44 protein-coding genes, 1 tRNA gene and 2 pseudogenes are annotated in these 46,175 nt (G+C 37.3%); 32 read left to right on the top strand and 15 right to left on the bottom strand.

Annotation, left to right across the window (positions count from 1 at the left end; genetic code table 11):
- Nucleotides 1-136: 136 nt before the first annotated feature.
- A pseudogene (locus QNJ50_RS09295) lies at nucleotides 137-865 on the bottom strand (transposase); the annotation flags it as partial.
- A gap of 214 nt (nucleotides 866-1,079) precedes the next feature.
- On the opposite strand from QNJ50_RS09295, the gene QNJ50_RS09290 reads away from it, so the two are divergent.
- The 8 genes from QNJ50_RS09290 to QNJ50_RS09255 all read left to right on the top strand — a co-directional run bounded on the left by QNJ50_RS09290 (nucleotide 1,080) and on the right by QNJ50_RS09255 (nucleotide 5,923).
- Nucleotides 1,080-1,337: a Mo-dependent nitrogenase C-terminal domain-containing protein gene (locus QNJ50_RS09290; protein WP_300634483.1), complete on the top strand. Its 258-nt coding sequence runs from the start codon at nucleotides 1,080-1,082 to the stop codon at nucleotides 1,335-1,337.
- 1,064 nt (nucleotides 1,338-2,401) lie between these two features.
- Nucleotides 2,402-2,638: a hypothetical protein gene (locus QNJ50_RS09285; protein WP_300634480.1), complete on the top strand. Its 237-nt coding sequence runs from the start codon at nucleotides 2,402-2,404 to the stop codon at nucleotides 2,636-2,638.
- Between the two features lie 147 nt (nucleotides 2,639-2,785).
- Nucleotides 2,786-3,076 (top strand): hypothetical protein, encoded by a 291-nt coding sequence (locus tag QNJ50_RS09280; RefSeq protein ID WP_300634477.1) that lies wholly within the window; start codon nucleotides 2,786-2,788, stop codon nucleotides 3,074-3,076.
- A 175-nt stretch (nucleotides 3,077-3,251) separates the two neighbouring features.
- The gene (locus QNJ50_RS09275; RefSeq protein WP_300634474.1) at nucleotides 3,252-3,599 is read left to right on the top strand and encodes an META domain-containing protein; all 348 of its coding nucleotides are present in this window, start codon (nucleotides 3,252-3,254) and stop codon (nucleotides 3,597-3,599) included.
- A gap of 60 nt (nucleotides 3,600-3,659) precedes the next feature.
- Nucleotides 3,660-3,950: a hypothetical protein gene (locus QNJ50_RS09270; RefSeq protein WP_300634471.1), complete on the top strand. Its 291-nt coding sequence runs from the start codon at nucleotides 3,660-3,662 to the stop codon at nucleotides 3,948-3,950.
- Between the two features lie 82 nt (nucleotides 3,951-4,032).
- Entirely contained in the window at nucleotides 4,033-4,668 is a 636-nt protein-coding gene (locus QNJ50_RS09265) for an META domain-containing protein (protein ID WP_300634467.1), read from the top strand.
- A gap of 219 nt (nucleotides 4,669-4,887) precedes the next feature.
- Nucleotides 4,888-5,187 carry a hypothetical protein gene (locus tag QNJ50_RS09260; protein WP_300634464.1) on the top strand — a complete coding sequence of 100 codons (300 nt, stop codon included), beginning with the start codon at nucleotides 4,888-4,890 and terminating at the stop codon, nucleotides 5,185-5,187.
- A gap of 460 nt (nucleotides 5,188-5,647) precedes the next feature.
- Nucleotides 5,648-5,923, top strand: coding sequence for a Nif11-like leader peptide family natural product precursor (locus tag QNJ50_RS09255; protein WP_300634461.1), 276 nt, complete (start codon nucleotides 5,648-5,650; stop codon nucleotides 5,921-5,923).
- Between the two features lie 160 nt (nucleotides 5,924-6,083).
- On the opposite strand, the gene QNJ50_RS09250 is transcribed toward QNJ50_RS09255, so the two are convergent.
- Complete coding sequence (locus QNJ50_RS09250; protein ID WP_300634458.1) at nucleotides 6,084-6,269, bottom strand: hypothetical protein; 186 nt, start codon at nucleotides 6,267-6,269, stop codon at nucleotides 6,084-6,086.
- Nucleotides 6,270-6,324: 55 nt separating this feature from the next.
- The gene (locus tag QNJ50_RS09245) at nucleotides 6,325-6,468 is read right to left on the bottom strand and encodes a hypothetical protein (protein ID WP_300634455.1); all 144 of its coding nucleotides are present in this window, start codon (nucleotides 6,466-6,468) and stop codon (nucleotides 6,325-6,327) included.
- Between the two features lie 11 nt (nucleotides 6,469-6,479).
- Here QNJ50_RS09245 and QNJ50_RS09240 point away from each other — a divergent pair, with 11 nt between their 5' ends.
- The 6 genes from QNJ50_RS09240 to QNJ50_RS09215 all read left to right on the top strand — a co-directional run bounded on the left by QNJ50_RS09240 (nucleotide 6,480) and on the right by QNJ50_RS09215 (nucleotide 16,396).
- Nucleotides 6,480-9,551, top strand: coding sequence for a type 2 lanthipeptide synthetase LanM family protein (locus QNJ50_RS09240; RefSeq protein ID WP_300634452.1), 3,072 nt, complete (start codon nucleotides 6,480-6,482; stop codon nucleotides 9,549-9,551).
- A gap of 331 nt (nucleotides 9,552-9,882) precedes the next feature.
- Nucleotides 9,883-10,656, top strand: a complete 774-nt coding sequence (locus QNJ50_RS09235; RefSeq protein WP_300634449.1) for a hypothetical protein — start codon at nucleotides 9,883-9,885, stop codon at nucleotides 10,654-10,656.
- 128 nt (nucleotides 10,657-10,784) lie between these two features.
- The gene (locus QNJ50_RS09230; protein ID WP_300634447.1) at nucleotides 10,785-11,303 is read left to right on the top strand and encodes an AraC family transcriptional regulator; all 519 of its coding nucleotides are present in this window, start codon (nucleotides 10,785-10,787) and stop codon (nucleotides 11,301-11,303) included.
- A 367-nt stretch (nucleotides 11,304-11,670) separates the two neighbouring features.
- The gene (locus tag QNJ50_RS09225; protein ID WP_300634445.1) at nucleotides 11,671-12,105 is read left to right on the top strand and encodes a hypothetical protein; all 435 of its coding nucleotides are present in this window, start codon (nucleotides 11,671-11,673) and stop codon (nucleotides 12,103-12,105) included.
- 162 nt (nucleotides 12,106-12,267) lie between these two features.
- On the top strand, nucleotides 12,268-13,044 hold the full coding sequence (locus tag QNJ50_RS09220) for a tryptophan-rich sensory protein (protein ID WP_300634443.1): 777 nt from the start codon (nucleotides 12,268-12,270) through the stop codon (nucleotides 13,042-13,044).
- A 280-nt stretch (nucleotides 13,045-13,324) separates the two neighbouring features.
- On the top strand, nucleotides 13,325-16,396 hold the full coding sequence (locus QNJ50_RS09215; protein ID WP_300634441.1) for a GUN4 domain-containing protein: 3,072 nt from the start codon (nucleotides 13,325-13,327) through the stop codon (nucleotides 16,394-16,396).
- A gap of 292 nt (nucleotides 16,397-16,688) precedes the next feature.
- Here QNJ50_RS09215 and QNJ50_RS09210 read toward each other — a convergent pair whose 3' ends face one another.
- Nucleotides 16,689-17,453 (bottom strand): transposase, encoded by a 765-nt coding sequence (locus QNJ50_RS09210; RefSeq protein WP_300634439.1) that lies wholly within the window; start codon nucleotides 17,451-17,453, stop codon nucleotides 16,689-16,691.
- An 87-nt stretch (nucleotides 17,454-17,540) separates the two neighbouring features.
- Between QNJ50_RS09210 and QNJ50_RS09205 the strand changes: the two genes are divergently transcribed.
- The 3 genes from QNJ50_RS09205 to QNJ50_RS09195 all read left to right on the top strand — a co-directional run bounded on the left by QNJ50_RS09205 (nucleotide 17,541) and on the right by QNJ50_RS09195 (nucleotide 18,916).
- A complete protein-coding gene (locus QNJ50_RS09205; RefSeq protein ID WP_300634437.1) occupies nucleotides 17,541-17,855 on the top strand; it encodes a hypothetical protein in 315 nt (104 codons plus the stop codon).
- A gap of 20 nt (nucleotides 17,856-17,875) precedes the next feature.
- Complete coding sequence (locus QNJ50_RS09200) at nucleotides 17,876-18,091, top strand: rhodanese-like domain-containing protein (RefSeq protein ID WP_300634435.1); 216 nt, start codon at nucleotides 17,876-17,878, stop codon at nucleotides 18,089-18,091.
- Between the two features lie 69 nt (nucleotides 18,092-18,160).
- Complete coding sequence (locus tag QNJ50_RS09195) at nucleotides 18,161-18,916, top strand: TIGR04283 family arsenosugar biosynthesis glycosyltransferase (RefSeq protein ID WP_300634432.1); 756 nt, start codon at nucleotides 18,161-18,163, stop codon at nucleotides 18,914-18,916.
- Here the strand turns inward: QNJ50_RS09195 and QNJ50_RS09190 are convergent.
- The 3 genes from QNJ50_RS09190 to QNJ50_RS09180 all read right to left on the bottom strand — a co-directional run bounded on the left by QNJ50_RS09190 (nucleotide 18,901) and on the right by QNJ50_RS09180 (nucleotide 21,965).
- Entirely contained in the window at nucleotides 18,901-19,605 is a 705-nt protein-coding gene (locus tag QNJ50_RS09190) for a DUF547 domain-containing protein (protein WP_300634428.1), read from the bottom strand. The two genes, QNJ50_RS09195 and QNJ50_RS09190, sit on opposite strands and share 16 nt — an antisense overlap.
- Complete coding sequence (locus tag QNJ50_RS09185) at nucleotides 19,598-19,738, bottom strand: alpha/beta hydrolase (protein WP_300634425.1); 141 nt, start codon at nucleotides 19,736-19,738, stop codon at nucleotides 19,598-19,600. The genes QNJ50_RS09190 and QNJ50_RS09185 overlap by 8 nt, the downstream gene beginning before the upstream one ends.
- A gap of 151 nt (nucleotides 19,739-19,889) precedes the next feature.
- Nucleotides 19,890-21,965 (bottom strand): PP2C family serine/threonine-protein phosphatase, encoded by a 2,076-nt coding sequence (locus QNJ50_RS09180; protein WP_300634423.1) that lies wholly within the window; start codon nucleotides 21,963-21,965, stop codon nucleotides 19,890-19,892.
- Between the two features lie 450 nt (nucleotides 21,966-22,415).
- On the opposite strand from QNJ50_RS09180, the gene QNJ50_RS09175 reads away from it, so the two are divergent.
- Both QNJ50_RS09175 and QNJ50_RS09170 read left to right on the top strand, forming a co-directional pair.
- Nucleotides 22,416-22,847 (top strand): NfeD family protein, encoded by a 432-nt coding sequence (locus QNJ50_RS09175; RefSeq protein ID WP_300634420.1) that lies wholly within the window; start codon nucleotides 22,416-22,418, stop codon nucleotides 22,845-22,847.
- Between the two features lie 244 nt (nucleotides 22,848-23,091).
- Complete coding sequence (locus QNJ50_RS09170) at nucleotides 23,092-24,075, top strand: SPFH domain-containing protein (protein ID WP_300634417.1); 984 nt, start codon at nucleotides 23,092-23,094, stop codon at nucleotides 24,073-24,075.
- A gap of 274 nt (nucleotides 24,076-24,349) precedes the next feature.
- On the opposite strand, the gene QNJ50_RS09165 is transcribed toward QNJ50_RS09170, so the two are convergent.
- Nucleotides 24,350-24,754 carry a Fur family transcriptional regulator gene (locus QNJ50_RS09165; protein WP_300634414.1) on the bottom strand — a complete coding sequence of 135 codons (405 nt, stop codon included), beginning with the start codon at nucleotides 24,752-24,754 and terminating at the stop codon, nucleotides 24,350-24,352.
- A gap of 501 nt (nucleotides 24,755-25,255) precedes the next feature.
- Between QNJ50_RS09165 and purS the strand changes: the two genes are divergently transcribed.
- The 5 genes from purS (at nucleotide 25,256) to QNJ50_RS09140 (ending at nucleotide 29,113) form a co-directional block, all read left to right on the top strand.
- Nucleotides 25,256-25,534: a phosphoribosylformylglycinamidine synthase subunit PurS gene (gene purS, locus QNJ50_RS09160; RefSeq protein WP_300634411.1), complete on the top strand. Its 279-nt coding sequence runs from the start codon at nucleotides 25,256-25,258 to the stop codon at nucleotides 25,532-25,534.
- 231 nt (nucleotides 25,535-25,765) lie between these two features.
- Entirely contained in the window at nucleotides 25,766-26,440 is a 675-nt protein-coding gene (gene purQ / locus QNJ50_RS09155; protein ID WP_300634408.1) for a phosphoribosylformylglycinamidine synthase subunit PurQ, read from the top strand.
- Between the two features lie 393 nt (nucleotides 26,441-26,833).
- Nucleotides 26,834-27,439 carry a hypothetical protein gene (locus QNJ50_RS09150; RefSeq protein WP_300634405.1) on the top strand — a complete coding sequence of 202 codons (606 nt, stop codon included), beginning with the start codon at nucleotides 26,834-26,836 and terminating at the stop codon, nucleotides 27,437-27,439.
- A gap of 156 nt (nucleotides 27,440-27,595) precedes the next feature.
- Nucleotides 27,596-28,264 (top strand): hypothetical protein, encoded by a 669-nt coding sequence (locus QNJ50_RS09145; protein ID WP_300634402.1) that lies wholly within the window; start codon nucleotides 27,596-27,598, stop codon nucleotides 28,262-28,264.
- 135 nt (nucleotides 28,265-28,399) lie between these two features.
- Nucleotides 28,400-29,113 (top strand): 2-phosphosulfolactate phosphatase, encoded by a 714-nt coding sequence (locus tag QNJ50_RS09140; protein ID WP_300634399.1) that lies wholly within the window; start codon nucleotides 28,400-28,402, stop codon nucleotides 29,111-29,113.
- Nucleotides 29,114-29,479: 366 nt separating this feature from the next.
- Here the strand turns inward: QNJ50_RS09140 and QNJ50_RS09135 are convergent, their stop codons facing one another.
- Nucleotides 29,480-32,176 (bottom strand): CHAT domain-containing protein, encoded by a 2,697-nt coding sequence (locus QNJ50_RS09135; protein ID WP_300634396.1) that lies wholly within the window; start codon nucleotides 32,174-32,176, stop codon nucleotides 29,480-29,482.
- Nucleotides 32,177-32,425: 249 nt separating this feature from the next.
- Nucleotides 32,426-32,860, bottom strand: coding sequence for a hypothetical protein (locus tag QNJ50_RS09130; protein ID WP_300634394.1), 435 nt, complete (start codon nucleotides 32,858-32,860; stop codon nucleotides 32,426-32,428).
- Nucleotides 32,861-33,140: 280 nt separating this feature from the next.
- On the opposite strand from QNJ50_RS09130, the gene QNJ50_RS09125 reads away from it, so the two are divergent.
- From QNJ50_RS09125 to QNJ50_RS09115, 3 genes are all read left to right on the top strand, one after another.
- Nucleotides 33,141-34,082: an N-acetylmuramoyl-L-alanine amidase gene (locus QNJ50_RS09125; RefSeq protein ID WP_300634391.1), complete on the top strand. Its 942-nt coding sequence runs from the start codon at nucleotides 33,141-33,143 to the stop codon at nucleotides 34,080-34,082.
- Entirely contained in the window at nucleotides 34,075-34,248 is a 174-nt protein-coding gene (locus tag QNJ50_RS09120) for a hypothetical protein (protein ID WP_300634389.1), read from the top strand. The genes QNJ50_RS09125 and QNJ50_RS09120 overlap by 8 nt, the downstream gene beginning before the upstream one ends.
- Nucleotides 34,249-34,322: 74 nt before the next feature.
- Nucleotides 34,323-35,465, top strand: a complete 1,143-nt coding sequence (locus QNJ50_RS09115) for a peptidoglycan-binding protein (RefSeq protein ID WP_300634387.1) — start codon at nucleotides 34,323-34,325, stop codon at nucleotides 35,463-35,465.
- 151 nt (nucleotides 35,466-35,616) lie between these two features.
- Here the strand turns inward: QNJ50_RS09115 and QNJ50_RS09110 are convergent, their stop codons facing one another.
- A complete protein-coding gene (locus QNJ50_RS09110; protein ID WP_300634385.1) occupies nucleotides 35,617-36,360 on the bottom strand; it encodes a tetratricopeptide repeat protein in 744 nt (247 codons plus the stop codon).
- Between the two features lie 1,097 nt (nucleotides 36,361-37,457).
- On the opposite strand from QNJ50_RS09110, the gene QNJ50_RS09105 reads away from it, so the two are divergent.
- The gene (locus tag QNJ50_RS09105) at nucleotides 37,458-38,876 is read left to right on the top strand and encodes a pentapeptide repeat-containing protein (RefSeq protein WP_300634383.1); all 1,419 of its coding nucleotides are present in this window, start codon (nucleotides 37,458-37,460) and stop codon (nucleotides 38,874-38,876) included.
- Between the two features lie 134 nt (nucleotides 38,877-39,010).
- On the opposite strand, the gene QNJ50_RS09100 is transcribed toward QNJ50_RS09105, so the two are convergent.
- Nucleotides 39,011-40,009: a Gfo/Idh/MocA family oxidoreductase gene (locus tag QNJ50_RS09100; RefSeq protein ID WP_300634381.1), complete on the bottom strand. Its 999-nt coding sequence runs from the start codon at nucleotides 40,007-40,009 to the stop codon at nucleotides 39,011-39,013.
- A 497-nt stretch (nucleotides 40,010-40,506) separates the two neighbouring features.
- Between QNJ50_RS09100 and QNJ50_RS09095 the strand changes: the two genes are divergently transcribed.
- On the top strand, nucleotides 40,507-40,806 hold the full coding sequence (locus QNJ50_RS09095) for a ferredoxin (RefSeq protein ID WP_300634379.1): 300 nt from the start codon (nucleotides 40,507-40,509) through the stop codon (nucleotides 40,804-40,806).
- Between the two features lie 336 nt (nucleotides 40,807-41,142).
- Here the strand turns inward: QNJ50_RS09095 and QNJ50_RS09090 are convergent, their stop codons facing one another.
- Entirely contained in the window at nucleotides 41,143-42,732 is a 1,590-nt protein-coding gene (locus QNJ50_RS09090) for a SpoIID/LytB domain-containing protein (protein ID WP_300634485.1), read from the bottom strand.
- Between the two features lie 195 nt (nucleotides 42,733-42,927).
- Here QNJ50_RS09090 and QNJ50_RS09085 point away from each other — a divergent pair, with 195 nt between their 5' ends.
- Entirely contained in the window at nucleotides 42,928-43,188 is a 261-nt protein-coding gene (locus tag QNJ50_RS09085; RefSeq protein ID WP_300634377.1) for a sulfiredoxin, read from the top strand.
- Between the two features lie 97 nt (nucleotides 43,189-43,285).
- Entirely contained in the window at nucleotides 43,286-43,786 is a 501-nt protein-coding gene (locus tag QNJ50_RS09080) for a Dps family protein (protein WP_300634373.1), read from the top strand.
- Nucleotides 43,787-44,013: 227 nt separating this feature from the next.
- Here QNJ50_RS09080 and QNJ50_RS09075 read toward each other — a convergent pair.
- Both QNJ50_RS09075 and QNJ50_RS09070 read right to left on the bottom strand, forming a co-directional pair.
- Nucleotides 44,014-44,087: transfer RNA gene (locus QNJ50_RS09075), tRNA-Arg, on the bottom strand.
- A gap of 193 nt (nucleotides 44,088-44,280) precedes the next feature.
- Nucleotides 44,281-45,495, bottom strand: a complete 1,215-nt coding sequence (locus QNJ50_RS09070; RefSeq protein ID WP_300634370.1) for a murein hydrolase activator EnvC — start codon at nucleotides 45,493-45,495, stop codon at nucleotides 44,281-44,283.
- A gap of 328 nt (nucleotides 45,496-45,823) precedes the next feature.
- Between QNJ50_RS09070 and QNJ50_RS09065 the strand changes: the two are divergent.
- Nucleotides 45,824-46,076 (top strand): annotated as a pseudogene (locus tag QNJ50_RS09065) (hypothetical protein); the annotation flags it as partial.
- Nucleotides 46,077-46,175: the final 99 nt, after the last annotated feature.

Genomic DNA, 46,175 nt, shown 5'->3' with positions numbered 1-46,175 from the left:
CTAGAGTGCAGTCAGCATAAAATAGTTATTAAAAAATAAGCAAAAATTGGATTCATTGTCATTATTTTCATTCACATTTTTGCTTATTAATTCAGTTAAATTGTTAGAAAAAAAGGGGAATCAAAATGGTAAGGATTCAGGTCTCAACTTGAGGTATTAAAGATGGTGGTTGCACATCATGATTCGCCATAGCTTTTATAGCTTGCTCAAAAAATTCAATTACGGAACGTTCTTGACGACGACAAGTTTGTACTACCGTCAATAAATTGGCAGTATTTTTAAACCGCTCCATGGAACGGGAACCTCCACTAACTTTTCTTTTTGTTACTGCTAGCCTAAGCGTTCGCTCTGCCAAGTTATTATCTGGAGGGACTTCTGGATGGTCTAAGAAATACCACCATTGATGAGCTTTATCTCGTAAGGAACGTAAAAGTCTGCCTGCATCTCCTCCTGCTTTATTGAGCCACTTACCAATGGAGGATTCAACTTTAACTTTAAACTTGGAACCCCAAGAAAAAAATTCTCTTGAATTTTGGTTTTTTTGAAATAAGCTGTAATTCTTAAATGCTTCATCAATTAGTTTGACGAACTTTTCCCCAATTTGTTGGTTATTCAAACCTGGAAGCTTAATCAGTTTTTTGAAGTGCCGGCGTAGATGTGCCAAACATTTCTGTTGAGCTTTCACATCATAGCCATTATAGACACAATAATCGTCTGAACTAAGTAAACCACTGTATTTCAAGCCAAGAATATTCTCCAGTTCTGCACGAGAAGGTGTATCTGCGGCATGAAATAGAGCAAAATCTGTAGAAGCAAAAATCCACAACCATTCCTTCACTCCCTTAATAGCCCAAGGTGTTTTGTCACTAGCGTGACACGCTATAAAAGTACTAATCAGGACAATGTTTTTTCATACAAACATGTGCTGTATATAACACTTCAAACTAATTATACTATTTTATAAAGTTATATTAAAATTCTACTTTCTTTCAGATAAAAAGGTTTTTTTAACCGAGTTACGTGTAGAGCAACTTTGAACTTATCTCATCATCAAATTTGTAATCTAAAGGAAATGTAGTATGAACATACATAAATTAGATTTACTTTTACCGATACGAAAAAAACTTGATGCGCTCGAAATTCATAATTACAAATTGGCACGATTTTTGTGCCGAGTAATCCCAGCTTCTTGCCCATTTGAAAGTGAAATAAAACTATTTGGGGAACTAATTATCTACATACCACCCTTGTGTAAATTCAATCCTCTTTATGACCAATTAATTGGTTTACGTTTTCGCGCTATTTGCTACCTTGATCGGCAAAGCTTGAATGCTTGACGGGAATAGTTATTAGGGCTTACTGAACAACAGTGTAAGTTATAACAGACAAGGGTTTTAAGCTTTTTGGACCAAACAAGTGCAAAGAAATAACGTTTATAGTCTTAACAACCTTGCACTTTAGTCCCCGATATCCCTGGATAAATTAGAAACTAAGGGATAAAACTAATATTTTGCAAGCTTTGTGGCTTCTAGATTCGCAAAATTCTATTTTTTTAGCTAACGCTACGCGAACAGTAAGCCCTAATTATTATTGATTATTTAAGTTAAGGGTTCAACAAAATTATCACAGAACTATTCTTAAAAGTTGGAGAGAAAAACAAGGTTTTATACATTATTATAAAGTTTTACTAAGAAATTAACTATGAGTTGCTAATGAATCAAATAAAATATTATCTAAATTTGTACTAGATTATTGAATATCATAATCTAGTATTTTTTTATTATAAGATTTATTGTAATTGAATATTATAAATTGTAGATAATGCTTAGAAAATATTGAACATTCTATTTGATATTTGGAATAATATCTAAAAATATTTAATTTCTAATTAGGATATTACCTAAAAATATTTAATTTTCAATATTATTGAATCAAAATAATATTTATATATGTGAAGCAAAGAGAAGAAGCAAATCAGTTTTCAAAATCTTTGATAATCTAGGATTTAAATTTGAATTCCTATTATTATTAATTAAATGCTTTTCTCTTCATATTTTCTAAACAATAAATCTCAATTATTCAAGGAATCAAGATTTATGACAGTTGCAATTACAGATCTTAAGGTGATAAAAGGAGAATACACCGAAGCACCACAGGGATTCCAGAAAATTCCTGTTGATTTAAACATGAGGCGCTGGTGGCAAATATATCTGGCTCTGTTTCAAAAAAGGAAGTGAAGAAAGAAATTTTATTAGAGACATAAAGGTTATATTCGGCAAAGACACTGCAACACCTTCAGGGTATGACAAGATTGAAACTGATTTAAATGAAAAGGCTGGTGGGGATTATATATACTATCGATATATCTCAAGAGAGCATAAGAGCATACGGTACTGTGAACATGGAGGGCTGGAAAGATGCCGAATTAATTTCGCGTCCTGCATCATTAGGAAAAGGATTAGAATTTGATTTCGTAGCTCAACCTCCAGATGGTTTTGTTTCACAAGTAATATCGCCTGTAGAGGCAATTTACAAGCTTTCACCAGAAGAAAGGGGACATAAGGATTTCATCATTTATGCAGATCGCAATCAAAAGAGAATTTTTTTAGGAATATGGCACTTGTATAAGTCGGGGTGAGGAAAAATATCTAACCTAATTAAACAATAGTATTTTGAAGTATTAGCTCTGACTCAGGCAAACATAGAAAGAAATTGAATACTTATACTAGTTTCCCCATACTTAGTGTCTTAAGTAAAACTCAAATTATCAAAGGGAAAAATAAAAATGACCAAAAAGAAAATTTTTGAAGTACAGGAGATACATATATATCAGGATTCAATAAGAGCAGTCGGAACCGTGAACACGGAAGGCTGGAAAGATCCAGAATTGATTCTGCGTCCTTCATCATGTGTTGGTGGAAAATGCGAATTCGATTTTGTAGCACAACCTCCAGATGGTCCTGTTACACAAGTAATGTTGCCTATAGATGCAACTTACAAGTCTGGAATTGTAATGGTAAACAACCATTTTATAGTTTATGCATCTAACAATAAAAAGGGCTTATTTTTGGAATAATTTAACCGATAATATATTTTCTGATTTTGTAATGATTTAGATTCTGTATCTTAGTCTAACAGCACTTTCAAGCATCAACTAATGACAAGCAGAAAATGATGACTACGACAAATAGATTGGGTTGTGTTACTTCAACCCAACATCATCTAACCCTATTATTTTGGAGTATTAGCTCATGACTCAGGTAAGCATAGAAGGAAAATGGATACTTAAATCAGGTATAGGGGCTCAACTTCTACCAAATACCAAAATTACTGCCGAATTCAAGGGTGGTAGACTTAGTGGTAATGGCGGCTGTAATCAATACAATGCTAGTTATCAGCAACCACAAGATGACGGTTTTGGCAAAATCCATATTGGGAAGATAGCCTCTACAAAAATATTTTGTAGTGAGGAGATAAACTCACAAGAAAGTAGTTATTTTCAGGCATTGCAACAAGTAAGGGAATATGAATTAACCGATGAAGATTTAATCATGCCATATCCCTCTCCGTGGCGTTATCTACTATTCACCCGGCAGTAATTGATAGTGCGATCGGCAACGTCATAAAGTACATTAACGAAGATAAAGCAGAAAATAACGATGAGCAAAAAGAAAGTTTCGACAGTAGATCAACTAGATATACTTACTGAGCCACCAGTGATAATAGCATCAGGAACCATAACCACAGGGGGCTGGACTGATGCCGAATTGATTCCACGCCCTTCATCATCTGCTGGAAAATGCGAATTCGATTTCGTGGTCCAACCTCCAGATGGTCCTGTTGTACAAGTAATATCGCCTATAGAGGCAAGTTATAAGCTATCACCAGAAGAAAGGGGCACAACGATTTCATCGTTTATGCCGCTCATAATCAAAAGAGAATTTTTTTAGAATAAAGCACTTATATAAGTGCAATAGGTGGTCTTATAAAGTGTGTTAACGAATATAAAGGAGAAAAATAACGGTGATCAATATGACCAAGAAGAAAGTGCCGACAGTAGACAAGATATATATACTTACCGAATCACCAATCATAAAAGCATCCGGAACTGTGAGTACGGGGGGCTGGACTGATGGTGAATTGATTCCACGCCCTGTATCATCTGGGAATGGATTAGAATTCGATTTCGTAGCCCAACCTCCAGATGGCTTAGTTTTACCAGTCATATCATCTATAGAGGCAAGTTACAAGCTCTCACCAGAAGAACAAAACTATAACCTTTATAAAGTTTATGCAGATGGGAATCATAAGGTAATTTCCACTCAAGTAAATATAGAGGGAAGTTGGATACTTAAATCGGGTGTAGAAACTCAAATACTACCGAATACTAAAATTACTGCAGAATTTAATGATGGCAGAATTAGCGGTAGTGGAGGCTGCAATCGATACTTTAGCAACTACACGGTTAAACCACTCGATGGAAGTTCTGGCAAAATTCAGATTCAGAATATAGCTTCTACACTAATATCTTGTAGTGTGGAGATCGACACACAAGAAAGAAGCTATTTGAACGCTCTACAACAAGTTAAGGAATATAAATTAACCGATGAAGGTTTAATCCTGACATATCCCTCTGCGTCGAGTTATTTACTATTCACCCGCCAGTAATTAGGGATTTTTGCACAACCCCTTGAAAAGCTGAAACAGGTGGAAATATAGTATTTCTTTGGCTGATGAGGTATACATATGAAGCTAAAAAGCTTGGTAATTCAGTCTTATGGTTTACTTCATTCGATTAAGAACTGCTATATAAATTGTTCACAATTTAAAACTATGTGCAATTGATCAATTATTTTTTGTAAATCATTAAAGAGATTAACTTAAACTATGTCTACTACCAAAAAAGAATCTAAATCTGTTGAAGTCTTACACGGTCTTGTCGTAACAGAAACTGAGGTTATTATTACCGTAACTAGTACAGGTTGCACCGATAAAAGTGACTTTGAAGTTTCGGTACAAGAAAGCTTACCACTTCTTGTCACCTTTAAGCGTATCGGTATAGATCCTTGCAGGACAGCTCCTTTATCTGTCGATCTATCCTTCTCTCGTAAAGAAGTTGGCATTTATTCTGATTTTAAAGTGACTAATCCTTTTGCATCAGGACCAAATATAAAAGTTAACGCATAGTGCTTTTGCTAAACAGATTTCTCTAATTCAGAGTGACGGCGTGTTTGTTATGCGGGTAAAAACTCCAATCGCTGCTAATTAATCAACTAATATATTCTCTAAATCCGATATTAGATTATGCTATTTACTAATCTAATATCTTTTTTTGTTGGAAGATTTATGGAAATAATAAATGTTCAATTTTAGAGAATTATTAGAAAATATTTAATTTTTAATTTTTATCTTTTGAGGATAATCTAAAAATACTTAATACTTAATTATTATCTTACCCAAAAATAGTTAATTATCAATAAGATTAAATCGAAATAATATTTATATATGGAAGGTAAAGGTAACAACCAAATAAGCTTTAAAACTCTTTGATAATCTAGAATTTAAATTCTAATTTATATGATTATCAATTAAAAGCTTTTCTGTTAACAAATTCTAAACAAAAAATCTCAATAAAGGAGAAAAACTAATGATAGAAGAACTTAAAGCTGTGCTTAAAGACGATGAGGTATGCCAGCAAATTAAAGAGGCAAAGACCCAAGATGAAGTTGTCAAACTGGTCACAAATGCTGTTACTGACAAATGTAAAAATCTTACAACAGAAGATGTAACTCAAATGCTGGCTTATGTGGGGCTTCATAAATTGCCTGAACTGAGCGAAGAAAAGCTACTAGCTGTAGCGGGGCGTCGCTTATACTGGACAGATATTACTTGCCGTCCTTGCTACACAGATCGGTGTAAGTGAGGAAGCCTGAAAGATTTACGGTGTAAATGATAAGACACTTTTCCATATTCTAGCCTAAAGGCGTAAAATCTTTTGCCCAAAATCGATGTCTGAGATGGACTTCTACAAAGTCATCTGGTTTTGGGCAGTTTCGATACCTGGGTATCTTGAACGGTTTGCCTCAACCCAGAAATGAGCCACTTGACTCATTTCTGGGTTGAGTGATTTCTAACATTGAACTCAAATCAGAATTTAAGAAGAGGAATCCCCTATGTCCCAACTGCTTTTTGAATGCCGCCACATCACCAAAGTCGATTTCGCCATGATTATTGCCAATGCCAGTTTCCTTTGGGAACGGCTCGATCAAGAACGTTTTGTCGTTGTGGCAGAAAAGACAAACGAACAAATCGTTCTTGATCGACTCAATCGTTGGTGTCAGACCATTGCCCATGAAAGTAAACTATCAACTTTGCAGAAACGCTTACAGTGGGAGAATTTAGACCTCGACACCGTTCGTCCTCGATTGGGAACAGTACAACTGGCAGGCGAACAGGCTTTGCCAACATGGGCAGAAACCTTGCGCCAGATCGTGGAAACTGCAACAGAGTTCAATCCTGATGCTGAAGTCTTACTGCCAACTGAGCCAGAAGCGCCCATTGTCTTTGAAGATATCTTATTACCTGCTATTAAAGTTGCTAGACAGAATTTACTGACTTCTTTGGGGTCTTCTCAGTTTTCCTCAGCAGAACTTCCCTTATCTATTCTAGAGAAAGAGGCGTATTGTTCCCTGGAACGGAGCTTGTTGCAACGATTAGCGACTATCTCTAGCAAGACCCTAGATTTTGAATTCTCTAAAGTTCGTCCCTTTGGTCAAAATTTACTCAACCTGCTGGGGCTACAAGAAGAACCCAGCAATAGCAAGATACAATACAACCATTTTGTTGAGGGACTCTTACAGAATGGTTTATTCAACTTTTTTTATAAGTACCCTGTGTTAGGTCGATTGCTCGCAACCGCCGTGGATTTCTGGGTGGAAGCAACGACTGAATTTATTCAGCGTTTGGCTCGAGATTGGGATGCTATTGAGCAGACATTTGGCTTAATTACAAATAACAAGTCTCGAGATAACAATGTAGAGACTCTCCCTAGCCCAGGGCGTGGGGAATTCAAGGCAGAACCACAGCCTTTAGGCAAAGTTTCTCAAATCAAAACTTCCCTTTCTGATCCACATAATCAGGGACGCACAGTCATTCTGCTGACCTTTGAATCAGGACTTAAGCTAGTCTACAAACCCAAGGATTTGAGTTTGGAAGTAGCATGGAATCATCTTCTCGACTGGTGTAATCACCAAAGTAAACTATTAGATTTTAAGGTCATCGAGGTGCTCAATCAGGGGGATTACGGCTGGGTTGAATATGTCGAGCACCAACTCTGTAAAGACAAAGCAGCAGTTGATCGCTTTTATCAACGGGCGGGTATGTTACTGTGTCTGATTTATGTCTTACGGGGAACCGACTGTCACCATGGAAACCTGATTGCCAGTGGTGAACACCTTGTAATAATCGATACGGAAACTTTGCAGCACCATCAAGCCAACCCCATCGAAAATTCACCTCAAGCATTGGAAACAGAGTCCCTGCGACTATTTTGGGAATCTGTATTACGCACAGGAATGATGCCCCGTTGGGACTTCAGTATCGATAAGCGCATTGCCTACGATATCAGTGGTTTGGGCAGCACCCATTCTCAGCAAGCCCCTCGAAAAGTGCCACAGTGGCAAGCGATCAACACCGATAATATGCACCTGCGTAATCAAACAGTCACCTGGTCTATAGAGAAAAATGTGCCTCTTTTAGGAGATACTGCCTTGTCTCCGAATGATTATCAAGAACAACTTTGTGCTGGGTTTGAGCAGATGTACCGCTTTTTGATGGTTCACAAGAAGAGTTTATTAGCACTAGAGAGTCCATTAGCATTATTCCAGCATCAGCAAGTCCGATTTGTTTTCCGGGCTACCGGCATCTACTTCACTATTTTGCAACATGCTTGGTCACCAGATCATCTCAAGAATGCCGTAGACTATAGCATTGAGCTAGATCGTCTCAGTCATGCCTATCTAGTTACTCAGAAAAAACCCAATGCCTGGCCCATCCTGCAGGCAGAACTCCGGGCAATGGAGCAGTTGGATATTCCCTTCTTTACGGCTAGTGCGAATAGCGATGCCCTAGCTTTGAAGGGTATCTCAATAATTCCCCAATACTTCAAAGAAGCTAGTTATCAACAGGTTAGAGAACAACTGCAAGCTCTGGATGAAACGGACTTAGTCCGACAAATCGCGATTATTCAGGGAGCATTCTATGCCAGAATCGCACAAACTACTACTGATAAGCATCAACAACAGCAGGAATATTCTTTGCCGCCCCTCAGTTCAGAACAACTGATTCAAGAAGCATGGAAGATTGCGACTGAACTTGAAGCTAGGGCGCTTGAAGATGCCGATGGCAGTCTTAATTGGATTGGCATGGGCTTTGTTCCTGAAGCCGAGCGCTTTCAGCTACAACTACTGGGCGATAGCCTGTATGATGGACGCTGTGGGGTTGCCTTATTCTTTGCTGGACTTTATCAGGTGACTCACGAACCTCAATTTAGTGAGTTAGCATTACGCGTCTTAAAGCCCCTACGGCAGCAACTGGAAATATTGGACTTAGAAGCCCAGCAACGCTTTGCTCGGCTTACCGGAATAGGGGGTGCAACTGGTTTAGGCTCAATTATTTATGCCCTAGTAAAGGCGAGTCAATTTCTCAAAGATGGGACCTTGTTAACTGATGCAGGTAGGTTTGCCAGTTGGATTACCCCAGAACTGATTGCCGCAGATCGACAGTTGGATATTATGGGCGGAGCAGCCGGAACAATTTTAGGGTTATTGTCTCTCTATGAAGCGACGGCTGAAACTACAGTTTTAGAAAAAGCGATCACCTGTGGACAACATCTCATCAACAAGCAAGTAAGTAAAGATGGTGCGCCTAAAGCTTGGAATACGGTTGCCAAAGGACCGCTCACTGGCTTCTCCCACGGAGCAGCCGGAGTTGCCTACGCCTTGTTGCGACTCTACACCGCCACCCACAACCAGAACTATTTAGAAGCCGCCCTAGAAGGTATTGAGTATGAACGTAGTGTCTTCTCAGAGAAACATGGCAATTGGGCTGATTTCCGTAGCTTGGAAGGCAGAAACCCTGGCTTTGCAGTTCAGTGGTGCCACGGGGCTGCCGGAATCGGTTTGGGGCGTTTAGGGTGCCTAGGAATTGTGGAGACTCCCGAAATCAAGCGTGAAATTGAAATTGCGCTGCAAACAACTCAGAAGCATGGATTGCAGGCGATTGACCATCTGTGCTGTGGGAACTTAGGTCGAGTAGAGGTTCTTTTGGTTGGAGCCCAGCGACTCAATAGTCCAGATTTGCGTCAGGTTGCTCTGCAACAAGCAACCAATATCGTTGCTAGAGCCAACCAAACAGGAGCTTATCAACTGTTTGCCAACTTGCCCAATTCCGTGTTTAACCCTGGCTTCTTTCAGGGTACAGCTGGGATTGGCTATCAGTTGCTGCGGTTGGCATATCCAGAATTATTACCCTCTGTACTGCTTTGGGAGTAAATTCTCTTGATTGCTAATTATGCCTTTATTATTTGGAGACTAATTTACCTAGGATTATTTACTTTTGCCATCTACCAAATGTTACCTGAGTGTAAAAAAACTCGATTTCATGCAAATCGGGTTTTTTTAGTACTAATAATGCTTTTAATTTGACTTTTTTTAGCGCTGAGTGTGACATATCTAAACTTAGGAAAATATCAAAACTTTTATATGCAGAGTTTTACTAATTTTTATTAAATCTCCACCATCTTTCAGAGAAAGAAGACTGTATTTAGATAATTTAAAGATTAAAATAGTGCCTAATTTATCTGAAAAATGTATGGGAAAGAAAATGAATAATATTTCATCAAATAGTATTTTTGAGTGGGGTAAAAAGAATAAAACCAAAAATATTTTACTTTATCCATTATTTATTATCAGCATCTTAGTAACTCTCGCTGCTTGTAACCCACCGACTTCTACAACTATTCCCGAAGAAACCCCAAAAAATCCCAGCAAAGATGTAGTTTCGAAATCAAAAACAACTAAGGTCAACTCTTCTCAACTCATATCTCCCCAAGGAATTGGTGATGCGCGCTTAGGAATGACTTACGGAGAACTGAAAAAATCCTTAGGTTCCGAAGTCAAATTTGAGGTGAAATCACCTTTCATGGTGGACTTTGACGCGATCGCAGTAAATAAAGATGGAAAAACCCAATATCACATTATTTATCCTGCTAACACAACTTTCTCTGATTCCGATGTTATTACAACGATAATTACTGACAACCCTGATTATCGTACGGATAAAGGAGTAGGAGTCGGAACAACAATTAAAGATGCACAAGCTACTTACGGTGAAGCAACTCTAGCTTACAGCACTGCTAATGAGTCTCGAGAGTCTGTCAGTTTTGCAAATCAACCAAAAAATCTCGCTTTTCGTCCCTCAACATCACCTCAAAATTTTGCAGGTATCTACAAATCTCCACAGGGGGAATATAACCAAACAAAGGAATTTCGTGATGATGCTGTAATTAAATCAGTACAAGTTTATTGTATTTCCAGTTCGGAAGCCATAAAGGATCTTAGATGTGACGTGATTACCCAAGGGAAAGCATCTAAGTAATTCATATCAGTGGTTAATAAAACAATAACTTTTATTAAATATCTAGACTATTTGAGGTAAATAGGGTCGTTCTTTAGTGAAGAAATAATAGGACTACCTATGATTTATCTCAAGTATTTTAAGAAACAATGATTAAGATTGTATTCAGTAATGAACATACTAAAACCAAAAATTTGGTAGTTAAATGCCTAAAAAAGGCAGGATTTGAGGTTATTAATGCAAAAAATGACTCTATTAGAATTCAGTTAGCAAATAATAAAATTTTTAGTACTGCAGCAAGTAAAGAATCAAATTCTTCTGAGTCCATATTCCCATCGAATTCTAGACTAAAGGAAGTATTTGAGTTTATTGAATTGAACTACGACCAACCTATTAGCTTAAAAAAAGTAGCTCAAGCTGTAGGTTACTCCTCTGCTTATTTAACTGATTTAGTAAAAAGATTGACAGGGAAAACAGTTAACAATTGGATTATCGAACGTCGGATAGTAGAAGCAAAGCGTTTACTTTTAGAAACTAACTACTCAGTCAAACAAATTGCTTTAGATGTAGGTTATCAAAATATTAATCATTTCTACGAACAGTTTCACGATTACTATAAAAAGACTCCGAATGCTTGGAGAAAAGCACAGCAGTGTAAAGTGGTCTAAGACTAAAGATAAAAGTCTTACATAAATTCAAATCTAATAAATTTAGTCAATATTGTAGAGACGCGACATAAGTAATCTGTTCACAAATTAAATATGATTCCTATCGCAAGTAATGACTTAGATGTTTACTTGCTACTTTTGCTGTATCTAAATAATTTTTATTCCCAAAAATGGTTCTTTTATTAAGATATATCAACCTAAAGTTGCAAATATCTAAAAATACTTAATTGTTTTTTATCTTTATTCCGAAAAATACGTAACTAGTAACCGATATCTAAAAGATAGATTGGTATTACGAAATAAATACACAATCAGCAGAAAAGCGAAAAACTCTATTTATTTCTATTCTTTATTTAAAGGTCAAACTATGAAAATTACAACAAAAAAAATAAATCTAAAGCATATTCTATTTGGTGGTGCAGCTTTAGCATCAATGTTAGGAGGAATGATATTTCTTGATAGTGCAATTGCACAAGAAATACGTCCAACCAAAATTAGACGACGTTGTTACAGGTATACTCTCATAAACAGAACAAATCGTGGAGTTGACTTCAATCTTGGAAGAAGGAAATCTTTCCTACGCTCAAAAGGACAATTTAGTTTTCGACGTTGTTTTAAATTGAGACGTAGAGTACGTCATCCATTAGTCAAATATGATGAAATTATTGGTCAAGGATACAGAGTTGCAAGTGTAAGGCTAAGTCCTGGAAGAAATGCTTTTGATCGCCAAGGAAGAAAATTAGTATTAAAAACTGGTGGTACGGATGGTCCTGTTCCTCAAATAGCTCCTTTGGAGGAATAGACTTCTGAAAAAATGGTCAGGGTTAAAATCTAAAAATTAATTTTTATATAAAGCTGCTCACTCTTAGACATTTTGAGTAGCTTTTTTATTCGGATTTTCATATACAAATAATATCTAAACCTCAGTTATATTTAAAAATATAAACACCTTGCTCTCATTACCATGCAGCACTCTTCATCTAGTAACCAGTGGGATTTTCTCCGACAAATTGTTACTCTGATTGCAATTATTCTTGCTTTTATTGTCAACGTTGCATCAAATATTTTTCCATTGAATGGACTTACTATTGGTCAAATCTCTAATACTTTGTTCAAAGAAGTTTTGATTATTCCTGCTAATTATGCATTTATTATTTGGGGACTAATCTACCTAGGATTATTTGCTTTCGCGACTTATCAAGTTTTACCTAACCAGAGAAATAACCCCGATTTACGTAAAATCGGGTATTTTTTAGTAATTGCATCTATTGCTCAAAGTATTTGGGTATATCTATTTTCATTTCGTTTATTTACACTTTCAGTAGTCGCAATGCTTGTAATTTTGCTACCATTGATTGCGACATATCTGCATTTGGGAACTAGTAAGACTGCGATATCTCGTGTTAAAAGATGGTGCGTTCATTATCCCATGGGTATTTATCTGGGTTGGATTAGCGTTGCTACGGTTGTTAATGTCGCCTGTGCTTTGTACGCTCAAAATTGGAATGGTTGGGGTATACCTGATCAAGCTTGGACTGTAATTATGATGTTGGTCGCTGCTGCAATTTCTATAGTTACTATCTTCCAAAATCGAGATCTTACTTATACAGGTGTAACTATTTGGGCTTTAATTGCGATCGCGATCAAAAATTGGGAAAACCATATCATCATGATTGTGGCTTTGTTGTGTGTAACAGCTTTGGTGATAATTAGTTTATTTAAGAATTTGAAGAGAGCCTAATTCAAAATACCTAATACTTGAAAATTTTTTATTCTTTGACGATTTGTAGGGTGCTGTTAGCGCAGCGTAACGCACCTTATCTTTTTACATTTAATAACATTAATATCCATGCCGCCAGAGAATTAATTCTCATACAGAAAAGTAGTGAGATCTATAGCCTGTCTTTAAAAGTGCAAAATATCAGCAGATAGATTTCATAATTAATTTGCGAAAAGATAGGTTTTTACTGTGTATTATTTATTAAAGATATAAAAATACTAAAAAAAAGTACTCAAGAAGTATGGCTCAAAGAAAGAATAATTTACCAAATCTTATTAGTAACTATTTACTAAGTCTTGGGACAGTAACAGCAAATACTATTGTACTTTATTTAAACAGAGAATTACCATCCATTAATGTATATATTAGTGACAAGGGCATAATAATAATTTGGGTTATTAGTGTTGTTGCACTTTCCACTTTCACTTTTTTGGTAAATAATCTACAACAAAATTCAACCACAAGCAATGAAAATTCACAATTTCAAGTAAATTCACAATCCAATTGGATCGGTGGATTTTTACTGTTTTTGATGGGTGCTGTAATTTATGCCTTATTGCAACTTAATATAATTCCTGAAGAATCTACTATTCCGTTTGGCTATATATCGTTAATATTATGTGGTTTTGGTGCGATCGTACCGAGCTTTTTATTAATTCCCAAATATTGGCAAAATATCTTATTGTGGCTGTTTTCCGGTATTGGAGTATTTCTCACATTCCACTATTTTATTGTTGCCAATTTAAATGCAGCATTTATATCTTTTATTTTTACTTTAATATCTGTTATTTTACTGGCAGGACGAGATTTTTTAGTGGAAGTAATTAGAAATGTCTCAGAATTTTGGGGAGATGAACAAAATCGACAGGCAAGTAAAATAAGTGAATTAATTATCAATAAGTTAAAAGATTTATTCTCAAAAGTAGAAGATTTGTTCTCACCTTTTAAACGTGATTATTACAAAGCCTTAGAATACAAATGTCGAGATGATGAAACTCAAGGTTTAGATAACGAGTTTACTTTGGAATTACAAAAAGTCTTTGTTCCTCTGAAAATAGCAGCAAATTACTCAGATAATATTAAACAAGATATTATTACTGAGTTGCAGAATCAATCTTCATCAGAAACAACAATTTGGGATTTTTTAGCAGCAAAAAATGATAAACGGATAAGTCTGTATAAAATATTAGTTATTTTAGGCAGACCAGGTTCGGGTAAAACGACATTATTGAGACATTTGACGCTGATTTACGTAACGAAACAACAGCAAAATATTAACCGCAAAGCACCAAAATTAATTCCAGTTTTATTCTACATGCGCGAGATACGCAACGAAATTATTAAAAATCAAAGTCTATCATTAGAGACATTAATCCAACAACAAATAGAAAAATTAAAAATCAATGGTCAAAGTCTAAATCCACCATCTAATTGGGTGGAGAGAAACTTAAAACAAAACAAATTTATCATCATGCTGGACGGATTAGATGAAGTTGCGGATGAAGAGCAGCGCGGAAAAGTAAGAGATTGGGTAGATAATCAAATGAGAAGCTACCAAAATATGGTTTTTGTTCTCACTTCCCGTCCCAATGGTTATGCAACAGCACGCTTGCAAATCTCATCTAAGCAAGTATTGGAAGTTCAGCCATTTAATCGCGAACAAATTACAGATTTTTTACAGCGCTGGTATGTACAAACCGAAATTAAAAGCCGTGGGGGACAATGTGATGGTGGAGTTAAAGATGCTGCAGAACAACAAGCAAATAATTTAATAGAGCGGATTGTCAATAGTCCTCCTTTGATTGCAATGGCTGTAAATCCATTGTTACTCAAAATGATTGCGACTGTTCACCGTCGGGGAAATGTTTTACCAGGGAAACGAGTTGAACTCTACAAAGATATTTGTCAAATATTACTGGAAAAACGTCAACAGGCAAAGAAGATACCCGATGGGTTAACTGCTGGACAACAACAATCGATTTTGCAAGTGTTAGCATTGAAATTAATGCAAAACGAGAGGCGGGAATTTACATTAGAACAAGCTGAAAATTGGATATCTGGGCAGTTATCAACCTTGCCAAAACTAAATAAAGCGAAAGATTTCATCACAAAAATTCTCGATGTTTATAGCTTGTTGGTAGGTGACAAGGAAGCTGAAGAATATGAATTTGCACATTTAAGTTTTCAGGAGTATTTAGCTGCGGTTGAAATAAGTGAATCAAATCAAGAACATATCTTAATTAATAATATTGATAAAACTTGGTGGTCAGAAACGATTAGTTTATATGCTGCACAAGCAAAAAATGCAACTAATATTGTTAATGCAGTTATTAATAAGCCTTCACCCTCAATTAATGCATTTTTAGTAATTGCGGATTATGAAGAGGAAGGTTGGCGAATTGATAAACAAGTAAGAGAGGAATTAGTAAGTAAACTTGATGCAGGTTTAGAATCAGATGATGAAGAAATATTTAAGTTAGCTGCTGAGGTAAAATTAGCGCGACGCTTAAGGAATTTTACGCGGGTTGATGAGAATATTGAAATTAATAAAGATTATAATATTACCTGTGCAGAATATAAATTATTTCTCCTAGAAACTGGATACGATAAAATACCGCAGGATTGGCAAAATCAAAGTTTCCCCAAAGGAACAGCAAAGAATAAAGTTGATGGAATTACGATAGAAGATGCAAATCAGTTTTGTTGTTGGTTAAGTTTAAGAGATTTAACGAATCAACTTGATGAACAGCTGACATGGTACAGATTACCGACTCCAAAAGAGCTACACGAGTATCGGATGGGGGAAACTAATTTTGATAATAAAACTGGAATTAGTTTGGTTAGATGTAAATTACCTTTGAAGTATAAACAGCTAGCAGAATATCTGATGCGGGGTGAATGGAAAAAGGCTGATGAAGAAACTTTGACAGTGATGCTTAGGGTAGCTAACAGAGAAACAGAAAGTTATTTAGATGAGGAAGCTATTGATAATTTCCCTTGTGAAGATTTGGGTATTATTGATAGGTTCTGGGTGTCTACTAGTAATGGAAAATTTGGCTTTAGCGTTCAGAAAGATATTTACCAAAGTCTAGGTGGAAAAAGACTGTATAATGAGAGAGTATTCAATAATTTTGGTGATCGCGTTGCCTGGAGGAGAGGAGGTAGGTGGTTGGAGTACAAAGATTATACCTTTAACCTATCAGCACAGAGTGGGAATCTTCCTTGCCGTGCCGTGTGCACGGTCACTTCTTCTACGACTACATTTAATTGTTTTGCAGTTCTCTTCTCTCGCGCAGAGACTTGTAAACTGTAACATATAGGCGCTTCAGTCTTTCATGAATATTTGTAAAACTGGATATTTCTACGGAAACATAAGCTTTTCAGTAATTCGATACCTGGCACCACCACCAATTAGCGTAGCGTGTCCGTAGGACATAAATCAAAATTCAAAAGTCATTAGCGGATCTGCCGTACATTCGTCGTTTACCTAAGGTGTGGTTCAGGCTCTAGCGTGTCCGTAAGGACATAACAGACCTGGTCTCGGCGAGCAAAACAGTTCGTGCAGCTATAGGGGTAAGGGCGCAAGCACAAAATAATTAAACTTGTTACACATCATTGAAAAACTGCATCGCGATTTTTGCGTCATAGCAGTTTGCCATTACGAATTTTTCTGCAACTTCTTGTACTTCTGGATTTGTTGGTTCCCATTGCGCCCAAGGTAATCTTGTTTGTCCTGGGGAGGTTTTTTTATTCTTACCTTTAACCACTTTGGGTAAGAATTTTTGACCCCAACTATAACTTTTTGCTGGTTTGGTTTTCGGTTTATATTTCTTGCAAAATCCGCGATATCTTTTCGCACATTCATCTAAAGTCCGTCCTAAAGATAAAAAAGCGGGATGCCATTGTGTAATGCCATCATCTGTTAACCTGTCATGTATGCCATAATTACTAAAATCGTAGAAAAATCCTGCTTGCATTTGGGCAGCTTTAGGATTTGCATGAATGTAGCGCAATGTATTTAATGCTCTTTTGTAATCAGTATTTGCAAATGCGCTGCTGTGATATCTTTTTTCCCAAAAATGTCCTTTACGATTGAGCATCTGGTTAAAGCACATTGCAGTATACCAGTTGAGCCAATGCATGATTTTGGGTAAGTCTTCTGGTTGTGCTGGTTCTAAAACGTAATGCACATGATTACTCATAATGCACAAAGCATAAAGCTTGAAGCCATATTTATCTATAGCTTTTTTGAGGGTGTAGATAAATACTTCACGACATTCGTGACGGGTTAAATTAAACTCGCGATTATTGCATCGAGTTGTGATGTGATAAGAATATCCTGATTTGAGTAGACGAGGTTGACGAGGCATAATGTTTGATTTCTAATTTTTTAAGCTAAACTTTTGCTCCTTTTCTGTACTTATAAAAACCCCAATAAATCATTGTTTATTTAGTCAATGTTCTCACCTTGGCGAACAATAACCCTAAATCTCCTACAAATTCTCATCAAATTACAATTTCCCAAAGTAAAGTCACTAACAACCCAAGAATTAGATTTGTGGCTCAAAGACCCAGAAAAATCAAACCCATTATTACTTGATGCACGTTCCAGCGAAGAATATGCACTGAGTCATCTTCAAGCAGCTCAATCGTTTACGTTTGTACAGGATTTCTGTAGAGACGCGCCAGAGCCTGCGGCGTCGGCGTTAGCCTCTGGCGCGTCTCTACAAAGAATTTTGGGGAAACAGATAATTCAGCCTTTGAAGAAATAATTCTATTAGATACACCAATCGTGGTTTATTGCTCCATCGGTTATCGCAGTGCTGATGTTGCAAATTCTCTGGTCAAAGGCGGTTTTTCTCACGTTTATAATTTGAGTGGTGGTATCTTCCAATGGGTAAATGAAGAAAGACCAATTTTTCAGAAAAACCAATCAGTGAAGTCGGTACACCCATATAATAAAGTATGGGGAAAACTACTCAAACCAGAGTACCGCAACTCCTTGTAAATTAATAATCTTTTGACTTATGTCCTACGGACACGCTTTGCTAATGACTTGCGCGCAGCGCCATATTTGATGTCGGACGTTTCGATAATTATTCCTGCTCTAAACGAAGAAAGCACAATTCAACAGACGTTACAGCAATTAACTGTACTCAACCCTCCACCTCACGAAGTTATAGTCATCGATGCAGGAAGCGAAGATGAAACAGTAGATCGGGTAAAAACTAGTTTTGAATTATTTTCCCAATCAATCAAAACAAAAATTATATTTAGTTCAAAGCGCGGTCGTTCCATTCAAATGAATCAAGGTGCAGATATTGCAACAGGAGATATTCTTTGTTTTTTGCATGCGGATACTTGGTTACCAAATGATGCGATCGCAATTATTCAAAAAACCCTAACAGATCCAAAAGTTGCTGCTGGAGGATTTATTTCTCTGATGGTTGGGTCTAATTCAACGCGGTGGGGAATTTCTCTACATAATTACTTGAAAACTTATTACGCTCCTTTAATTTTCAAACCTCTTTCATTTTGGAAAGGATTACGTTTGTTATTTGGAGATCAAGTAATATTTTGTCGTCGCAATGATTTTTGGGAATGTGGGGGATTTGATGACAATTTACCCATCATGGAAGATGGAAATTTATGTTGCAAACTTGCTCGCAAAGGACGAATTCGTTTAGTTAACCGCATAGTGCAAAGTTCCGACCGTCGGGTAGCTCGGTGGGGTGCTTGGAAAGCAACTGCAATTTACATTTACATCGGGGTTTTATGGGGAATAGGTGTAGATGCAAATTATCTCAAACGGTTTTATCAAGATATTCGTTGATTTAAACTCCAGTCATAGTAGAGGTAAGCGATCGCTGTATTCGCAGTTAAAGGTAAATCTGTTTCTAGATAGGAACGAATATATTCTGGAATTGAATTTGCTACCGACAGAAAATCTTGGCGATACCACTTGAAGATTTTATTACAGTAAAGAGTTCCCGAAGCAGAATTGTATTGAACCTTATCGGGATTATTAATAAAACGACGAGCATCTTCATCTAATTGCTGTTCAACTAGTTCGGGAAGATAAGCTTGCGATCGCAGTAGGGGACAACCGACCGAAGCACAAACAATAGCAAAATGAATTCGTGGTTCCTGTAAATCTTGGCGAAGAATTTGATTTTCGATTTCAGCCAAACTATAACTTTTACCAAAAGCATCATAAATTCGACGTTGAAAAAACCACAAAAAAGCAATCCAGTTAGGAATACGATCAAAAATTTTGGGAAGAACCGACTTGATGGGATATTTTTCTAAAATTGTTGCAATGGTAAATGCATTATACAAATTAATCCATAATGCTAACTGTTCTGAAGAACTAGCATCTGAATTAAGTTCCATACCCTGGAGACTCGACAACCAATTAGCCAGTACCTGGGGTTGTTCCCGTTTCCAAGCAGCATAATTTACCAGTCCCTTTTCGTTTATATACCGACGAAGTAATTCATCCCAAACTGTAAAATCAAGCATGATTAGTAATTGCTAATCGGTAATTGGTAATCGGTAATCGGTAATCGGTAATCGGTAATTGGTAATCGGTAATTGGTAATCGGTAATCGGTAATTGGTAATCGGTAATTGCTAATTAGAAATTCTTCACTCATTACTTATTACTCCTCACTCATTACTGTGCGCAATACTTACAGTACGCTTACGCTAGGTCGCGCCCCGCAATACCTACAGTACGCTAACGCTAGGCGCTAACATTACTCCTTACTTCTTACTCCTTACTCCTTACTCCTTACTCCTTACTCCTTACTCCTCACCCTGCGGTGGACAAATTTCCTCTAAAACTGGTGGAAGTTGCTTACAAGTTTGGTTGAAAGTTTTCGGAGAATTTCGTCTCCAGAAAATGATTCCCGCAGCACTTGCAAATATTAAACCCAGTAAACTTAAACTCAATATTAATACCCCGAGGGAAGTACCCTTCTTAGAACCTTTGGGAGATGCAACTTTTTCAGAACTTGAATTATCTGGGGTTGAACTTTCTGGTGTAGAACTTTCTGAGATTGGAGTTGTTGAGGAAATATCTTCTTCTGGGTCCGGTAAAGTTAAATCTAAATCCAGATCTAGATGTTTAACTTCAGATTCTGAAGCAGATTCAGTAAATGCAATTGTTTCACTTATGTTATCTGAAGAATTATCACTTAAAGAATTAGTACTAAGGGAATCACTACTTAGAAGATGACTGCTCAGGGATGGATATTCAGGAGATACCCGACAATGAATCAAAACAATTGAAGTATTGTCATGACCATTTTTCATGTTTGCTAATCGGATCCAAGAATCTAAAGTTTCTTGCAAGGAAACCTGCTCAGCTAAAACTGGAACAGCAAAACTCCGCCATGACTGTTGTACCCAATTATTATCGCTTAACCCATCGGAACATAGTAGCAACAAACCATCTTCTTCAACAATGAATCTTTGCACCGATGGTTGCAATAATTCTCCGTCTTTCGTTCCCAAAGCTTGAGTTAAAGCAGAAGCATCCTCACAATGCAATGCTTGCTGATATAAACGACGTCCACTTCGTACTTCCCTTCCCACTACATCATCATCTACAGTCAGCAACTGACAATATTCAGCAGTAATCCAATATGCACGACTATCACCCACATTAACAATATACAATTCATGGGCATTTCCCGACTTCCGACCCGAAAAAGTCTGCACTGACTGCGGTACTTGAACCCCCATAACAATGGTGGTCGCCATTCGCTCCCTGGCAACGCGGTTTTGTTCGTTGTTGGCTGTATAAATTAAGTTATTTACAACCCGTAAACTTGCTTGTAGTTGCTCCTTTATTAAATCTGGAGATGTTAGTTCTTTTTGTAGCGCAATTTCATTCAAAAAGGCTTGTATCTGTAATTTTACCGACTGTACCGCCAAATTACTAGCAACTTCGCCCCCTTGATGTCCACCAATTCCATCGCAAATAACTGCTAAGTTGGGTAATAAGGAATCATCAGCATCTTTACTTAGGGGAAAGCAAGCATCTTCATTTTTACTTAAGACTGGACCAGTATCTGTTCCACCGACAAGTTCCAAAGTTAGGGGTAATTCGCCAGCTAATGAAAGTAGTAATTGATTAAGTTGGTGCTGAATTTCTGTTAGCTCTACCTCATCACTCTGCATTTGGGTGATTACTTCCTGTAACACCGTCGATACATTTGACTTAGTTAGCTTTACCCAACTTTGCCAGGTCTCTGCTAATTTTTTAATACTCAGTGACTGAGTATCAGATAAGGAATCTGCCGTAAGTTCTAATAATCGAACACACCAACCTTGAACGCGCAAATTATCCGCGACTAACAGACTACTTGCAACATTTTGCTCCTTAAGTGGCGTCCACAATTGGAGAATTTGCCATAACCAATATACTTGACGAACCGGACTTACTTTTTCCCATGAATCAGTAATTGATGGATAAAGACCGCCAGTTTCATCTACAGGTAAATTGTCTAACAAAATAATATTATCCGTACCTGTTGGTAGCTTAGTAAAACCATAAATAGTCGGTAAGTGTAACCGCAGAGAATACAGTGGAGAATATGGAATTATTTCCGGCGGTAAAGAATCAGCTTCAGGTATATATGGCGACATACCAGGTTTAGTGTCGAGCCATAGACGAGGTGCAATCACTTCGTATCGCTCCCCCATTTTTTCTCCCAATGGTACTTGCTCTACTCCATCCCCAACAGCCCACAAATAACGTCGAATTAGAGGTGTTTGACAGCCCGCACAAAAAGTATTGCCGATTTGATTAATGGGAAACTCGCACTCCGGGTTAGTGCAATAAATTGTTGATTGAGTTATTTGGCTAGAAATCATACCAGTATAAATCCAAGAGCTTAAGAATTAATAATTAATAATCAAGAGTTAAGAATCAGGAGGTAAGAATTAAGAATTAAGAGTTAGTTAGTAAAAATTAAGAATCGAAAAACAAAAAATAAAAAATGAAACAAGTAAACTTAGATGAAAACTTACCGCCAAATTCAAAAAATTTAGATTAGACTATATATGATTAATAGTCTTCCACAGTTAACATTAGTTAATTTGCTAACGCGCAGCCAGTAACTAAATTACCTTTGCGCGCTTGTACTAAAAATTCACCGCGTTATGTCATATTAGTTTTTCCACTGGTCACTGTTATCGGTTAGTGAAGAATCGGAGTGTAAAGTATAAATACTTAGCATACATTTACCAAAATATACTAGTGGACAACTGTATCTAAATTATAAATACATACATTTTCAAGAATGTAATTTATAAGGCAGCACTATGCCAAACATTACTTTAATCTGGCTCATCTTTGGAGCAGGTCTATGTTTAACAGAACTGTTCTTACCAACAGCTTTTGTAGCTTTGATGATGGGTATCAGTGCCATTTTAGTTGCGATAATGTCCCTGTTCATTGGAAATGTGTGGCTACAAGGTTTGGCTTGGTTATCCCTTTCCACATTTTCGGTAGTATACACACGGCGTCTGATATCCCACCCCAAAAGAAAATCTAAAATTCGCGAAGCAATTATTGCTGAAACTTTAACAGAAATTCCTCCGGGTAAAGCTGGGAGAGTTTTGTATGAAGGTAGTTCCTGGCGAGCGAGATGTGACGATGCAAAATTAGCGATCGCACCCAACGCACCAGTATATGTTGTAGGACGAGAAGGTACAACTTTAATAGTGATGCCTGAAAATCTTTTACATTCTTAATATTTATTACCAAATCAAACTATCAAACATTAGTAAATCCAATAATCACTAAATTCAAGAATCACCAAATCCAAGAATCACTAAATCCAAGAATTAGCAAATCCACAAATTATCAAGTCAAAACATTACCAAATTAAATAGTTACCCGATCAAATTACTGCCAGATTCAATTATCACCAAATAAATATCACCAAATCAAAATCACCAAATCAAAATCACCAAATCAAAAATAGGGAGAATCAAAATGGAGCAATTATTTTTATTAATATTGTTGGTATTTGGGGGTTCAGGTCTAGTTGGTTCGGTTAAAGTTGTAAACCAAGGTAATGAGGCTTTAGTCGAAAGATTAGGTAGCTACAACAAGAAATTAGAACCAGGGTTAAATTTTGTTGTCCCCTTTTTAGACAATATTGTTTACAAACAAACTATCCGAGAAAAAGTTTTAGATATTCCTCCCCAGCAATGTATTACCCGCGATAACGTCTCAATTACCGTAGATGCAGTTGTATATTGGCGGATTGTGGATATGGAGAAAGCTTACTATAAAGTCGAAAATCTCCATTCAGCCATGACAAATTTGGTACTAACCCAAGTCCGCGCCGAAATGGGTAAACTCGAGCTTGATGATACCTTTACCGCTCGCGCTCAAATTAATGAAATTTTATTAAGAGATTTGGATATTGCTACCGATCCTTGGGGCGTAAAAGTGACAAGGGTGGAACTGCGAGACATTATTCCTGCACCAGCAGTGTTGGAAGCAATGGAACTCCAAATGTCCGCAGAAAGACGTAAACGCGCAGCTATTTTAACTTCGGAAGGGGAAAGGGAATCTGCTGTTAACTCCGCGAAAGGTAAAGCTGATGCTCAAGTATTAGAAGCAGAAGCCCATCAAAAAGCTGTAATTCTGGGAGCAGAAGCGGATCAAAAAGCTGTAGTACTTAGAGCCCAAGCAGAGCGCCAACAACAGATTCTTCAAGCCCAAGCTATCGCTGAAGCCACAGATATTATCTCCCAAAAAATGCAAACTCATGCCACAGCCAAACAAGCTTTAGAAGTGTTACTTGCTTTGGGATATCTTGACATGGGAGCAACGATCGGTAAAAGTGGTAGTAGCAAGGTTATGTTTATGGATCCTCGCACTATTCCTGGTACTTTAGAAGGCATCAGATCAATAGTTTCCGATAGTCAGGTTGATGCTAGCATTAGTAGTAACGGAAATTTTAGTTAATAAATTTTTTCGATATTGTTCCGACTTTCCAATATTTAAATTTCTCCGCTAACCAATAACCAGCTGTCATAGAAAGTTTAGGTTATTGAAATTTGAGAGTTAAGGGTTTTGATTTTTCAAACTCTTAACTCTTAACTTTTAAAATCAATTTACTTTAAAATTTCCACACTTAGAAGGCGATAAGCCGAACGTTGATGAAAGGAAACAGAGAACAGGGAAGGGAGAGCAATATTTTGTTTCCATGTATGTCAACAACTTCAATAAGATGATGAGTTCATGCAGTTTCTTCTGCTGCTTGTTGTATTTGACAGTGATTACATAAACCGAAGAATTCTAAGGTATGATAAAAGATTTTAAAGTTATGATTATTTTGCAAATCACTTTCTAGTTGATTAACTGGGCATTGCTTAATGGGAATAGAATTACCACATTGCAGGCAAGTCAAATAATGTTTATCTTGTTTTATTAAGCTGTAAACTGCCTCACCATTACTCAAGGTTCTTACTTGTACTAAGCCTTCAAGTTTTAAGGCTTCTAAAGAGCGATAAACCGTTGCTAAACCTATCCCTTGGTTTCTTTTACGCAATTTAATATAAATATCTTGTGCAGAAATACTGTGTTTAATTGTTTTGAGTAGCCTCAAAACTCTTTCTTGAGAGCGAGTGCGTATTACTTTCATAAAAAAATTATAATTTCCACTGGTTATAATTGAAGACTGGCAGAATTGATATTAGAGAAATTCTTCACCCACATTTAAATTAAGATTACTTCGTTCTGAGTAAGTCGGAAATTTACCTCGTTAGGACTTCATTTTATAAAAAAAACAAATATATAGCACTACGAAGTTAGGTTAGGACATGTATTAACCCTAAAAGCCATACGTCTCAGGCTTATGTCCTACGGACACGCTACGTTAGCGGAGCGTTAACGAAGTGAGACGTAAGTCTTGGCGATAGCCTTAGACTGACTTTTTACTTTTTACTTTTTACTTTTTACTTTTTACTTTTTACTTTTTACTTGCGCGTAGCGCTATAGATGTGGCTTAGCTCATAGTTATTCAGGTTGAAAGCTCTTGTGCTTAAATCTAATTTGAGAACTGCATATGCTTTGATAATATTGCAAATACCCAAGTATCGCAGAAAAATAATAGTATTAGCGTAGCAGTATTCAATTAAAACTAGTGCAAAGTAAATATCAAGTTAAAATTTTTGTTACTCTTCGTCCTTCTGTATTAGACCCAGCCGGAACAGCTGTAGAATCTGGACTTCAACAATTAGGATTCAGTACGGTCGAACAAGTGAGAATTGGTAAGTACATTGAATTAAATATTACAGCTCCTAACGAGAGAATTGCCCGAGAAAATCTTGATCGTATTTGTGACACCATGCTAGCTAATCCTGTGATTGAAAACTATCGCTTTGACATGAGAGAAGTAGAAACACAAACGGGAATTATTTGACAATTAACAGTTAATCCGCTGTCGCGCACGCTATAGCTGCGCTACCTACGGATCCGCTAACAGTTGTCAGGTTATGGTTAACGCCAAGCCCTTACGGGCTAGAGTCACCAATTACCAATTACCATATGACACTTACGCGTCACGCTTCGCTAACACTGCGTTAGCAGTACGGGCGTATACCAGTTACCAGTTACCAATTACCAGTTACTAATTACCAATTACCAATAAAAAATGAAGTTTGGCGTTATTGTTTTTCCCGGTTCAAATTGCGATCGCGATGTTGCTTACGTAACTCGAGATATTCTCAAGCAACCAACACGTATGATTTGGCACCAAGAAACTGATATTTCTGATGTAGATGTTATTGTAATTCCTGGTGGTTTTAGTTACGGAGATTATTTACGTTGTGGTGCGATCGCCAGATTTTCCCCGGTGATGCAACAGGTTATTGAACATGCAAATCAAGGTAAATTTGTTCTGGGAATTTGTAATGGTTTTCAGGTATTGACTGAATCGGGACTATTACCAGGGATATTAGTACGAAATCGAGATATGCATTTTATTTGCGATCGCGCTCCTTTAATAGTCGAACGTAACGATCTAGCTTGGACTACGACTTATGACAAAGGTGATGTTATTACTTTACCCATTGCCCACGGTGAAGGACAATTTTATGCAAGTGAAGCTATTTTGGCGGAATTAGAGGAAAACAACCAAGTGGTATTTCGCTATGAAGGTGATAACCCGAATGGTTCGTTAAATAATATTGCTGGGATTTGCAATCTTCAGGGTAATGTGTTGGGTATGATGCCTCATCCAGAAAGAGCAGCCGATCCAATGCTAGGGGGTACTGACGGGCTGAAGATGTTCACAGGATTATTAGAAAAAGTTGTAGCAATGACGTAGCATTGTAGGGTGTGCTAGGCGGCGTGTAAAATAATGTTTTTTTAGTCACCTCACCGTTGTTGCTGCGCCGTAACGCACCGCCATATCAGATTAAAATACAAGGGTGTGTTAGACCTATTATCAACTCTTCAAGGATTACGTACAGATCCAGACCCAAATTGGGGAAAAGTAGATATTATCAATTAGCTACCAATCCAACAACAGCCCTGATACCCGTGGCTTAGTATATCCCTTTTAACTTACTCAGGAGAATAATATCCTCTCTAGAGGAGTGGATTTGTGATGAGTAATGAGTGTGTATGTTATTCGTACGAATACAATAATGTTTGACTCAAGTTTCAAGTTTTTGACTTAGCAATGAAATATAACAAGATTCTTTTAATACTATTGACTGTGGTATCGATTTTATTTCCCATCTCTGCAACGGTTGGGAATACTCAAAAACCTAGGAAATCTTTACCAACAGCAAATATTATTAGTGATGGAACCAAGTTAAAAATCCAAGATGGTCAAACAACACAAATTATCCAAGCTAGTCGCTTAAATCTGAGGGTACTTGATGGTTTAAATTGTCAAGCAAGAAAAATTCTCCCCAGTCAGAGATTAGCTGGAAGAAGATTTCTTCCCCAAGGATTCAGTTTCAATCCCAAAACTGGAAATCTTGCGGTTGGAGTAGTATTACAAGAATGTTTTGATATTCAGCAAAGTGCTGTATTTATCTTAGAACCACAGCGTAGTTGGCGCAGTTATGCTATTTACCGGGTGCAACTACCGGGAAGAAAAGCTTTACCTGATGAATTTTCTAGCTATCCTTTTAGAAATATTATCAAAATAGGTTTTTTTGCTAATGATTTACTGGTCAAATATGGTGATGCATCTGATTCACAAGGATTGCTAGTGTTTGGGAATTCAGGGAAGCCAGCGGGAAAGTATGATGGCTGTGTAGTAACTTCTGTCGGGGAAAACCAGAATATTTGTCCAATTGTTATCTCAGATTAGTTATAGAATAGATTCTTTTTTCTTCGTGTTCCCCATTTCCTGTTCCCGACATTTGCTGCGATCGGGTTAAAGCAGAGTTAATGACTTATAGTACGAAATTTAATTAAAAACAGATGTATTTTGATTTATACACTCAGAATCATTGTTCGCAAAAAAATGAAATATCAAAAACTTTTACCAATATTTCTAACAACAGCATCAATTTTATTTTTTGTTGCAGCAAACGCTCGTACTAATCAAACTACTATCTCTCAAACTATCTCTCAAAAATCACCTCAATCTTTGCCCACAGCAAATATTGTTAATAATGGGACTGAGTTAAAAATTCAAAGTGGTCAGACAACACAAAGCATAAAAGCTAGCAGCTTGAATGTTAAAGTTATTGACGGTGTAAATTGTGAAACTCTAAAAACTTTACCCGTTCAAAATGTATCTGGTAAGAGATTTGTACCCCAAGCAGTCAGTTTCGATCCAAAAACTGGAAATCTTGCAGTTGGAGTAGTGTTGCAAGAATGCGCTGATAGTCAAGAGAGTGCTGTATTTGTGCTACAACCACAATCTAGTTGGCGAAATTATGCGATCTACCGCGTCCAAGTACCAGGAGAAAAAACCTTACCCGATGAGTTTTCTACCTATCCCCTCAGAAGCATCAGTCAAATAGGTTTCTTCGGTGATAATTTACTAATCGAACACGGTGATGTATCTGAAACAGAAGCACTGGTAGTGTTTGGATCTTCTCGGACACCAGCAGGAAAGTATTCTGGCTGTGTAGTAACATCTGTTGGAGAAAGCCGGAATATTTGCCCAAATATTAAACCAGATTAGTTACAGATATAGATGAGCGATCGCTTTCATCGTTATGTGTAAAAGCAAAAAGTAATACATCTTGTAGAGACATAATATATTACGTCTCAAGTAATATATCTTGTAAAGACGTAATATATTACGTCTCTACATTGCATGACTTTTACTCAATCCCAATTCGACATTCGCTGTGAATGGGGTCAAAACGGAGTTAAACAGTTAGCTCCCATCAGCGATGTTGTGATTATCATTGATATTCTTTCGTTTTCAACCTGTATTGATATTGCGACTAACCGAGGAGCAACGGTTTTCCCTTATCAATGGAAAGATGATTCCGCAAGAGAGTTTGCTAAATTTATGAATGCGGAATTAGCAGAAAAACGAGGTGGTAGCGGTTATTCACTTTCCCCAGCTTCGTTAACAAAAATTTCTCGGGATACTCAGTTGGTACTACCTTCACCCAATGGTTCATCCCTGAGTTTAGCAACCGGAACAACTCCAACTTTGGCTGGATGTTTGAGAAATTGTCGAGCGGTTGCTTTAGCAGCGATGGGTTATGGAAGGAATATAGCAGTAATAACTGCAGGAGAAAGATGGGAAGATGGTAGTCTTCGCCCTGCATTTGAAGATTTTGTTGGTGCAGGAGCAATTATTTCTCATCTCACGGGTAGTTTATCACCGGAAGCACAAGCTGCAGCTAGTGTATTTCACAGTGCTAAACCTAATCTAAAAACCTTGTTGAAACAATGCGGTTCGGGGAAAGAGTTAATTGAGCGAGGTTTTGAGCGTGATGTTGATTTAGCAGCAGAATTGGATGTTAGTGAATGCGTTCCCGTGTTGGTGGATGAAGCATACAGACAGCTTGGGTAGATTGGTAAAAACAACTTTTAGTAACCTCGTTTAGTTCAAACTCTCACCTGGAAATCAACTTCCAGGCTAATAGCTCTTAGCGCAGCGTGGCGTTAGCCATAGTACATAAAATGCACTAAAAACCTTACCCAGTCTGCTTTAGCAGACTTTGTCTATGAGCCTGGGATTTTAATCCAAGGCGGATTGTTGGGCTAGTTGAGTTTGGGGTGTAAATTGTTAAATAACTAATCCCCTTCATAACCCAATACCGTTGAGTTAAGAATTTTTTTGAAAAAAATAACACTGTAGAGACGTGTTAGCGCTTAGCGACAGCGTACCGTAGAGGTATTAGGTCATAATTTCACGTTTCTACGAAGGAATTTAGGCTTATCTGAACCGTATTGCTTCATAACTAATCTCACCTGTTCTAATATCAGATGGATAAGATTCATGGGCTTTGCAGACAAATTTTGATAATTTCAGTTGGGTTTGAAGATCACTAATCAAATCAAAGTATTTATTCAAGCAGAAAAATATAGTTAAACTTTCCTGTTTTTCCAAACAAATTTGCAAAGCCTGATAAAGATTTTCATATTCCCACCCACAGAAAACAACACCTAGTTGTCGCTCCTGCGGATCTTCTGATTCCATCAGTTCTCTATAAAAACCAGCTAAACTCCGATAATGATTTTTAAAACCCTCCCGCACCGCTTCGCGGATTTCTCCATCGAGTTCTTTTAATCTTGCTTCCAAGAAGTAAGGAAATAGGGGGTGAATATTGAGTAATTCTGGTAGATCGTAATTAATTGGGGAAAGTAAACCCCAGTCGATCGCTGCTTGAATCGCGTCATCAAATTGGTCAAAGGGATAGTTTTTAAATGCTGCTAATTTTTGTAACCCCTCAATATATACGGGTATCGTTGCACGATAAATAAATCCACTAAAAGGAGCTAAACATAGTAATAACTGCTGTGCTTCATCTGATAAATTATTGTAGGAATATTCAACACATTTAATAATACTTTCCGTCTTATCTGTACTAGCACTATCTAAATTCACATCTCCAGCTTGCACTGCTGCTAAAATCTCTCCTGGAGATTGATTTCCCAAGTTTGCTAATACTACCTGCATTGCTAAAGGATATCCCGCTAAGACTTTCATTAGTTGCTGAAAGTCATCATCTTCACGGATTTTAGGAATGCGACGTGCTGACACATGACGTTCTAAAATCTTCTCAGCTAACACCGTGCGGGATTCTCGATCTAACCCGCGCAACTGATAGATATTTTGTTTAAATGTCGTCTTTTGTAACCACTCTTCATTACTGCGGGAACCGATGACAACGTAAGTCTTTCCACCGACTAACTTAGTTAAAAAACCTTGAATTTCTTGGCGTTGTTCAGGATTCAGGGTATTTTGAATTGCTAATTCCTCTCCCGTTACCGACTCAAAATTATCTAAAACAACCGTGTAGTTTTCAGCCCGGAGTGTTTTGACTAACTTTGCTACCTGAGCTTGCTGACCCATCGCTTGAAATCGTGCAAACTCAAACTTGTTATAAACTGACTTCCCAATATCAAACAGAATTTGTGTCAGCGTCCAAGCTTTGTGGTCGTAAGCAAAGTAAAATACATCTTGAGTAAAACTTGTAATCTGCCACCATTGGCGCAAATAATTGAGCAGAGTAGTTTTACCTGTTCCCCCCATTCCCTGCAACAGTAAAATATTGTGGCGTAGTAAAGCTTTTTCAACTTTGAGAATTGCTAAATCCCGTCCCACAAAACCATATTCCGGCTCCAAGAAAGAAAACTTACTACTAACAGACTCAAAATATTCCTCTTCTTCCTCCGGTGTAAATTCCCGCAAGTTGAAATTAACAGCTTTGTTAGTGTAAACCAGAGGTAACAGCCAATCTTCTAAATCAATTGTCTTATTAAAGTAGGCTTTGCGTCCTTTTCTCCTGAATAATTCTCCCCTACCCAAACGGATCGCCTCATTGATACTTTTATTATTAAACAAATGGCGGTAAAGCTGTTCCATGACGATCGCAGCAGCAGAAACCGTCACCGAATATCCCATTGCTACCACCATCTGCATTCCCGCAGTCATCAAGCGACTTCCTAAACTGGTTTCTCGGGAATCTGCTTGTTCTTTCTCGTCTCCCTCATCCCCTAACTTAACCTGTTTCGCTGACTGACAAGCATTCAAAATACACACAGGAATACCCTTACCTGTCAGTAAATCTGCTAATTCCTGGGCTTCTACCGGATCAGCTTCTCCCTTGCTTTCCCCTTCCAAAAACAAAAACGCTTTTACACCATCATAAGGTTCTAGATCGTACCTACCGTATCTGTTCTGATAAACGTAGCGATTTCTTTGTATTTCTTGCTTTACATCCTCATACCTCATCAGTGCGCCATGACAATCAAAATGAATTACATGGTAAAAACCTGTACCTTTAGCTTCCAAGTATTCATATAAAGCCTGATAAGTCGCAGGACGCAGTAAATCCACATTGACCCGCAACTGACAATTTTCAATTAATTCAATTAAAGGGCGAGAAATAGTACGATATCCAACATCATCTTCCTCATCCGGACGCGCCGTTACCACCAACAAATTAATTACTGGAGATGGTTCGACGTATGTTGATGTACTCGTCGGTTTGACACTTTTACGCACCATAATACAATCTACCGCTAAAGGTCGCGGTAAATCTGGATCTCTCATCGCTTCCCAATGCAAACCATGAAATTCTGGGGTTTTGCTAACTATTTCAATTTGTAACTGACTTAAATTACCCCGTAGTTGGCGATATGCGCTGTAAGCGTCAAAATCTGCTTTGAAAACTTGCTGAAATAAACTTTCTCCGTAAGACCTTATGCTATTTGCTGCTCTCTGAGCAATTGTAGTGTCAGTAAAAGGGAACCTCACCCAGTCTTCGAAATACCACTCTAATTCTTTTTCTTCCTTGGGTGTAAATGGTTCAGTAACACTAACAGAATATTCTGCACCATCAAAGCTCAAACAAACCTCAAATCCGTTATCAGTTTTGCGCTCCTCTCGAATGATGATGACTGGCATAGGGTTAATATATAAGTATTAATATTTGCATACAGTTTCTCATACAAATTATTGTTGCTAATTCCGGGAAAAACATGCCATTTGCTGGTTAATGATAGTTAAAAAAGGCTCAATATAAAAATTCTAAATCATTTATAAAAATCAATATTCTTTTGTAGAGACGCGACATGTCGCGTCTCTACATGATTTATCTGTTCACAAATTGTATATACTCAATTATTAGATTCACTTTCAGGCTCAGTATACTTCTCAATTATTAGATTCACTTTCAGGCTCAGTATTACAATAAACATTCACCCCAATATTGAGAATATACAACGCTACTACAGTAGCAATCGCCCCATCAATCGGAATTCCATTCAAAGCAGCAACTGTGACCAAAGAACCAATAATGCTGTTGAGTAAAGAAGCACTCTTTGGGTCTTTAGTATGTTCCTTGATTTTTCCCCGCAAACCCTCATCACCACAGATTTCAGTGCGAATTTCTTCTAGGGTTAACTTTAACAAAGACTTCTTCGCGCCGTAATTAACCTGACCAAATTTTTCTTGCCAAAGTCTATCAAACGCTGCTTCCAAATCGCCATCATTGTCTTCAATCGTTGTGAGTGCTTTTTGTATCTGAGTATCATTAGGAATAAGCTGTTGATAATCTTGGATTTCCGATAATTCTAGCTGAGTAGTCATGAGAGATTGGTGAGTAATGAGTAATGAGTAATAAGTAATAAGTAACAAGTAAGGAGGTAGAGACGTAGCATGCTACGTCTCTACAGGAGTAATGAGTAATTGGTAATTTGGTTTTCCCCATCCTCCCACACTTCCCACACTCCCCACACTTTCCCCAATCCCCACCCCAAATCATTGTCAAAATAGAAAATATTTGATACTTAAGAAATTGATTTGTCTAAGTATTTGAGAAATATATTTAGAGAAATATATTTAGAAATATATACGGGGTTACATAAAAATGAAAATTGGTATTGATATTGGACATAATGCACCTCCTGATACAGGAGCTAAAGGGATTAAATTTGAAGACCATTTAACTACAGAAGTAGGCTTAATGGTGATGGAAAAATTAAAAGCCTTAGGTCATACAGTTGTCGATTGTAAACCCCAAAAAGTATATTCCGTAAAACAGTCCCTTGTTCAAAGGGTAAATATTGCCAATTCAGCCCGAGTGGATGTTTTTGTTTCAATTCACTTTAACGCTTTTAATACTAGAGCGTATGGTACAGAAATCTTTGCAACTAGTAGTAAAGGTAGACAATTTGCTAAACCTGTATTGACAGAAATTGTTAAACTTGGATTTTTTAATCGTGGAATCAAAAATGGTTTCCACTTGTATGTTGTACGGAATACAAATATGCCTGCAATCTTAGTTGAGTGCTGCTTTATCGACTCGCAAAGAGATATGAAGTTGTATAATAGCGAAGCGATGGCAAATGCAATTGTTAAAGGTTTAACAGGTGAACTTCCAGCACCGCCAATAGAAGCAATACCTGATGAAACTAACAATCCAGATACCTCTGTTCTTCGTTTACAAAAAGCATTAAACAGACTAAAGATAAGCGATAAAGATGATAAAATGCTCGACGAAGATGGAGAATTAGGCCCAGCAACTAACTCTGCAATTGAAAATTTTCAAACAACTGTGGGAATTCAAATTACTGGAGTTGCAAGTAAAACGACATGGGATGCTCTCAATGAGATTTTATCCAAACCAATTGTGAGACAAAATCACGCTGCTGGTACATTAGTTCAATATTTGCAATACCGTTTGGGAGCAGATATGGACGGAATTTATGGTCCACAAACAGAATTAGCAATTAACACATTTCAACGAGATACTGGCTTAGTTATTGATGGAATTGTTGGACCCCTAACTTGGGAAAAATTGATTGGATAACCACCGCTGCGCGGAAGTAAAAAGTCAAAAGTCAAAAGTCAAAAGTCAAAAATTACCAGTTACTAGTTACCAATTACCCATTACCCATTACCCATTACCCATTACCCATCACCAATTACCCATTACCCATCACCAATTACCCATTACCAAAAATCCTAATAGGTAGATTCCCATAGATTTTGACAATTTTGATTGCTACATCTCGAAAAGTATGTTACAAATATAACCTTACAACTTCACGTGTTGCTTAATTTTGACGACACCAAGGGCGAACGACTAGTAAAAACTATGGCTTTTAATATTGGGGTGCTGAATCTACCTATTCTCAGACTGGGTTCTGAGGGTGCTTATGTCAGTGCTTGGCAAAGTTTTCTTAAGAATGAGGGATATCCAATTGAAGTTGTTGATGATGATTTTGGTCAACTTACTGATAAAGCAACTCGAATTTATCAACAAAAAAATAATTTAGATGTTGATGGTGTAGTTGGTAATGGTAGCTATACCCAAGCAGCTAAACAAGGTTTTATTGAAAAAGGTTTTATTCAACAAGTACCGAACATTCAGGGTAATCAACTATTGAATTATCTTGGTTTTGGAGAGACGCAAGTTAAAAACTTACAAGCAAGCTTAAATCAAGTTGCACGCCTAACCCCAGCTTTAGTTGTTGATGGTGACTTTGGTCCCAGAAGTAGTAAGGGGCTAGCAGAAGCATATTTAAAAAGGGATATACGCCTCAAAGGTGAATTAGAAGCAGTTATTAATGATGCAACAAAGCAAAGCTTGGGAGAACATTTTTCCCGATCAATGCAAATATTCGACAAATACGCCAGAGTTCTTCGTCTCCGTCTGAGTGGACCCCACTGGATTAAATCTTTCCCCACAAGTAGAGCGATCGCAGATTTAAAATCACCCTTTCGTCAAAGAGTCCAAAGATTTGAACAAGCATTAATTGATGCAGGTTGTCAGGTAATTGTCACTGCAACCCATCGTCCTAGAGAAAGAGCACACCTCATGCATTACGCATCGAGAATTGCTCGTAGAAATATTTACCCGAGATATGTACCTGGACTCAAAGGGGTAAATATTGATTGGGAACATTATACTAGAGCCGGTTCCATCCGAGGTGCTCAAGACATGGTAGATGCTTATGGTATTGGTAATAATCCCGTATCGTTACGTTCTAGACATATACAAAGATTAGCCATTGATTGGATTATTACTTGGGAAGGAACAATTAAAATTAAGGATACTCGTGGAAGAGTAATAACTGTTGGTGCACCGACAGATGCTTCTGCAAATCAAACCATGTGGAGAGTAGGTGCTTCCTATGGTGTCTATAAGTTGGCTGGCGATCCACCCCATTGGTCTATAGATGGAGCTTAATATTTGATTTGCGAACAGATAAATCCTGCACTGCAGAGATGCTGCATGCTTACCTTACAATGCTATGCGCAGTGCAAGATGCGCTTATCGTGCCAATGAAGACTGCATCTTTACAATGCTGATTATCATCAATAATTTAGGACTACTATAACTAGTAAATTAAATCTTGAAATCTCTTATCTTCACGTATTATCTCAAAATCAGGATCATTTTGCGCTAATTGTTTATATCTATCGGGAGCCCTATCTATAACTTTTTTGAGATGCTTTAAGGCTAAGCTAATATTGTTCTGAAGAGCATGAATACAAGCCTTGTTGTAGTATGCTTCAGTAGTATTGGGCGCAATTGCGATCGCTTCATCATAAGAATCTATGGCTTCTTGATAACGCTGTATTTTAGATAGAGCAACACCTCGATTAATCCAAGCTTCATACTTGTCAGGTTTAATCCTAATAGCTTGTTCGTAGGAATGAATTGCTTCTGAATAACGTTTTATTTGGGCTAACACATTACCTCGGTTATACCATGACTGATGCTGGTTTACCTGAAGTGTAATAGCCTTGTCATAGGATGCTATTGACTGCTCATAAAGTTTAAGTGCTGCTAAAGCATTACCTCTATTATTCCAAGCCTCAATATTATCGTCTTCAATCGCAAGTAGTTGGTTATATAGATTTACAGCTTCATCATAATAATGATTGTCTAGCAAAATATTAGCTTGTTGCAATAATATTTGAGCTTCCTGAGAATCATATGCTTGTATAAAAAACTGGGAAATATTATTTTCCAGAACTATGGGCTGCACTAATTCTCTCGAACGTTCTCTCTCCTGAACACAACCAAAAGAGAATAAAGCTATTAGGCTTGAGACAACTATGCAGCGGCAGTTGGCCATTCTTTACCTACAGAACTCATATTTTTATAGTAAATCTTTAAGTGCTCTAATAAAATAGAAAATAAACATTAAATTATTTTGATATAATTTTAATGCACTTACATAAATAGCTTTAATTGCACTAAAGATAGTCGCAATTTGCTTTGTATCCAAAATCGAAAAAATTTAGATAAATTACATTTCTAATTGTTTATATTGTCAACATTCCTAAATTACATTCAGTTTATATAATATCTGATAGGTAGTTTTGTCAATATTTACTATGGTATTTAGCTCAAAAATTATTTTTATTTTAGTCAAATATTTATCGTGACTTAGTCAATAGAAATGATATTTATGTATTTATAATTTTCTTATATAACTATCAGTTATTTATATATTTGAGAACTATATTTGAGAGTTAACTTCAACCAGATGATTTAGTCAATGTTGAAAATATTATATCTATTAAAAGTTATATTTATACCGCAATTATCTCTTGTAGCAAGAGTTCAAATCAATCTCTTATAGAACTTACGCAACCGGCACATTTTTTTGTAGGGTGTGTGACACTTAGAGTGAACTTGAACCTATTAATAAGGTTTTTAGTGTCACGCACCACCAGTATATTGTGACAATTGCGTAAGTCCTGTCTTAATTATGGTGACGGTCAAATTAAAAAATCCGATTAATTCAACTCAAAGCTGAAAGTAGCATTTTCATTAGATTATTATTATACTAGTCACTTACAAGTAGTTAATAATACTTGTACTGTAATTGTTTTGAAATTTTAGCAGATAAAATCAGGAATCAGAATAAAAGTAGTGATTGATATACAGCAAGTATAAAATTTATGAATCATTTTCAGTGAGAGCTATGGGAAAAATATGCACAACCTGCTTTCCTGATTGCGGCACTCAGGAATAACATAATATTAAGTAAAATTAATTATAAATATTAAAGTAAACAGTTGAATTTGAAAAATAACTGCAAAGGCAAAGCACCATACCTAAAATTTGTTGATTGTTTCTGCATGATATTGCACTGTTATTACCTGAATAGTAAGAAACAGGCAGATAAAAGTAATAGATTTGGGTATGCTATAAGCGCATAGAAAAATGAGTATTGAATCCAACTCTGACTCCAATGAGTCCTTTCTCGATAATCAATTGCAATCAGAAAATGGCATTCGTCACGATAAGATTTTTTTGTCTGTAACTGGTGATAAAGATCAAGAAATCAATGAGGTACTAGCTGCATTACAATCCGAAGAAAACAGAATAAAGTTAAGTAAAGCTTCTCAATATAAAGCCAGCGACAAAGCTAATAATGAGGGAGGAGCTAATAGTGACAAGACTAATGGTGACAAGGTTAATTATATTTACAGAAATGGCACTAGTTTAAATATACTCCAGCCTAAAGCCATGGTAATTGCCCTAATGGCGATCGCTGTTACCATCATTGGTATTTCTCTGGATAACTTATTCATAGGTGCATTAGGTGTACTAGTCAACTTATTTTTGTCAGGGACTATTCTAATACCTTGGTTAAAAGTTGTACTTAGTGAGTGGTTGACACCCCAACAGCGCTCTTTGACAATTGCCCTGATTGGTTTAACAATCGCAGTTATTGCCATAGTTAGATTTTCTGATGTTCCAATTAACTGGGATGCTTCTGGTACTTTAGCTGAGTGGTTTGGAGCATTAGGACAAATCTCAATTGCAATTATTGCTGTCTATGTAGCTTGGCGACAGTACGTTATCTCCAAAAACTTAACAATTCAACAAAATTTACTGACAGTTCAGCAAAATAATCTTACAATCCAACAAAATAGTATTACCCAACAGCAAACAATCGATTCTTACTTTCAAGGAATATCCGATCTAGTTTTGGATGATGAAGGATTGTTGGAGGATTGGCCTCAAGAACGTTTATTGGCACAGGGACGAACTGCCGCAATTCTTGGTAGCGTGGATGCTCAAGGTAAAGCTAAGATTATTCGTTTTCTTTCCCAATCCAAATTGCTTACTCCCCTGAAGCGTGATAGCCATTTAGGTAGAGCAATCTTTGATGGCAAGGGTGGTTATGCTGAAGATAGATATTATGGGGTAAGGGTAATTGATTTGGGCGTGATGCTAGCAGGAGCAGACCTTTCCCATAGCGATCTACGTTGGACAGATTTAAGTGATGCAAATTTGGTCAGAGCGAATCTCAGTGATTGCGACTTAGTAAAAGCGAATCTAGCTCGCTGCATCCTTTACGAAGGAAATTTAAGCGATAGCGATCTCAACGGCACTCGTTTGTTTTACGGTACTGCAGAAAATGCATCACCACGCAGTCGTGACTCTCCGCCAAACTATAAAACTGGTGAATATACTGGTGCAGTAGTGCAAAATGTCGATTTCAGTAATGTTAAACGAATGCCCGAACGTGTCAAATATTATTGTTGTGCTTGGTGCGGAGACAAAAGCAGAGCTACTATTCCTGGGGGTTGTCAAGGCATTCCTAATAAGTTGGAAGAGGGGATTGGGGATTAGCGACTGGGGACTTGGGAAAAGTGTGGGAAGTGTGGGAAGTGTGGGAAGTGTGGGGAAGACTAAATTACTTCTTAATTCTTAATTCTTACTCATTACTGTGCGCTGTCGCGCCCCGCTTACGCTAACATTACTTCTTACTTAACAACCACACTTAACCCTGTCTCAGCGGATTTTCTAGCTGCTTCTGCTACCTTCAGGGCATACAAGCTTTGTTCGGGAGAAATATACAAAGGTGCACCCTCAAACAAATGCTCTAAAACCATATTTGTATCTTTATAAAATAAACCTTTACGACTGGGCAAATCTATTGAAACAGTCTCTTTTTTCTGCATTAAAATGCCTTTAGCACCTTCAAAAATTAACGCGCCATTTTCACCATGAACTTCAAATTTTCGCTCCCTTTGCCACAGGCTTTTACCCTTACCATATAAAATTTCTGCCAAAACCCCATTCTCAAAACGGAGTTGAGCCGTACAAATACAACCTTGGTAATATTGAGCGTCTTCATTTAAAAATCGATTATGGCAATTGACGGTTTTTACATCGCCAAATAAATCTATTAGACGATAAATTCGTGAAAGTGCCCCCATCAAAGGAAAACCGAATAGATCGTGATTGTAACTCCACCTCAAACCTATGAAGTTTTGTGGCTTGATTGTGCGATAGGAAGTATAGAAAACCTTTCCTAACTGAGGTACTCTTTCTTTGAGTGAAGAGTGTAAACCACCTAAAACCTCAATATGCCCTACATGCAAAAGTTTATTCTGAGCCTTAGCAAGAGCAATGATTTCTAAACCTTGAGTCACATCTAAACTCAAGGGATATTCCACAACAATATGTTTACCTGCAGATAATGCAGCCAATGCAATTTCCCCATGATGTTGATTAACTGTACTTGCAACAATTAGATCTACATCTTGACGCCCTATTAACTCCTCCCATCCTTCAACTACTTTACAGTCATACTGTTGAGCAAATGCTGCTGTCTTATGGGGTGTATTCCCAGCTACTGCGACTAAATCTGAACGCGTATCTTTTAAAAATGCTTCTGCCCTTAATTTTGCTGCATAACCAGTCCCAATCATACCCACTTTTATCGGTCCTGCCCCTGGAGCGCGAGAAAGATTATACATCCTAGTCTTTCACTGCTGTTTTGATGTTTGGTATTGATTTTGCCTGCACACAAAAAATATTTTTTTATTGCGTGCAATAAAATCTTACTTAATGAATATACCTTTATTTAGAAGTTTATGCATCAAGATATCAATGACCTCTGACTTTTGCAATTAGAACTTATCCGCAGCAGATTATTTTAGCCCAGATGTAACAATTATGACTTAGGTTTTTCAGTTTTGATTGGCAAAATAAGCATTTTAGAGTTTTTCTATAACTTTAAATTATATATCAGTTGAAAACAGTCTAAATAGATAAGTAAAAATTATTGGTATTGGATAACTAAATCTCATTACTAATCGGGTTGAAAATTCAGTTACACGATCAAATTTTTCTCGTAGTATCAGAATTGAAGCAAAATTAATTTTGATAACTCACTTAATAAAAATATAAGTGAAGTTAGACTAATTGCTTTAAATAACTTATACTGCCGAACTCAAGAGAGAGGATTAACAAAATGGCAACTTACAAAGTTACACTTATTAGCGAAGCCGAAGGCATAAATCAAGTCATCGAATGTGACGACGATACCTATATTCTTGATGCTGCGGAAGAAGCAGGTTTAGATTTACCTTATTCTTGTCGCGCTGGTGCTTGTTCCACATGTGCTGGAAAAATCACAGCAGGTTCTGTAGATCAGTCTGACCAATCATTCTTAGATGATGATCAGATGGAAGGTGGATACGTACTTACTTGCGTTGCTTACCCAACTTCTGATTGCACCATCGAAACTCATCAAGAAGAAGCTCTCTACTAAGCTTGAGACAAAAAAAAGCAGCACACAGAGAGACAAAGTATTACTCTGCTGTGTCTGCGAAGTTAACTTAGTTGAACAAACATCTAGTATTATGATAAGCAGGAAAGCCAGTTAGTGTGTTTTCCTGCTTAATATTTAGAAATGTTTGTCACCCATCATTTATTGTGGTAGAGATGTGGGTGAGAACGTTATGGTGCTACCCACAAGTTAACAGTTAAAATTTAAAAGCTAAAAGTTAAAAGTCAAAAGATATTCTACGGACACTTTAGGGAGCAGGGAACAGGGAACAAGGAACAAGAAACAGAGAAGTGAGAGAAGAGTTATAAGACCTGAATTCTACTTTTGTGCAATTTGGTTAAGAGTTTGAATTTGAGTACCGGGATAGTAAAATTTTAGAATCTGGTCATTAGACCAACCTAATTTAGCTAATTTTTGTGCGCCAGTCTGACTCAAACCTACACCGTGTCCCAAACCACCTCCAACGAAAGCATAACCCCAAATTCCAGGTTTTCCTTTATTTAAAGGTTGTAAGTAAAATAATGTGCTGACGGGAGCAGCAAAGGCGCTACGAACTTCGTCTTTGTGCAAGTGAAAGGTACCTATATCAGTGTTAATGGCTAATTGAAGAATACGTCCACCTTTACTTCGTTTTTCAACAACTATGTTGTTAATTTGTTTGAATTTAGCAAAGGGACTGTTTTTGACTTTCAAAAACTTCTGCAAGCCTTTGGTGATATCTTCCATACTTGTTTCCCGACGCCAACGAAACCAGCGTTGTTCGCTTTCATTAAAGCCTTCTTCCAAACTGATAAATTTCCGGAAGTTTTCTTCATCAGCTAAACTTTTTTGAGATAAACTCCAAATATTCAGGTGAGAATCAATGATTGGACGTAAATAAGGACGTTGAGTACCGTTCCAAACATCATCGAAAAAAGCCGTTACACCCCCAGTTGTGGAAGAATACAAAGCATCAACTAATTTATTATCGTAGGTAAGCACCATTCCTCTTGTGGAAGCGATCGCTCGATCTGTGCTTGAACTTGCACCAGTTATCCCAAAGTAAACTTGACAGTGTGTATCTGCACATAACTCATAGTTGTCAACTGCAAATCTACGCACATTTCTCAGAGCATAGGTGCGAGCAATAACAGCTTGTGCTTCTAAGGAAGCCTTGGGAGCATTTCGACCAATCTCATAGGGTACAACCCCCCGCAAATATTTTTCCAGGGGTACTTGATTTACTAAGGTATAGGTACCGTAAGCATTTGGTTGTACGCGCAATCTTCCGGGATAAAGCCTAGCTCTTTTAGAATTTTTATTCGATCTAACTCTAATTAAATTTTTGTTACTACTAATTTCTAAGTGTTCGCGGTTATAACGGTTATTCCCAATTACCCAGCTAATTTTTGGTTCTTGCTTGAAAATATTTGTTTTGATATAAGCTAGTTTCTTGCCTACTTTTTGTACGTTCTGCAATAGTAAGCGCCGTAGTAATGGTGTGTTATAAACTTCTCGTTTCGCCCAAACTTCCCAACGTTCGGGTTGGGCTATTTCCACTTCTATTCCTTTTTCCCGCCACTTTTTAGCACCATCTTCTGCTGCTTCAAAAGTACGAAATGTTCCTAAAACAACTCTTTCATCAATTTTGGTATCTGACAACTTTGCCGTGCTAATTTCTAAGTTCACCGGATTAGCTGTAACCAAAGTCTGGTCTTTACCTTTTTTTTTGAACTTAAGTTTCAGGAAATCGCCATTTGTTGGTTCTAGTTTGAACTGTCGTTGGGGATCTTCGCCAAATTTTTGTACTATTCCCACACTCAATTCGACATCTCCAGTAGTATTAGCGTAAGTATAAGTACTGGTGATAAATGGTAAAAAAAGCGCCGTTAAAATCCCAGATGAGAAACGCCAAATCCAAATATTAATTGAAACCAAGATTTTCCGCCTCTGCCGCCTGCTAGTTACTTTTTTAACAAAAATAATTTGATTTTTGTGGTGCGATTAGGCACTTAATAATATTATGACTACTTTTTTCCAATCCGAAGACTTGCTAAATGAAGTCATAACGACTATGATTAATTTAAGGATAAAAAATATGATTACTAAAAAAGGTTAAGGCTAATGAGGGTAGAGGAAATTCCACTTGATCGAATCAAAAGACCATTACCGAGACAGAACAACCCAGAAAAAGTCAAATTTTTGATGGAGTCGATCGCACAGATAGGTCAGCAAGAACCAATCGATGTTTTAGAAGTAGAGGGACAATACTACGGTTTTTCTGGTTGTCATCGTTATGAAGCCTGTCAACGTTTGGGTAAAAAAACAATCTTAGCAAGAATTCGTAAAGCTCCGAAAAGTGTTTTAAAAATGCACATTGCATGAACCAAAACTCAAAAGTCAAAATTAAATATTTATTGCTTAAGTAATAATAAAAAGTTAATAAACAAACAACGATAAGTAATCGATCAGGAGAAAGACAATGCAAGCTCAAGGTGCAAATACTAACGCAATTCCCGTCAATATTGGTATTGATGAAGATAGCAGAGCAAAAATAGCTGAAGGACTATCTCGTTTGCTAGCAGATACTTACACTTTGTATCTTAAAACCCACAACTTTCATTGGAATGTTACGGGTCCAATGTTCCAGACTTTGCATTTGATGTTTGAGACTCAGTATACAGAGTTATCTGCAGCAGTAGATTTAATTGCTGAAAGGATTCGTGCACTTGGTTATCCAGCACCAGGAACTTACAGTGAATATGTGAAATTGAGTTCGATTTCTGAAACTCCGGGAGTTCCGAAAGCTAAAGAAATGATTCGCTTGCTAGTAGAAGGACAGGAAGCTGTGGTTAGAACAGCGCGTTCTGTTTTTCCGGTGGTTGAAGAAGTGAATGACGAACCAACTGCTGATTTACTAACTCAGCGGATGCAAGTCCATGAGAAAACTGCTTGGATGTTGCGTAGCTTGTTAGAAGATTAATTACCAGAAGATTAATTACTAGAAGATTAATTACTAGAAGATTAATTACTAGAAGATTAATTACTAGAAGATTAATTACTAGAAGATTAATTACTAGAAGATTAATACTTTTTTGCAATCGTAATTTTTGAGGTTCTGCTCTGTATCATATTACTTGAGGCAGAACCTCAACATTCTTATTCCCAGTTTGTTCTTGGAAGTTTAATCAGGATTTGAGTAAATAAAAGCGAGCGCGGAGGGATTCGAACCCCCGACCTACAGAACCGGAATCTGACGCTCTAATCCACTGAGCTACGCGCCCTCGTTATTACAAACGAAATTATTTGTTTGCATACCCGAATAGTATACCTTGGATCTCTTTGGCTGGCTATAGGTAGTTAGTGATTTATTTTTGTGTAGGAAGATTGTATTTCCCACTGTGTTCAAAAGACATCTCCGAAAAAGAATATAAAAGCCTTGTGTAGTCAGGGGTGATATCTCATTTCTGGAGATGTCTAAAGATAATTAGCTGGATTTACAGGTTTACCATTTTTCCTAACTTCAAAATGCAGGTGAGGACCAGTTGACAAACCAGTAGAACCAATTGCAGCGATCGCTTGTCCCCGTTTAACAGATTCACCTTCGGAAACATAAAGTTTACTGCTATGACCGTAAAGGGTGGTAATTCCTTTACCGTGGTTGATAATTACAGCATAACCATAACCACCATACCAACCCGCAAAAATCACAGTTCCCGAATCAGCAGCACGAATCGGACTTCCATAACTCGCTGCAAAGTCCATACCGGTATGCATGCGTCGATAACCAAGTTTGGGATGAATCCGAAAACCGAAAGGACTGCTAATCCGACCATTACTAGGAAATGCCATAATACCGCTACCGCGAACCCAGTTTCTTTTACTATTAGCTTTAGCTAGTTCTGCGGCTCTGATTTTTTGTTGAATTAAATTTCCTATGGCTTGTGAGTCCTTCTGAAGTTGAGCTTGAGCAGCTTTCAACGCGAGGCGATCGCTATTCAAACGCCCGACCAATTCTGATTGCAATTGTGCTTGGGTCTGATAATCTAATTTTTGGGCGAGCAATTGTTGACGAATTAAAGCTATTTCATTTTTTTTGGTTTCAACTTCGGTTCTTTGTTGTTTGATTTGATTAGCTTGTTGGGTTAATTTGATTAAAATTTTGTGGTCAGCTTGATATAACAACTTTAAGTTGCGACGACGACTAAAAAAATCGTTCAAGTTTTCACTTTGCAATAAAATCGCCCATCCTTGAGTTAGTTGCGATCGCTGCAAAAATCGCAATCTTGCAACTACTGCTGTTTGTTGTTCTTGATAGGAACTTTGTGCTGCTGTTAATTTTGTTTCTAATTCTTGGAGGCGTTTGTTTGCTTGTTTTAAACGCTGTTCGCTGTCTTGAATATTGTTATTTGTAGTTTTGAGGTTTTCCTCTAAACCAGTAAGACGCTTTTTTGCTTTTGTTTCTAAATTAGTCAGGCGTTGTTTTTCTTTGGTTACTCCCTGATGCTTCTGCTTGATTTGTTTTTGTTGCGATCGCAGTTGTTTAATGGTTTGTCCTGAAGCTTGCTGACCTACAGTAAAAAATACTGGATCAGAAAATACTAAGAATATTAATAATAAAGAAAACAAGCCGTATAAAAACGGATTCAAATATTTGGGAAGATTGATTTTTGGTGAAGATAATAATTTCATCTGGTTAGATTTACTCAAGCAAGCTCAAGAAGCATCACCAGTATGATTCCCAAAAATCACTGAATTTACACAGTTTTTATATTTAGAAATTACGCAACTGGCATATTTGCAAGGGTAGAGGTGCGACCAGATGATAAATAAAGTAAGGCAAATTAGGGTTTACGGTGTCGCGCACCAATGAGAGAGACAACGGGAGCATCCCAATTTTGCAAAAGGATGAAAAGGAATCAATATTATTCGCGAGCATTTATCGCGAATAATGCGGGGCTATACATCAGCACCACAATTGGAGAGAATAAATAATGATCGAGTTTGCTTTAGCCAACCAATGACACCAGAAGACAAGAAGCTTTTAGATAGTCACGTTAAAGAAATAGCTAAAATTCTATACAAAAACGCACCAATAGAAAAGCTTGAAACCTTTGAAGGTATTGAAACAACCGTTCGTGACCAAGTATTAGAACACGTCAATCCGAAAATCGCATTTCTTGGTGCGCGTTCCCTTGCGTCTTACGCCGACGCGTTTTATCTCAGAAAAAACTGGAACGGACATTCGTGGCGCTAGCCGGTTAGAGTCGATGTCCCGTATTACCGGGAGCACCTCTCCTTCAAATCCGGACGTGCAACTTTCGCCGCATCCGGCTCCTAAGTGTTTTGTTTTGCTGAATGCGTGTAATGGT

The sequence above is a fragment of the Mastigocoleus sp. MO_188.B34 genome (genome assembly GCF_030065675.1).
GTDB lineage: Bacteria > Cyanobacteriota > Cyanobacteriia > Cyanobacteriales > Nostocaceae > Mastigocoleus.
The sequence above is the reverse complement of the archived record's forward strand: the minus strand, read 5'-3'. Positions and strand labels throughout refer to the sequence as shown.

Bases quoted from the DNA above. Each gene is read 5' to 3' on its own strand.
- QNJ50_RS09290 (WP_300634483.1), top strand. From the start codon at position 1,080: ATGAACATACATAAATTAGATTTACTTTTACCGATACGAAAAAAACTT.
- QNJ50_RS09285 (WP_300634480.1), top strand. From the start codon at position 2,402: ATGGAGGGCTGGAAAGATGCCGAATTAATTTCGCGTCCTGCATCATTA.
- QNJ50_RS09280 (WP_300634477.1), top strand. From the start codon at position 2,786: ATGACCAAAAAGAAAATTTTTGAAGTACAGGAGATACATATATATCAG.
- QNJ50_RS09275 (WP_300634474.1), top strand. From the start codon at position 3,252: ATGACTCAGGTAAGCATAGAAGGAAAATGGATACTTAAATCAGGTATA.
- QNJ50_RS09270 (WP_300634471.1), top strand. From the start codon at position 3,660: ATGAGCAAAAAGAAAGTTTCGACAGTAGATCAACTAGATATACTTACT.
- QNJ50_RS09265 (WP_300634467.1), top strand. From the start codon at position 4,033: ATGACCAAGAAGAAAGTGCCGACAGTAGACAAGATATATATACTTACC.
- QNJ50_RS09260 (WP_300634464.1), top strand. From the start codon at position 4,888: ATGTCTACTACCAAAAAAGAATCTAAATCTGTTGAAGTCTTACACGGT.
- QNJ50_RS09255 (WP_300634461.1), top strand. From the start codon at position 5,648: ATGATAGAAGAACTTAAAGCTGTGCTTAAAGACGATGAGGTATGCCAG.
- QNJ50_RS09245 (WP_300634455.1), bottom strand. From the start codon at position 6,468: ATGTTGGCAAAGCCTGTTCGCCTGCCAGTTGTACTGTTCCCAATCGAG.
- QNJ50_RS09235 (WP_300634449.1), top strand. From the start codon at position 9,883: ATGAATAATATTTCATCAAATAGTATTTTTGAGTGGGGTAAAAAGAAT.
- QNJ50_RS09230 (WP_300634447.1), top strand. From the start codon at position 10,785: ATGATTAAGATTGTATTCAGTAATGAACATACTAAAACCAAAAATTTG.
- QNJ50_RS09225 (WP_300634445.1), top strand. From the start codon at position 11,671: ATGAAAATTACAACAAAAAAAATAAATCTAAAGCATATTCTATTTGGT.
- QNJ50_RS09220 (WP_300634443.1), top strand. From the start codon at position 12,268: ATGCAGCACTCTTCATCTAGTAACCAGTGGGATTTTCTCCGACAAATT.
- QNJ50_RS09215 (WP_300634441.1), top strand. From the start codon at position 13,325: ATGGCTCAAAGAAAGAATAATTTACCAAATCTTATTAGTAACTATTTA.
- QNJ50_RS09210 (WP_300634439.1), bottom strand. From the start codon at position 17,453: ATGCCTCGTCAACCTCGTCTACTCAAATCAGGATATTCTTATCACATC.
- QNJ50_RS09205 (WP_300634437.1), top strand. From the start codon at position 17,541: ATGTTCTCACCTTGGCGAACAATAACCCTAAATCTCCTACAAATTCTC.
- QNJ50_RS09195 (WP_300634432.1), top strand. From the start codon at position 18,161: ATGTCGGACGTTTCGATAATTATTCCTGCTCTAAACGAAGAAAGCACA.
- QNJ50_RS09190 (WP_300634428.1), bottom strand. From the start codon at position 19,605: ATGCTTGATTTTACAGTTTGGGATGAATTACTTCGTCGGTATATAAAC.
- QNJ50_RS09185 (WP_300634425.1), bottom strand. From the start codon at position 19,738: ATGAGTGAAGAATTTCTAATTAGCAATTACCGATTACCAATTACCGAT.
- QNJ50_RS09180 (WP_300634423.1), bottom strand. From the start codon at position 21,965: ATGATTTCTAGCCAAATAACTCAATCAACAATTTATTGCACTAACCCG.
- QNJ50_RS09175 (WP_300634420.1), top strand. From the start codon at position 22,416: ATGCCAAACATTACTTTAATCTGGCTCATCTTTGGAGCAGGTCTATGT.
- QNJ50_RS09170 (WP_300634417.1), top strand. From the start codon at position 23,092: ATGGAGCAATTATTTTTATTAATATTGTTGGTATTTGGGGGTTCAGGT.
- QNJ50_RS09165 (WP_300634414.1), bottom strand. From the start codon at position 24,754: ATGAAAGTAATACGCACTCGCTCTCAAGAAAGAGTTTTGAGGCTACTC.
- purQ (WP_300634408.1), top strand. From the start codon at position 25,766: ATGAAGTTTGGCGTTATTGTTTTTCCCGGTTCAAATTGCGATCGCGAT.
- QNJ50_RS09145 (WP_300634402.1), top strand. From the start codon at position 27,596: ATGAAATATCAAAAACTTTTACCAATATTTCTAACAACAGCATCAATT.
- QNJ50_RS09140 (WP_300634399.1), top strand. From the start codon at position 28,400: ATGACTTTTACTCAATCCCAATTCGACATTCGCTGTGAATGGGGTCAA.
- QNJ50_RS09135 (WP_300634396.1), bottom strand. From the start codon at position 32,176: ATGCCAGTCATCATCATTCGAGAGGAGCGCAAAACTGATAACGGATTT.
- QNJ50_RS09130 (WP_300634394.1), bottom strand. From the start codon at position 32,860: ATGACTACTCAGCTAGAATTATCGGAAATCCAAGATTATCAACAGCTT.
- QNJ50_RS09125 (WP_300634391.1), top strand. From the start codon at position 33,141: ATGAAAATTGGTATTGATATTGGACATAATGCACCTCCTGATACAGGA.
- QNJ50_RS09110 (WP_300634385.1), bottom strand. From the start codon at position 36,360: ATGGCCAACTGCCGCTGCATAGTTGTCTCAAGCCTAATAGCTTTATTC.
- QNJ50_RS09105 (WP_300634383.1), top strand. From the start codon at position 37,458: ATGAGTATTGAATCCAACTCTGACTCCAATGAGTCCTTTCTCGATAAT.
- QNJ50_RS09100 (WP_300634381.1), bottom strand. From the start codon at position 40,009: ATGTATAATCTTTCTCGCGCTCCAGGGGCAGGACCGATAAAAGTGGGT.
- QNJ50_RS09095 (WP_300634379.1), top strand. From the start codon at position 40,507: ATGGCAACTTACAAAGTTACACTTATTAGCGAAGCCGAAGGCATAAAT.
- QNJ50_RS09085 (WP_300634377.1), top strand. From the start codon at position 42,928: ATGAGGGTAGAGGAAATTCCACTTGATCGAATCAAAAGACCATTACCG.
- QNJ50_RS09080 (WP_300634373.1), top strand. From the start codon at position 43,286: ATGCAAGCTCAAGGTGCAAATACTAACGCAATTCCCGTCAATATTGGT.
- QNJ50_RS09070 (WP_300634370.1), bottom strand. From the start codon at position 45,495: ATGAAATTATTATCTTCACCAAAAATCAATCTTCCCAAATATTTGAAT.